34 protein-coding genes (1 of these 34 only partly in view) are annotated in these 48,616 nt (G+C 58.1%); 31 read left to right on the plus strand and 3 right to left on the minus strand.

The annotated features are described in order from the left end of the window. The 19 genes from rfbB to AC0L27_RS12565 form a co-directional block, all read left to right on the plus strand. Positions 1-444, plus strand: partial view of a dTDP-glucose 4,6-dehydratase gene (gene rfbB, locus AC0L27_RS12475; RefSeq protein WP_473319228.1) — the end only. Its footprint begins 615 nt before the window's first position; the window shows 444 of its 1,059 coding nt (coding positions 616-1,059); its start codon lies beyond the left edge, outside the window; it ends in the stop codon at positions 442-444. 7 nt (positions 445-451) lie between these two features. Beyond that, complete coding sequence (gene rfbD / locus AC0L27_RS12480; protein ID WP_473319230.1) at positions 452-1,441, plus strand: dTDP-4-dehydrorhamnose reductase; 990 nt, start codon at positions 452-454, stop codon at positions 1,439-1,441. Beyond that, the gene (rfbA, locus tag AC0L27_RS12485) at positions 1,350-2,237 is read left to right on the plus strand and encodes a glucose-1-phosphate thymidylyltransferase RfbA (protein WP_473319232.1); all 888 of its coding nucleotides are present in this window, start codon (positions 1,350-1,352) and stop codon (positions 2,235-2,237) included. Before rfbD ends, rfbA begins: the two co-directional genes overlap by 92 nt. A 444-nt stretch (positions 2,238-2,681) precedes the next feature. After that, complete coding sequence (locus AC0L27_RS12490) at positions 2,682-9,623, plus strand: DUF4082 domain-containing protein (protein WP_473319234.1); 6,942 nt, start codon at positions 2,682-2,684, stop codon at positions 9,621-9,623. A gap of 10 nt (positions 9,624-9,633) precedes the next feature. Then, positions 9,634-9,957, plus strand: coding sequence for a hypothetical protein (locus tag AC0L27_RS12495; protein WP_473319236.1), 324 nt, complete (start codon positions 9,634-9,636; stop codon positions 9,955-9,957). Continuing rightward, positions 9,935-12,148, plus strand: a complete 2,214-nt coding sequence (locus tag AC0L27_RS12500; protein ID WP_473319238.1) for a peptidase domain-containing ABC transporter — start codon at positions 9,935-9,937, stop codon at positions 12,146-12,148. The genes AC0L27_RS12495 and AC0L27_RS12500 overlap by 23 nt, the downstream gene beginning before the upstream one ends. 107 nt (positions 12,149-12,255) lie before the next feature. Then, positions 12,256-13,572, plus strand: coding sequence for an HlyD family type I secretion periplasmic adaptor subunit (locus AC0L27_RS12505; protein ID WP_247282837.1), 1,317 nt, complete (start codon positions 12,256-12,258; stop codon positions 13,570-13,572). A gap of 837 nt (positions 13,573-14,409) precedes the next feature. Continuing rightward, complete coding sequence (locus AC0L27_RS12510) at positions 14,410-14,922, plus strand: glycosyltransferase (protein WP_473319239.1); 513 nt, start codon at positions 14,410-14,412, stop codon at positions 14,920-14,922. Between the two features lie 289 nt (positions 14,923-15,211). Further along, positions 15,212-16,276 carry a Gfo/Idh/MocA family protein gene (locus tag AC0L27_RS12515; protein ID WP_473319241.1) on the plus strand — a complete coding sequence of 355 codons (1,065 nt, stop codon included), beginning with the start codon at positions 15,212-15,214 and terminating at the stop codon, positions 16,274-16,276. A gap of 22 nt (positions 16,277-16,298) precedes the next feature. Beyond that, positions 16,299-17,801, plus strand: a complete 1,503-nt coding sequence (locus AC0L27_RS12520; protein WP_473319243.1) for a lipopolysaccharide biosynthesis protein — start codon at positions 16,299-16,301, stop codon at positions 17,799-17,801. 25 nt (positions 17,802-17,826) lie between these two features. Further along, positions 17,827-18,324, plus strand: a complete 498-nt coding sequence (locus AC0L27_RS12525) for an acyltransferase (protein ID WP_473319244.1) — start codon at positions 17,827-17,829, stop codon at positions 18,322-18,324. Positions 18,325-18,421: 97 nt separating this feature from the next. Continuing rightward, entirely contained in the window at positions 18,422-19,600 is a 1,179-nt protein-coding gene (locus tag AC0L27_RS12530; RefSeq protein WP_473319246.1) for a DegT/DnrJ/EryC1/StrS family aminotransferase, read from the plus strand. Beyond that, positions 19,573-20,598 carry an NAD-dependent epimerase/dehydratase family protein gene (locus AC0L27_RS12535; RefSeq protein ID WP_473319247.1) on the plus strand — a complete coding sequence of 342 codons (1,026 nt, stop codon included), beginning with the start codon at positions 19,573-19,575 and terminating at the stop codon, positions 20,596-20,598. The genes AC0L27_RS12530 and AC0L27_RS12535 overlap by 28 nt, the downstream gene beginning before the upstream one ends. Positions 20,599-20,753: 155 nt before the next feature. Further along, complete coding sequence (locus tag AC0L27_RS12540) at positions 20,754-21,611, plus strand: glycosyltransferase (RefSeq protein WP_473319249.1); 858 nt, start codon at positions 20,754-20,756, stop codon at positions 21,609-21,611. Positions 21,612-21,796: 185 nt separating this feature from the next. Continuing rightward, positions 21,797-22,312, plus strand: a complete 516-nt coding sequence (locus AC0L27_RS12545; protein WP_473319251.1) for a UDP-N-acetylglucosamine--LPS N-acetylglucosamine transferase — start codon at positions 21,797-21,799, stop codon at positions 22,310-22,312. A 275-nt stretch (positions 22,313-22,587) separates the two neighbouring features. Next, a complete protein-coding gene (locus tag AC0L27_RS12550) occupies positions 22,588-22,752 on the plus strand; it encodes a hypothetical protein (protein WP_473319254.1) in 165 nt (54 codons plus the stop codon). Beyond that, the gene (locus AC0L27_RS12555; protein ID WP_473319256.1) at positions 22,749-23,891 is read left to right on the plus strand and encodes a DegT/DnrJ/EryC1/StrS family aminotransferase; all 1,143 of its coding nucleotides are present in this window, start codon (positions 22,749-22,751) and stop codon (positions 23,889-23,891) included. Before AC0L27_RS12550 ends, AC0L27_RS12555 begins: the two co-directional genes overlap by 4 nt. A 17-nt stretch (positions 23,892-23,908) precedes the next feature. Continuing rightward, positions 23,909-24,889: a glycosyltransferase family 2 protein gene (locus AC0L27_RS12560; RefSeq protein WP_473319258.1), complete on the plus strand. Its 981-nt coding sequence runs from the start codon at positions 23,909-23,911 to the stop codon at positions 24,887-24,889. A 63-nt stretch (positions 24,890-24,952) separates the two neighbouring features. Next, positions 24,953-25,933, plus strand: coding sequence for a glycosyltransferase family 8 protein (locus tag AC0L27_RS12565; RefSeq protein ID WP_473319294.1), 981 nt, complete (start codon positions 24,953-24,955; stop codon positions 25,931-25,933). Positions 25,934-26,172: 239 nt separating this feature from the next. On the opposite strand, the gene AC0L27_RS12570 is transcribed toward AC0L27_RS12565, so the two are convergent. Continuing rightward, positions 26,173-26,928, minus strand: a complete 756-nt coding sequence (locus AC0L27_RS12570) for a class I SAM-dependent methyltransferase (protein ID WP_473319260.1) — start codon at positions 26,926-26,928, stop codon at positions 26,173-26,175. 529 nt (positions 26,929-27,457) lie between these two features. Between AC0L27_RS12570 and AC0L27_RS12575 the strand changes: the two genes are divergently transcribed. From AC0L27_RS12575 to AC0L27_RS12630, 12 genes are all read left to right on the plus strand, one after another. Then, positions 27,458-28,465, plus strand: a complete 1,008-nt coding sequence (locus tag AC0L27_RS12575; protein ID WP_473319262.1) for a glycosyltransferase family 2 protein — start codon at positions 27,458-27,460, stop codon at positions 28,463-28,465. 99 nt (positions 28,466-28,564) lie between these two features. Next, a complete protein-coding gene (locus AC0L27_RS12580) occupies positions 28,565-29,938 on the plus strand; it encodes an O-antigen ligase family protein (protein ID WP_473319264.1) in 1,374 nt (457 codons plus the stop codon). Positions 29,939-30,015: 77 nt separating this feature from the next. Beyond that, positions 30,016-30,873 carry a glycosyltransferase family 32 protein gene (locus AC0L27_RS12585; RefSeq protein ID WP_473319266.1) on the plus strand — a complete coding sequence of 286 codons (858 nt, stop codon included), beginning with the start codon at positions 30,016-30,018 and terminating at the stop codon, positions 30,871-30,873. 638 nt (positions 30,874-31,511) lie between these two features. Further along, positions 31,512-32,678 carry a glycosyltransferase family 4 protein gene (locus tag AC0L27_RS12590; protein WP_473319268.1) on the plus strand — a complete coding sequence of 389 codons (1,167 nt, stop codon included), beginning with the start codon at positions 31,512-31,514 and terminating at the stop codon, positions 32,676-32,678. Then, a complete protein-coding gene (locus AC0L27_RS12595) occupies positions 32,675-33,400 on the plus strand; it encodes a polysaccharide deacetylase family protein (RefSeq protein WP_473319270.1) in 726 nt (241 codons plus the stop codon). The genes AC0L27_RS12590 and AC0L27_RS12595 overlap by 4 nt, the downstream gene beginning before the upstream one ends. A gap of 107 nt (positions 33,401-33,507) precedes the next feature. Next, entirely contained in the window at positions 33,508-34,545 is a 1,038-nt protein-coding gene (locus AC0L27_RS12600; RefSeq protein ID WP_473319272.1) for a glycosyltransferase family protein, read from the plus strand. Between the two features lie 608 nt (positions 34,546-35,153). Beyond that, positions 35,154-37,544, plus strand: coding sequence for an Ig-like domain-containing protein (locus AC0L27_RS12605; RefSeq protein WP_473319274.1), 2,391 nt, complete (start codon positions 35,154-35,156; stop codon positions 37,542-37,544). Positions 37,545-37,637: 93 nt separating this feature from the next. Further along, complete coding sequence (locus AC0L27_RS12610) at positions 37,638-39,572, plus strand: type I secretion system permease/ATPase (RefSeq protein ID WP_473319276.1); 1,935 nt, start codon at positions 37,638-37,640, stop codon at positions 39,570-39,572. Beyond that, positions 39,569-40,888, plus strand: a complete 1,320-nt coding sequence (locus AC0L27_RS12615) for an HlyD family type I secretion periplasmic adaptor subunit (protein ID WP_473319297.1) — start codon at positions 39,569-39,571, stop codon at positions 40,886-40,888. The genes AC0L27_RS12610 and AC0L27_RS12615 overlap by 4 nt, the downstream gene beginning before the upstream one ends. A 100-nt stretch (positions 40,889-40,988) precedes the next feature. Then, positions 40,989-41,585: a 2OG-Fe(II) oxygenase family protein gene (locus AC0L27_RS12620; RefSeq protein ID WP_473319278.1), complete on the plus strand. Its 597-nt coding sequence runs from the start codon at positions 40,989-40,991 to the stop codon at positions 41,583-41,585. 1,265 nt (positions 41,586-42,850) lie between these two features. Further along, entirely contained in the window at positions 42,851-43,378 is a 528-nt protein-coding gene (locus AC0L27_RS12625; protein ID WP_473319279.1) for a transglutaminase-like cysteine peptidase, read from the plus strand. 166 nt (positions 43,379-43,544) lie between these two features. Beyond that, complete coding sequence (locus tag AC0L27_RS12630) at positions 43,545-44,261, plus strand: methyltransferase domain-containing protein (RefSeq protein WP_473319281.1); 717 nt, start codon at positions 43,545-43,547, stop codon at positions 44,259-44,261. 82 nt (positions 44,262-44,343) lie between these two features. On the opposite strand, the gene AC0L27_RS12635 is transcribed toward AC0L27_RS12630, so the two are convergent. Both AC0L27_RS12635 and AC0L27_RS12640 read right to left on the minus strand, forming a co-directional pair. After that, entirely contained in the window at positions 44,344-45,330 is a 987-nt protein-coding gene (locus AC0L27_RS12635; protein ID WP_473319282.1) for a hypothetical protein, read from the minus strand. Between the two features lie 74 nt (positions 45,331-45,404). Next, the coding region (locus AC0L27_RS12640; RefSeq protein WP_473319284.1) for a Calx-beta domain-containing protein at positions 45,405-48,616 on the minus strand (3,212 nt) is incomplete at its 5' end.

The following is a 48,616-nucleotide window of genomic DNA, read 5'->3' on the forward strand; positions in this document are numbered from 1 at the left end:
GCGCTCGACCGGAAGCCGCTACCGGTCTATGGCGACGGCAGAAATATTCGCGACTGGCTTCACGTCGATGATCATGCCGCTGGCTTGATAAGACTTCTGGACGAAGGAAGACCGGGCGAGAAGTACAATTTCGGCGGAGATGGCCAGCGATCCAACCTGGAGGTGGTCACCCGGATTTGTGACGTGGTGGATCGGTTATCCCCGGGCGCGGGAGCGAGACGATCTCTCATAAGGTTCGTGCCGGATCGTCCAGGACATGATGCGCGCTATGCGATCGACGCGTCGAAGGCACATCGCGAACTAGGCTGGGAACCGACGAGAACCTTCGAACAGGGCTTGGCCGAAACAGTCGGATGGTATCTCGACAATCGTGCATGGTGGCAGCGTGCTCGCTGCGGTGTCTATGACGGCTCGCGTCTGGGTCTGCTCGCTGCTCAACATTGAGGTGAAGATGACAGATCGACCCATCCTCATTGCCGGGCGGAACGGTCAGTTGGCAAAGTGTCTTCGTGATCTCGCTGCGATGCGCGGTCTGCCCGCGGTGGCTCTCGGGCACCGAGAACTCGATCTGGAGAACCGCGAAGGGATCGACGAGCTCATCGCATCGATCGCGCCGTCTGCAATCATCAATACGGCCGCTTATACGGCGGTCGATCGGGCCGAATCTGAAGCGGCGAAAGTGTTCAGCATCAACCGCGATGGTGCGGCAGCGCTGGCAAATGTCGCTTGGCAGATCAATATTCCACTCATCCATCTCTCGACCGACTATGTGTTCGACGGCGCAAAATTGGATGCGTACGACGAAAGCGACATTCCCGCGCCGTTAAATGTCTACGGCGCGTCGAAGCTTGCCGGCGAAGCTGCTGTATTGGCCGCGCATCCGCTCGCGACCGTGATCAGATGCTCGTGGCTTTACAGCCCCTACGGCAGCAACTTCGTTCGAACGATGTTGCGGTTATGCGAGACGCAACCCATCGCAAGGGTTGTCCGGGATCAACAGGGAAATCCGACCTACGCATACGACCTCGCGGAGGCTGTCCTTCAGATCGCAGAACGGTCAGTAACAGTCGATCGCAGGGCCGCGGCCGGCATCTTTCATCTCGCCGGTCAAGGCGAGACAAGCTGGCACGACTTTGCGAAGGCAATCTTCGACGAGCTTTCCCGTCGTGGAGCGCGGGTTCCGACGCTCGAGGCGATCACGACTGAAGAGTTTCCGACCGCTGCGCGTCGGCCTCGAAACTCGCGCCTGGATTCATCCAAGGCCGAACGCGTGTTCGGGATTCGATTGCCGCCTTGGCGCCATTCACTCGAAGCCTGTCTCGACCAGCTAGTCGGAGAAGGAGAAACCGATGTTGAAGGGAATCGTGCTGGCTGGCGGCAGCGGAACGCGCCTCTATCCGATCACGCGCGTGGTCAGCAAGCAGTTGCTCCCGATCTATGACAAGCCGATGATCTACTATCCCCTGTCGACGCTGATGTTGGCAGGGATCCGCGAGATTCTGATTATCACCACGCCTTCAGACCGGTGTCAGTTCGAGCTGTTGCTGGGGAACGGCAGCCAGTGGGGCATTCGGCTCAGCTACGCGGAGCAAACCCGTCCCTCCGGTCTCGCGGACGCTTTCATTGTTGGTGCCGATTTCATCGGAAGCGATCGTGTGGCGATGGTGCTTGGTGACAATATTTTCTTCGGCGATGGCCTGAGCGAACTGCTTGCCAGGGCGGCAGGACGTGAGGAAGGCGCAACAGTTTTTGCTTATCACGTGCGGGACCCAGAACGTTACGGCGTCGTCGCGTTTGATGAGGCGGACCGCCCAGTATCGATCGAGGAGAAACCCAGACGGCCAGCTTCGAATTGGGCAATCACCGGGCTGTATTTCTTCGATAATCGCGTTGTCCGCTACGCTCGTCGCGTCGAGCCATCGTCGCGCGGAGAGCTCGAGATTACCGATCTTCAGATGCGCTACCTTGCGGCCAAAACGCTACATGTTGAGCGCATGGGGCGGGGCTTCGCCTGGCTGGATACCGGCACGGTTGAGTCGCTTATCGATGCCGGGACGTTCGTGCAGACCCTGGAAAAGCGGCAGGGAATGAAGATCGCCTGTCTCGAGGAGGTCGCCTTCAGACTCGGCTTCATCAATCGTGATCAACTTCTCGCGCTGGCGCAACCGTTGGAGAAGAGCGGCTACGGCAAATATCTAAACGAAATCACTCGGCTACCGCATTTCGTTTCGCACTAAACGCCCCTCAGCCGATATTTGGAGTTATGTTAAATCTATGCGTATTGAATTGACGGGCAGTTTAAAATAGAATTAAAATATATATTGACGATTTATTTAATCGGTATAGCCATGCTGATTCAAAAGGCGAGCGTCTTCGGTCGGGGAGCCCGGGCCGTTTTTCCAGGGGAAGATATTCCCGCCTTTTGGCGAGAAGCCTCGTTCGGGAATGCATTCGATGGCTCCGATCCGCCCGGCCGGTGGGATCCGCCGTTTGCTAATTTGCTACCAAGTGACGCCACTTTCTTCTCGCAGTCGTCTCCGGCCAGACCGGGCGACCCGCCGGACCTACGCTGCGTTGTGCCCCGCCTCTTCGCGGCATGTTCCCAGTCGCGATTGTCTGCTCTGCTGTCTTCGACGTCTTTGACGAGCCGCCATCTGGGTTTGGTCCCGACGTTCCCATCTATGGCAAACGGAGGGACGCCGCCGACATCATCATCGGTTTCGACACCGGGCACCACTCACTGGACCGATTCGAGGGACGGAGTCTGGAATGTCGCTACGAACTGGAGCGCCGGCGTCCCGGGCATCATTGGCTCTGCCTTCCTCGATGCAGCGGGAGCGTATGTCGTCACCAGCACGGCCCGCGTTGATATCGAGAGCCTGGTCGTTGATGCAGGCGCGACGCTTTCGTTCGGTGCCGGGTCGCCCTTTATCGTCGAAGACGATGCAGTGAACAATGGGACTGTCGACGCTGGGGCATTCCTTGGCAATCGCATTGCTGCGGGGGACTTCAAGGGTGACGTCAGCGGCACGGTGTCTTTCGAAATTTCAGACAAGGCGATCCTGGAGATCGGAGGTTCGGTTTCGGGGCAATTCTTGAATGGATCGTTCTCCGGCATAACCGTGTCGTTCGACACCGGGGTTGGCACGCTTGTCCTCGACCAGTCGGCCAAGTTCCAGGGGTTGATTGCCGGTTCATCGCCGGGGGCACCGCTTTCGCCAGAGAACTTCATCGACTTGAAGGATCTGCCCTTCACATCGTCGATGTCGGCGACTGTCCATTATGACAACAGCTCGAATATCAGCGTGGTCGATTTCAGCAATGGTGCGGCCAATGTCACCTTGCTGTTCTCGGGGATGGACTCGAATTGGAATTTCAGAAGCGACGGGCAGGGAGGCACCATTGTCTCCGATCCACCCACAAATCCCATCGTACTGGAAAACCAGAAGCCAGGTACGCCGAAAAGTGTCTGGCAGATCCAGCCGGGCGGCAATTCGCATCTGACCCAGGGATTTGCGACAGCAATCAGCGCCAATGTCGGCGGGACGGTCCAATTCAAGATCAACAACCTGACCGGCAATCCGAACTATCGCGTCGATGTTTACCGGCTGGGCTATTACGGCGGTGATGGTGCCAGAATGGTTACGAGCCTGCAGCATCAGGCCGCAGCTTCCATCGTCCAACCCGCTCCATTGACGGACCCATCTAGGGGCCTAGTAGATGCCGGCAATTGGAGCGTGACCGACTCCTGGAGCGTGCCAACCGATGCGGTCTCGGGCGTCTACATCGCCAACGTCGTCAACGGCACCGAAATTTTCCAGATCCCGTTGATCATAAGGAACGACGCTTCGCACAGCGACATCGTCCTCCAGACAAGTGATGAAGACTGGCAAGCCTACAACGGCTGGGGAGGGGCTAACCTTTATTTCGGGAACGGCCCGGGCATCAACGGATCAGCCTTCGCGGTCAGTTACAATCGCCCCCTCGTAACGCGTGACGGCGAGGGAACCTTTTCCGAGGGGGGAGACTCCCCGTTCACGGCCGAGTTTGCGGCCATTCAGTGGCTCGAGCAAAACGGGTACGATGTCTCCTACATTTCTGGAATCGACGCTGCGACAAACGGCTCGTTGTTGCTGAACCATAAGATCTTCATGGACGCGGGGCATGACGAGTATTGGACCGAAGCTCAGCGCGCTAACGTAGAGGCCGCAGCGCATGCTGGCGTGAACCTTGCGTTTCTCACAGGCAACGAGATCTTTTGGAAAACAAGGTTGGCGCCCAGCATCGACGGGAGCGGATCAGCCAACCGCACACTCATCAGCTACAAGGATACGCATGCAAACGCGTTGATTGATCCGACAGGACGGGCGACCGGCAATTTCGCTGATCCGCGGTTCGGTCCGGCTCTTCCCGCGAATGAGTTGACCGGTACATTGTTCGCAGTCAACGCGTTTCGGTATGACACGATCACGATACCGTATCCGATGACCCAATTGCGTTTCTGGCGCAATACAGCTGTCGGGCAAACGGCTCCCGGGCAGACCGCCTCGCTCGTACCGGGCCTATTAGGCGTCGAATGGGACGTCGCACCCGACAACGGATTCCGCCCAGCCGGGTTGGTCAATGTCTCATCTTCAACAGTGCAGGTGAATGGACAGTATCTCCTTGATTATGGCAACACGTTCGCAAATGGCACAGCGACCCACAATCTCGTAGTGCATCGGGATCCCGTTAGTGGTGCACTGATATTCTCGGCCGGTTCAATCAACTGGTCGTGGGGGCTTGCTAGCGACCACGACGGGCCGGCGACTTCGGTGGATCCCAATGTACAGCAGGCGATGGTCAATCTGTTCGCCGACATGGGGGTTCAGCCGGGGACGCTGCAAGCGAGCTTGACGATCGCGACCCAATCGACAGACGCTACAGCGCCGACCTCCGGCATCACGAATCTCTCGGCTGCCACTGTTGCCGAGGGGCAATCGATCACAGTGACGGGGACGGCCACTGACGCGGGTGGAAAGATTGCCGGAGTCGAGGTTTCCACCGATGGTGGCGCAACCTGGCATCCCGCCACCAGCAACGTCGGTGCGGCGAACGCGACGTGGTCATACACGTTCGTCACAGGCGCTCAGGGAACATATAATCTCAAGACCAGGGCGGTAGACGATAGCCTGAACCTGGAAACATCCGCTGCAGGTGTTACTTACACCGTCAATCCGTCTTCCAACCTGACACTCTTCAGCATTGCCGATACGCCCACGGTGATCTCGAACGACGATTCCGGCTCAGTTGAGCTTGGTGTCAAATTCGTCCCCACCGTGTCGGGCAAGATCACCGGCATTCGTTTCTACAAAGCGTCTGAGAACATTGGCACTCACATCGGTGATCTCTGGACCACAAACGGCACCCTGCTTGGGAGCGCCACCTTCACCAACGAAACGGCGAGCGGCTGGCAGCAGGTTAATTTCGCCACGCCTATCAGTGTGAACGCTGGCGTGACGTATGTTGCTTCCTATCACACGAACACCGGCCACTATTCCTCAACTGATTTCTACTTCATCAACTATGGAGGCCTTACGAAAGGGGCGCTCACTGCGCCTGGCAGCAGCCTCAACGGCGTCTTTGCCTATGGCAGTGGCCCGATCTTCCCCGACGACGTTTCCTCTACAAAGGCCGCAAATTACTGGGTCGACGTCGTTTTCTCTGATTCCGGCACGACGTCACCACAAGCTAACGGGGACAGCGGCTTCACGGTTAGTCAAAATGGTGTGCTGAACATTCCGGCATCAACGCTGCTCGCGAACGACACCAACCCGTCCGGATTGGCTTTCTCACTTAGTGGCGTCAGTAATCCGGTCAATGGAAGCGTAGGCTACAATTCGCAAAATCAGACCGTGACTTTTGCCCCTGCCAATGGTTATGCCGGGACAGCGGGTTTCACCTATACGATCACGGACACGAGCGGGCAAAGCGGGTCCGGCCAGGTATCGCTCAACGTCAGTTATCCAGTCTCTGCGCAGAGTCTGTTCGGCACCAATGATGCGCCAGGGGCCCCCAATTCCGGCGATACCAGCCCCGTCGAAGTTGGAGTCAAGTTTACCTCATCCGTGAACGGGACAATAACCGGCCTGCGCTTCTACAAGGGATCTTTGAATACCGGTCCCCATGTTGCGGATCTCTGGAGCTCGACCGGTACCCTGCTTGCGACTGCCACGTTCACGAACGAGACAGCCAGCGGCTGGCAGCAGGTCAACTTCTCCACTCCTGTGGCCATCACGGCAGGCACCACCTACGTCGCGTCCTACCACACGAGCGGTAATTATTCCGGTACGCAGAACTATTTCACGACGTCGCTTACCAACGGTCAGTTAACGGCTCCGGCTAGCGGCAATGGTGTCTATGGCTACGGATCCGGAAGCATTTTCCCGACCAGCACCTACAAAGCTTCCAACTACTGGGTGGACGTCGTGTTCAGCGGATCCTCCACGACGAATAATACGCCGCCCACCGCGGTTGCTGACGTCGGTGATGCCACCGAGAAGGGCGGGGTGAACAACAGCACCGGTGGCACGGCGGCCACGGGCAACGTGCTGACCAACGATACCGATCCCGATGCGAACGATACCAAGACGGTCACCGCCGTCAGCTTCGGCTCGACCAGTGGCACACTCGGTTCAGCGCTCTCTGGAGCGCACGGCAGCCTGGTGCTCAATGCCTCGGGCGCCTTCACGTACGCGGTCAACGAGACGGATCCAGCCGTGCAGGCCTTGCGGCTGTCGACCAACACGCTCACCGACGTGTTCAATTACACGATGCGCGACACCGCCGGCGCCACGTCATCGACAACGTTCACCGTTACCATTCATGGCGCCAACGACGCGCCAGTGCTGGCCGTCCAGACCGGCGATCAGACCGCGACAGTCGGCACGTCATTCTCCTTAACGCTGCCTGCGGGCACCTTCACCGACGTCGATTCCGGGGATTCGCTCGCCTATACAGCGACCGCCGCCGATGGCACGGCACTTCCCGCATGGCTGACCTTCGATGCCTCGACTCGGACCTTCAGCGGGACACCAACGTCCACCAGTGCTGGCACCCTCAGCGTCAAGACATCGGTCACCGATTTCGGCGGTCTGTCAGCCAGCGAGACGTTCAATCTCGCGGTGACGACAGCGTCCTCATCCGTGAGCCTGTTCTCGACCTCGGACACGCCGGCCATTCTGTCGAATTCCGATACGTCGCAAGTCAACCTTGGTGTGCAATTCACATCCTCCGTGGCAGGCACGATCACCGGCATCAAGTACTACAAGAGTGCAAATGACCCCGGGACCCATACGGGCGTGTTGTGGAGCAGCACCGGTACGCTGCTGGCGAGCGCGACCTTCGCCAACGAGGGTAGCAGTGGCTGGCAGACCGTCACGTTCAGCAATCCCGTGTCGATCGCGGCTGGCACCATCTACGTCGCGAGCTTTCACAGCAACGGCCATTATGCTGCCACCGCCAACTACTTCACCACCGCTCGCACCAGCGGTCCACTCACGGCTCCTGCCAACAATAATGGCGTCTACACTTACGGAACAAGCAATCTGTTCCCGACCAGCACCTACAAAGCTTCCAACTACTGGGTGGACGTCGTGTTCAGCGGATCCTCCACGACGAATAATACGCCGCCCACCGCGGTTGCTGACGTCGGTGATGCCACCGAGAAGGGCGGGGTGAACAACAGCACCGGTGGCACGGCGGCCACGGGCAACGTGCTGACCAACGATACCGATCCCGATGCGAACGATACCAAGACGGTCACCGCCGTCAGCTTCGGCTCGACCAGTGGCACACTCGGTTCAGCGCTCTCTGGAGCGCACGGCAGCCTGGTGCTCAATGCCTCGGGCGCCTTCACGTACGCGGTCAACGAGACGGATCCAGCCGTGCAGGCCTTGCGGCTGTCGACCAACACGCTCACCGACGTGTTCAATTACACGATGCGCGACACCGCCGGCGCCACGTCATCGACAACGTTCACCGTTACCATTCATGGCGCCAACGACGCGCCAGTGCTGGCCGTCCAGACCGGCGATCAGACCGCGACAGTCGGCACGTCATTCTCCTTAACGCTGCCTGCGGGCACCTTCACCGACGTCGATTCCGGGGATTCGCTCGCCTATACAGCGACCGCCGCCGATGGCACGGCACTTCCCGCATGGCTGACCTTCGATGCCTCGACTCGGACCTTCAGCGGGACACCAACGTCCACCAGTGCTGGCACCCTCAGCGTCAAGACATCGGTCACCGATTTCGGCGGTCTGTCAGCCAGCGAGACGTTCAATCTCGCGGTGACGACAGCGTCCTCATCCGTGAGCCTGTTCTCGACCTCGGACACGCCGGCCATTCTGTCGAATTCCGATACGTCGCAAGTCAACCTTGGTGTGCAATTCACATCCTCCGTGGCAGGCACGATCACCGGCATCAAGTACTACAAGAGTGCAAATGACCCCGGGACCCATACGGGCGTGTTGTGGAGCAGCACCGGTACGCTGCTGGCGAGCGCGACCTTCGCCAACGAGGGTAGCAGTGGCTGGCAGACCGTCACGTTCAGCAATCCCGTGTCCATCGCCGCTGGCATCCCCTACGTCGCGAGCTTTCACAGCAACGGCCACTATGCCTCCAGCACCAGCTACTTCACCACCGCTCGCACCAGTGGTCCGCTCACGGCTCCTGCCAACATCAATGGCGTCTACACCTACGGAACGAGCAATCTGTTCCCGACCAGCACCTACAAAGCCGCCAACTACTGGGTGGATGTCATGTTCAACAGCTTGAGCGGCGGCGCCAACCAGTTACCAGTCGCTGCGAACGACAGCGGCCTCTACGCCACGCAGAACGTCCCCTTCGCGATACCGACCTCGGTACTGCTTGCCAACGACACCGATCCCGATGGCGATAAGCTCACGATCACGAGCGCGAGCGGCGGTGTGAATGGCGTTGCCAGCTTCAACGCCCAAAGCAACAGCGTGATCTTCACTCCGACGACCGGCTACACGGGATCGGCGTCCTTCAACTACAGCATCTCCGACGGCCATGGTGGCACCGCCAGTACATCCGTCGCTCTCAATGTGACCGCTGCGTCTTCGACGACTGTGAGCCTGTTCAGCGCAAGTCAGGTGCCTAGCATTGTGGCAGCCAATGATCCAAATTCAGTGGAACTGGGCGTCAAGTTTCAGACGTCTACCCCAGGCGATGTTGTCGGCATTCGCTTTTACAAGGGGCCGTCCAACACGGGCACCCACGTTGCGGATCTTTGGAGCAGCACTGGGAATTTGCTGGCAACCGCGACATTTACCAGCGAATCGGCCGGCGGCTGGCAGCAGGTCAATTTTGCCACGCCCGTGACGATCATGCCGGGAACCACCTACGTCGCCTCCTATCACACCGCCGGAAATTACGCGGCTGATCCTGGCCTCCTCGCCAACGCAATTACCAACGGACCTCTGACGGCTCCATCCTCGGCATCGATCGCAGGCAACGGTGTGTTTGCGTATGGGCCGGATAGCCTATTTCCAAACAACACTTACAACGCCACGAGCTACGGCGTTGATGTGGTTTTCAGGCAGCAGCTCGCAGCATAGGAGATACCAGATGCACGCCGAACTTTATACCGACGGAATCGAAGAAATTACCGTTAGCGGAACCATCGTCCGCGTCGATCTGGTCAGTCTTTCAGCGACGGAGCGTGACGCCAACAATGTCCCGAAACGCGTGTTTTCTCAGCGGCTGATCTTTTCGGTCGAATCCTTCGCCAATTCGGTCGATGTGATGCAGAAGGCGCTTCAGGGGTTGGTCGACGCCGGCGTAGTCCGGCGAAATCAGCCAGCTGAGTCGCACAACAGTACGTCGGTCGTACGCGATGCGCTCGCGCCCAGCACGCCACGGTCTCATAATGTCTCTTCGAACTTCCGGTGAAATCGACGCCGCTGGTGGCGCGAAAGGCCGGGTTGTGGACCCGTCTGGATTGGCGACGCAGACGGCATTGGAGTGCCTGTCCAAGATTGCCGGTTATCATGGGATCGACCTGCCGGTCGAGCGTCTGAAGCACGCCTATGCCGTAGCCGCTCCGCTCTCGTTGAACCTTCTGTTGCGCATGGCCAAGGATGCAGGTCTGCGCGCGAGAAGCACGAAAATCGAGTGGGGTGCGCTGATCCGTCTCGGAGAAGCCTATCCGGCGCTGACGCGGCTAACCAATGGCAACTGGATCGTTGTCCTTGGTGCAGGACTGGGAGCTGAGGGCACTGAGGTCGTCAGCGTCTTCGACCCGCTCGCCGACCGCAAGGACGAGGTCTTGGTTGTCGACCGGGACCGATTCTGTGCCCAATGGGCCGGGGACACCATCCTGATCAAGCGCGAGCAGTTGACACAGGATGGGCGCAGAAATTTCGGCCTCCGGTGGTTCGTACCGGAATTGCTTCTTCAATGGCGACTGTTCAGGGACGTCGCGATTGCCGCCATCATGCTCTATGCGTTGGGCCTCGTCGTCCCGATCTTTTTCCAGCTCGTCATCGACAAAGTTCTGGTTCACGAGAGCTACACCACGCTCTACGTACTCGCGGCAGGCGCGGCCGCAGCACTCGTCTTTGACGCGATATTCGGCTTTCTGCGGCGCTACCTGCTACTTTATGCGACCAATAAGGTCGACATTCGAGTTGCTACAAAGACGTTCGGTCATCTCCTCGGGCTGCCGGTCACCTTCTTCGAGCACATGGCAGCGGGGGTCTTAGTCAAGCACATGCAGCAAGCGGCGCGGATCCGTGAGTTTCTGACCGGCCGACTATTCTTAACCACCCTCGACGCGCTATCGCTGTTCGTCTTCCTGCCGGTACTTGCGATCTACAGCGTCAAGTTGACGCTTATGGTTTTGGCCTTCACTGCCGCGAGCGGTGCTGTTGTCGGCCTGCTCATGGGCCCTTTCCGGCGACGTCTTTACGATCTTTACCAGGCGGAAGGTGCGCGGCAGGCTCTCCTCGTCGAAACAGTTCACGGTATGCGCACGGTGAAGTCGCTGGGGATGGAGCCCGTGCAGGGCAGGATTTGGGATAGCCGCTGTGCACAGTCGATTACCATGCGATTCGGTGTCGAGAAGATTTCCGCCGGTGCCCAGGCGCTCACCGGATTTCTCGAGAAGATCATGACACTTGGGATCATCGCTGTCGGAGCGCTCGATGTCTTCGCTGGAGAAATGACAATCGGCGCGCTGGTCGCGTTTAACATGTTGGCCGGCAGGGTCTCCGGACCACTGGTCCAACTCGTGACCATGGTGCACGAATACCAGGAAGTTGCTCTTGCCGTGAAAATGCTCGGCGAGGTGATGAATCAGAAGCCTGAGCGAGATGGCAAGAAAGATGGGCTTCGGCCCGACTTCGCCGGAAAAATCGAGTTCGAAAGTGTTTCTTTTCGCTACGGAGCTGAGGGAGCGCCGGCGCTCGATGATGTCTCCTTCACCGTCGAGCCAGGTTCGATCTTCGGGATCGTGGGCCGAAGCGGCTCCGGCAAGACGACGCTCACAAGGCTGATTTCGGGCATGTATCCGGTGCAACAGGGGCTGCTCCGTGTCGACGGATACGATTCGAGGGAACTCGACTTGGCACACCTGCGCCGAAACCTCGGAATCGTCTTGCAGGATAATTTCCTGTTTCGAGGGACGGTCCGCGACAATATCGCATGCGTAAAACGGGACGCGACATTTGCCGAAGTCGTCGCTGCGGCGCAGCTCGCAGGCGCCGACGAGTTCATCGAGCGGTTGCCCCGTGGCTTCGACACCATGCTCGAGGAAGATGCCTCGAACCTGTCCGGCGGGCAGAAGCAGCGGCTCGCGATTGCGAGGGCTCTGATCGTCAATCCACGGATCGTGATTTTCGATGAGGCGACGAGTGCCCTCGATTCCGAAAGCGAAATGATCATCAAGCGCAACCTCCGCCGTTTGGCGGCAGGGCGTACCGTCATCATCGTCTCGCATCGGCTGTCAATGCTGACTGAAGCAAGCCGGATCCTGGTGATGGACCGCGGCCGAATCGTTGACGTGGATCGCCACGACCACCTCCTGTCGAAATGCACCATCTACAGGCATTTGTGGAACCAACAGATGAAACAGATTGCATGATGGAGCCAAGGCAACCACGGACGGACGCGAACACGAACGGTCTGGTCCTGGCCAGAACGGTCGAGCGACGGCGGAAGTTATTCAGGCCGGTGCCGAGGCGAGCGCCTGTGATCGCCGAATTCCAGTCGGATGCAACCGAAGTCGAGCAGCAAGCGCCGCCGCGGCTCGCGCGTCTTACCCTCTACAGCGTGCTTGGGCTAATTGCCTTCGCGGTCACCTGGGCATCCGTTTCGCAAGTGGAGATGATCGTCACGGCGCAGGGGAAATTGACCACGACACGTCCAAACCTGGTCGTACAGCCGTTGGAAACGTCGGTCATACGCGAGATCCACGTCAAGGCCGGTGATCGCGTCAACCGCGGCGACGTTCTGGCTACGCTCGATCCGACCTTCTCGCAGGCTGATTTCGATCAATTGCGCGGCAGGGTGGCTGGTTTCGATGCGTCGATCGATCGCCTGGGCGCCGAAGTGAATGGAACCGAGTATGCCGCCAAGGAGCTCACAAATGCGGACCAAATCCTGCAGGGCAAGTTGTTCTTGCAGAGGAGAGCCGCCTATGAGGCGCAGATCCAGAACTATGACGCACAGATCGCTTCCGCTCGAGCCAATCTGAAGACAGCGCAGGACGAAGAGACGGTTCTCCTTCAGCGACTCGATACGATGCGTTCAATTGAAGCCATGCGCACCACGCTGATGGACAAAGAGGTCGGTTCGAGGCTGAACTTTCTACTGTCTCGCGATGCACGGCTCGAGGTTGAGAGCAATCTGGCGCGCGTTCGTGGCAGTATCGCCGATACGACCCATCGGCTGGACAAGGCCCGCGCTGACCAGAAGGTCTTCACCGAGGAGTTTCGTCGCACCACTTATCAGGAACTGGCAGAGACGCTGCCGAAGCGCAACAGCGCAGCAGAGGAATTGAAGAAAGCCGACCGTCGTCGGCAGCTGATCGTCCTGCAGGCGCCGGCAGATGCCGTGGTGCTGGACATCGCAAACCGCACAGTCGGCTCGGTGGTTCGCGAAGCGGAAACGCTGTTTGTCCTGGTTCCTCGTGATGTGCCTCTCCAGGCGGAGGTCAATGTCGAGGGTCGGGATATCGGTCAGGTGGCGCTTGGACAAGCGGTCCGGATCAAGTTCGAAGCGTTTCCTTTCCAGAAGTATGGAACGGCAACGGGCGAGGTCCGCGTCATCAGCCAGGACACGTTCTCGCCGGATCCGAAGGCCGAAGGAGCGCGCCGCGCGCCAGCTCCCTATTACCGCGTACTGGTCGATTTGTCCGACACGCACCTTCGGCTGCCGGCTGAGCGCATTCAACTGATTCCGGGTATGGCGGTGACGGCCGAACTGAAAGTCGGCAAGCGCACCGTGATTTCTTATTTCCTGTACCCCTTGCTTCGCGGTCTGGATGAAAGCATCCGGGAGTACTAGGCATTCAGCGCCAACGGCGATTCAATGAAAGCAATTCCAACGGCATGCAGCACGCTTCGCATGAATTGCAGACGATTGCAGGCCATCGTCCGACGGCCGCACAGCAGAGGCACCATCGACGTGATCCGATGGGATCGGATGGCACACAGGACCGCAATGGCTCAAGTACCGACGGAATGCACGGGACTGCTGGCTCGCGGCGTGAAGATACCAGCTAATGCCGATGCGAGTACGAGCGGTGCCTGCTATCAGCGGTATTTGCGGGGGTGGGCGGCCTTCCGCATATTCCGGTAATGCGCGATCTGCCTGTCTCACTTTGCACAGGGGTCACGGCGCGGGCCGGGGGCCGATCGAAGACGAACGTCGCCTGGTCCGCGCCACACCGGTGTTGCGAAGGGACTGACACCCGGCAGAGCCACGTGCAGCGGCGAACCGATCGCCTGGAATGTTCTGCGCATCGAGACTGCAAAGCGCGTCGGCCGCTGAGTGCAGAATAATAATCGAGAACAGGGCTTATCTGGCCCCGATAATCCGCCTTACGCGAAATTATTCAAAAATACCCGGGGTTTGCAAGCGATTACGTATTTTAAAAACCCGATAGTTTAATCACTTGAAAATAAAAGCCGCCCCTGTATTATAAGATTATAAATCAAATACCAAAATTAAATAATTTGAATGGTCGTGTTTCCTCGCAGGAGCCGTGATGCGCGCGCAGCGTCGATATTCGAAACATGACCGAGACCGCGAGCGAGGCCATGCGCAGCCGGCAGCGCATGTGGCGGCGATACATCAGGACCAAGACTGCTTGCCGAGCGCTTAGCTATGAAGGAGCGTGTCATGATCTTCGTAACCGTCGGTACGCAAGTCCAGTTTGACCGTCTGATCCAAACGGTCGACGATTGGGCCGGTGCACGGGCGAGAAGCGATGTTTTCGCCCAGATCGGGCCATCAAAGCATCAGTGCAAGCACATCCGCACCGAACGATTTGTTGACCCCAGTGGATTCAGGAATTGCGTTGAGGCGGCAAGCCTCGTGATCGCTCATGCAGGCATGGGCTCCATTATCACCGCCCTCGAACTTGGAAAGCGAATCATTGTCATGCCGCGTCGTGCGAGCTTGGGCGAACACCGAAACGATCATCAGGTCGCAACGGCAAAACAGTTCGCCGCACAGGGCCGGATTGAGGTCGCTTTCGAGGAAAGGGAATTATCCGACAAACTCGATCAATTGGACGTCCTCAACCGATGCGAGCGCCTTGGTGGTGAAGCATCACCACAGCTGATTCTGACAATTCGGACTTTTATTGAAACGGGACATATCCGTTCACAACCTACCAGCGCTTCAGCTTAGGCGGTTAATATGGAGCTACAAGACAGTCGAGCCTCTTCTCCTCGCCGGTCGCGCCGGAACGATGATGGAAGGGGTGCATTTTCCAACAACGAGGACTGCCGAATGAACGCGCAGCCATGCTCGACGTATCCTCCATGATCGTGAGATGGAATGTCGGAGATACACTGCGCGTGTGCCGGCGTTCATTTTCGACTGGGTATGGCCAGCAGTTCGGCTATCGCCAGAGCAGCCGAAAGCCATAGCCAAGTAAATTCTACATTTAACCCGATTTCAAACCACTGGTGCAGTTATGTCGAACGACACAATAGGAATTGGAGTTATCGGATACGGCTATTGGGGACCGAACTTGGTCCGCAATTTCGCTGCTCATCCCTCGGTTCGTCTAGTCGGCGTATGCGACTTTGATTCGGAAAAGCTCGCGGCAAGCAAGCGGCTTTATCCGGGGGTGATAACGACGTCCTCCTGCGACGAGCTGCTCAAGAACCCTGCCGTCGATGCCGTGGCCATCGCTACGCCGGTTAATACACACTATGAACTCGCTCTATCCGCACTGAAGGCGGGCAAGCACGTTCTGGTGGAGAAGCCGCTTGCACAAAATTCAGATCTGGCCCGACGCCTGATCGATGAGGCGGCTCGGCGCTGCCTGATATTGAGCGTGGACCACACTTTCATCTACACGCCCGCGGTGCGGAAAATCCGCGAACTCTTGGTCAAGAAAGAGCTCGGTAGTGTCTACTACTACGACAGCACACGCGCGAGCCTCGGCTTGTTCCAGAGCGATGTCAATGTGATCTGGGACTTGGCGGTGCACGATATTTCGATCATCCACTATATCTTCGATGAGCAGCCCGTTGCCGTTTCGGCGACAGGATCATGCCATGTGGTCGGCTCGCCGGAAAACATGGCTCATATAACGTTGTTCTTCGATAGCGCGTTTGTAGCCCACATTAGCGTCAACTGGCTCTCGCCAATCAAAGTCCGCCAGACGTTCATCGGAGGCAGCAAGAAGATGATCGTTTACGACGATCTTGAACCGACGGAAAAGATCAAGGTATATGACAAGGGCATCACAGTTGATGGCCCCTCCGACAAAGCCCATCAATTCCGGATCGGTTATCGGGCTGGCGATATGTGGGCTCCCCACGTGTCCCCGAAGGAAGCGCTGCAGGTCGAGGTCGACCACTTTATCGATTGTGTGCGCAGCGGGACGCGACCGATTTCAAGTGGGATGTCCGGACTGCGGGTGATCGAGGTCCTGGAGGCTGCATCCCGCTCGATCGCCGAGCATGGCAAACCGGTCCTGCTGAAACGCCAGCCGCGCAGGGTCCCGGAACGTGCGACGGCAACGGTCTGAATCATTGGCGGGCGATATTCAAATGCGCGAACAGCGCGACGGTCTTGCGATTAGTGCGGTACAACGCTCCATCCTGTTTTCGGCGGTCGATCGCTATGGCAGTCTTGTGCTGTTCCTGGTCGCTACCGCGGTTCTCTCTCGTCTGCTATCGCCCGCGGAATTCGGAGTGTACGCGGTCGTCAATGCCGTCACCGCGGTAATTGGTGCATCCTTTCAGGAGTTCGGGGGCGGAAACTATCTGATTCAGAAGCGTGATCTATCTCCAGCCGATGTTCGCTCAGCTTTCACCATCTCGCTCGGGATCTCAGTGGCCATAGCGCTTCTTCTGTTTGTTCTTGCAGGCGCGCTCTCAGATCTTTTCGCCCAGGACGGTCTCAAGAGGGGCATTGAGGTGTCGGCGATGAATTTTTTCCTGGCACCAGTTTCGGGGACAATTTCGGCCTTGCTGCGCCGGGACATGAAGTTCGGCACGTTAGCCATTTGCAACTTCGCCGCGGGTGTGGCTGTTGCTCTGGTCTCGATCGGGCTAGCGATGGCGGGATTCAGCTATATGGCGCCGGTCTGGGGAGCCCTGACGGGAAGCGTGATTTTGACCTTGGCGCTGCTCGCCAGTCATCGGGACTTAAACGCACTGCGTCCCTCGCTCCTCAAATACCGCGAGATCGTCAGCTTTGGCCTTTATGCTAGCGGGGTTAGCGTCATCAACGTCTTCTACAATCTGGCGCCCCAGCTATTCCTTGCAAGAATTCTGGACTTTATGTCCGTCGGTCTGTACAGCCGCGCGATTAACCTAACGCAAACGTTCGACAAGCTCGTTACGCAAGTATTGAACCCTGTGATCATGCCGGCGATTGTCGCAAGGCGCGAAGCGGGGGACGACCTGAAGGCCATCTATCTCGAGGCGATCGAGCTGCTTTCCGCCGCGCACTGGCCGTTCCTGATATTCGTGGCCATTATGGCGCGACCGATCATCGCGATCTGGCTCGGCGAGACGTGGCTGGAGGTCGTGCCTCTCGTGCGGCTGCTCTGCATCGCAAACATGGCGCTTTTTGCAGCGTGCTTGAGTTATCCCATGCTTGTAGCGGTTGGAAGGGTGCGGGACGCTTTGATCTCCTCCTTCATCTCCCTACCTCCGTCGCTTCTTGTAATTTTTTGCGCATCCTTCTTCGGTGTGCAGGCTGTCGCCGCCTCCGCCGTTTTGACGTTGCCCTTCCAAGCTGCAGTTGCGATCTATTTTATCGGCCGGCACCTAGGCCTTAGGCCAACGGACATTACTCGCGCGCTGATGAAGAGTGGGGTCGTCACAGCGATAACAGCATTGGGCACATTCGGCTGCGCGGCGCTGACGGAACAGGGTATCCTGACGTCATTTGTCGGTTTGGCCTCGGGATTGTGTGCTGCGGCGCTTTGCTGGTGCCTAGGGCTGCTGCTGACCGGCCACCCGCTGCTGCATCAGCTCCATCTCGCTGCAGCTAGTCTGGCCCGTGTTGCACCGAAGCTGAGGCCATCGCGTTCGGCCCTGTGAGGCCTTGCGATTCTTGGAGGCGGAGATGCCCATTACGAACGACGTAAAGCTCGGTAGGGACGTCAGGATTTTTCATCCCGATCTAGTCAACCTGTATGGTTGCACCGTTGGTGACGAGAGCAAAATCGGAACCTTCGTCGAAGTCCAGGAGGGGGCAAAGATAGGCGCGCGTTGCAAGATATCGTCCCACAGCTTCATCTGCGAGGGCGTCACGATCGAGGATGAAGTGTTTGTTGGTCATGGTGTGATGTTCACGAACGATAAATTCCCGAAGGCAACGACCGCGGATGGTCGTCCTCAGCAAGCGTCGGACTGGACACTGCAGCGCACTCATGTCGGTAGGGGAGCTTCCATCGGATCGAACGCGACCATTCTGTGCGGTGTGACAATCGGTGCGGGTGCCTCCGTAGGCGCGGGTGCGGTGGTGACGAAGGACGTTCCGCCCGGCGCCATCGTCGCCGGAGTGCCCGCTCGGCTTCTGTTCGGAACTGAGAACACCGTTCTGGGCGATAAACCAGTTTAAATCTAGATGTGCACGGTATCTAATTTAATGCTTGATTTAATAGAATAATGCGAGTTAATTTGTTTATACAATTTTACTCCATCCAAGGTGTTGAATCTTGATACCCTTCCTGGATCTGAAAGCCCAATATAGCCAGATCAAGCCGGAGATCGACGCCGCGGTCGCGAGAGTCGTGGGCAGCGGTCACTTTGTGCTCGGCCCAGAGGTGGCTGCCTTCGAGGAACGCTTTGCGGAGTATTGCCGGGCCGCCCATTGCCGCGCGGTGAACAGCGGAACTTCGGCGCTTCACCTTGCCTTGTTGGCGGCCGGCATCGGACCCGGCGACGAAGTCATCACGGTGTCCATGACGTTCGTTGCGACAACCGCAGCCATTCTCTACAGCGGCGCCAGGCCCGTGTTTGTCGACGTTGACCCGTTAACATGGACGATGCATCCCGGCTCGATCGAAGCTGCGATAACACCACGAACCAAAGCGATCCTGCCGGTCCATCTCCACGGGCTGATGGCCGACATGGATCCCATCATGGAGATCGCGCGTCGTCACGGTCTCGTCGTCATCGAGGACGCCGCGCAGGCGCATGGCGCGGAATACCGCGGACGTCGCGCAGGCTCGATTGGCGATCTGGGATGCTTCAGCTTTTACCCCGGCAAGAATCTTGGAGCTTTTGGCGAGGGTGGGGCCGTCGTAACCGATCGACCTGAATTGGCGCGCCGCGTGTCACTGCTGCGGGATTGGGGACAGGAGACGAAATACAATCACGTCATTCCCGGATACAACTATCGCATGGACGAAATTCAGAGCGCGATACTGAACGTCAAGCTGGACTACATCGAGCGTTGGACGGAAGCGCGTCGGTCGCTCGCCGAGCGATACAATGCACTGCTGTCTGATCTGCCATTCGCGCGTCCCCAGCCTCCCCACCACGCCCGTCACGTGTACCACGTCTATGCGGTCAGATTGCCGTGCCGCGATGAGGGGCTGACGCTGTTGCGTGACGCCGGCATCTGCGCCGGGATCCACTATCCCGTTCCCGTGCATCTGCAGACGGCCTATGCGGACCTCGGTTATCGTGCCGGTGATCTCCCCGTCACTGAGATGCTGGCCAACGACTTCCTCTCTCTTCCCATTTATCCGGAGTTGCTGCCGGAACAGGCGGTTGAAGTTGTCTCGACATTGAGGAACGCGGCGGCGCTGCAGCCCAGCGAAGCCGTCAGCAATCGAGCGGAGCATCCACAACACGTCATGACATGGTCCCACAGCAGGAGGGCGTCTTGATCGATCTCAAGGGAAAACGCGTTCTGGTCACCGGCGGCGCAGGTTTCATTGGTTCCCACATCGTTGATCTGCTCTGCGATGAGGGCTGCATCGAGATTGTTGCCATCGACAACATGATAAGAGGCCGGCCGGCAAATCTCCGGCGCGCGCTCGGGCGTGGGCCGGTGAGATTGGTTCACGGCGACATCCGAGATCGCAAGCTGATGGAAGCGTTGGTCAAGGCTGCCGATATCGTCTTCCACCAGGCCGCACTCCGCATCACTCATTGTGCGGCCGAACCACGCCTTGCCAAGGAGGTCATGGTGGATGCCACCTATGACCTGTTGGAGTTGTGCATCAAGCACGATATCGAGAAGATCATCGCAGCGTCGTCGGCGTCCGTATATGGCATGGCCGAGGAGTTTCCGACGACCGAGCGGCAGAATCCGTACAACAACCGAACTCTCTATGGGGCTGCCAAGGCGTTTAACGAAGGGCTCCTGCGGGCCTTCAACGATGTAAGCGGCCTCGACTATGTGGCATTCCGATATTTCAACGTCTACGGCAGCCGCATGGATATCCACGGACGTTACACCGAGGTCTTGATCCGTTGGATGGAGCGCCTGGAAGCCGGGTTGCCTCCGATTATTTTTGGTGACGGCCGCCAGACCATGGATTTCGTCCATGTCCGCGACATCGCGCGTGCCAATATCCTTGCGGCCAGGGCCAAGATTACTGATGAGGTTTTTAACGTCGGGAGCGGCACTGAAACCAGTCTGACCGAGCTGGCGACTGTGCTTGCGTCCGTGATGGGACACCGCGGCTTGACACCCGAATTCGCGCCCGAGCGCTCGGTCAATCCGGTGCCGCGACGGCTGGCGTCGACGGGCAAGGCAGAGCGTTTGCTTGGTTTCCGCACCACGGTCTCGCTTGAGCAGGGGCTCGCCGATCTCGTAAAATGGTGGCGATCCGAACGCGATCTCGCTTCGGACCGTCAGCGACAGGCAGCAGCATCGTGAGTGCGGCTGAGGCAGAACGCGCGGCCGCGCCATCTGAATAGATTTCGTTGGTGCCGCGGATAGCAGCTCTAGCAGGGGATGCGCCGCAGAGACTGATGGACCCTGCGGCCGCCTCAGAGAGGTACGGAAATCTGATTCATTCCACCGGGCCCGCCATGATTTCGATCGTCGTCCCAGCTCACAACGAGAGTTCCGTGATTGCACGGACGTTGAGCCAATGGGTTGGCAAGCCAGCTTCGGACGAGCTGCGCGTTGTCGTCGTTTGTAACGGCTGTACAGACGACACTGCGAATGTCGCCCGGCGTTTCGGCCCAACTGTCAAAGTTGTGGAGTCGGACACCGCAAGGAAGACCCACGCTCTGAACCTTGGTGATCAAATCGCGGACATGTTTCCGCGAATTTATGCTGACGCCGATATTGTTATTACCGTTGATGCCATTCTAGCTTTGGCAAGACGCCTGAATGTAGGTGACGTTTTGGCGGTGGCGCCTACGGCAGAGATCAATCTGGCGGGCTGTTCCTGGCTGGTTCGCAAATACTTCGGAATTCGGTCACGGCTGCCGTCCTCGCGCGAGGGAATCGGCGGTTCAGGCGTGTACGCCTTGTCCGAGGCTGGACGCAGGCGGTTCGGCCAATTTCCAGACATCACTGCTGATGACACCTATGTCCGACTTCAGTTCAGACGGGAAGAGCGGGAGACTCTGGCCTGCGTGAGGTCCACGGTGTTCGCCCCACGCACTCTGCTGCAGCTCGTCACCGTCAGAACACGGGCCTATAGGGGAACATTCGAGCTCGCCCGGCGCTTTCCCGAGCTGCGCGCAAACAAGGGAGCGGCCAATAACTGGACACTCGTCACACTGTTCAAAGAACCTCGATTGTGGCTCGGCTTGTTGATCTATTGCTGTGTCAACATTGCTGCTCGATGTAACGCTACCACAGGCGGCCGACCTGGAGATCATCTCTGGCAACGAGACGAGACTTCGCGGGTGGCGCTGCCGGATTCGATCAAATGAGGCGCCAGTTCGGTTGGGCGCGTGATAGGAAAATCGAACGGGTCGCGCCATAAATGCTTGATTTTAAATACCCCGCCTGTTAATTTAAATGGTAATTTAATAATAAATGCAAGCAATTCGAGGCTTTCGATCCGCTCGTTCAGGGGGAGCTCGCGAATCTTGCAGCATCTTAGGGAGGCCAGCCAATGCTTCGGAGCCCGGTCTTTCACCACAACACGGTGCTGAACCCCAATACGGAGCAGTCACGCAACGTACGGCCGAAAGTGCTGGCAGTCTCCTCGGGTGGGGGCCATTGGGTGCAGCTGTTGCGGATCAAACCCGCTTTCGAGCATTGCGATGTTACGTTCGTCACCGTCCATAAATCTTATCGCACGCAGGTGCCCGACCACAAGTTCTACCTCGTCAACGATGCTAACCGCTGGACCAAGATCGCACTGTTGAAAGCAGCGCGCAGAATCGCCTGGATCGTTTGGAATGAAAAGCCGGACATCGTAGTCTCGACGGGTGCTGCTCCGGGATATTTGGCGCTGCGGTTCGGACAAATGATGGGTGCGCGCACCATCTGGCTCGACAGCATCGCCAACGTTGAGCAGCTTTCGATGTCGGGAGACCGAATTGGCCATTGCGCCGACCTCTGGCTAACGCAATGGCCTCATCTGGCGCGACCCGATGGACCCCACTACACAGGCGCGGTGCTGTGAGCTTCGCGATGGGCAGAACGCTTAGATATCTTGAGCACTTCATCCACACGGTTGATGAGTGCCAATAGGGCTGAGCGACTCGGCACACAAGCATCGCACGACCGCACGCATTGGTTTGTCGGATAGTGCCATTGTTGTGGGTGGAAACGAGCAATGTGGAGTAGCAGAGACGCAGATATCCCAGGCACGCGCCTTCAAATTCTAAGCTTATCCGCAGCGTGGCGACGCGCGTGCAACGCAGCTCTAGACATCGGACCTCGTCAAAGGAAGTGGAAATGAAAGAATCTCACGCCGGCGCGCATGTAATGGAGGCGGAGCACCTGCCGAATAATCGGGCCGCCAGCAGTGCGCTGGAGCAGGGCCCGCCGCAATTCGTGAAGTGGCGGCGCGTGGAACGCAAGCTCGCTGCGGTTAGCCCGCGAGAGGCGGTTGCATCGTGATCCCGATCGCAATGCCGCTCCTCGCCGACGAAGAAGCTGGTGCCGCGCGCGCAGCCGTCCTATCGGGCTGGGTGTCGCAAGGTCCGCAAGTCGCCGCCTTCGAGCAAGAATTCGCGACCCTGGTCGGCGCACCCTTCGCATGCGCTGTATCAAATTGTACCACAGCCCTGCAGCTCGCGCTGGCGGCGCTGGACATCGGCCCCGGTGACGAGGTGATCACACCGAGTCATTCTTTCATCGCAACGGCCAACTCGGTCCGGTTTCAAGGCGCAACACCCGTTTTTGTAGACATCGATCCGTTAACCTACAACATCGATCCCACCCGGCTGGTGGAAGCGATAACTCCGCGAACGCGCGCGATCATCGCCGTCCACCAAATGGGCATGCCTTGCGATCTTGCAGCACTTACCGAGATAACTGACCGCCACGGCATTGTCCTGATCGAGGATGCGGCGTGTGCTGCCGGCAGTAAAATCCGCATGAACGGGCAATGGGAGTCGATTGGAAAACCGCGTGGCCGCATCGGCTGCTTTTCCTTTCATCCTCGGAAAGTGATCACAACCGGAGAAGGCGGAATGCTGACCACCGCCGATCCGGAGCTTGATGGCAAATTCAGACTGTTGCGCCAACATGGCATGAGCGTCCCTGACACGGTGCGGCATGGTTCGCCTCTAGTAATCTTCGAGGATTATCTGGTCGTCGGGTACAATTTCCGCATGACCGACATACAAGCCGCGATCGGTCGCAAACAGCTCGAACGCCTTCCGCAACTGGTGGCGCGCCGCCGCGCCATCGCTGCCAGGTACACCGAGCTACTGTCGAATTTCGAGGGGCTGCGCGTACCGGAGGAGCCCGAGTGGGCCAGGTCCAATTGGCAAAGCTATTGCGTGCGTCTGCCTGACCACCTTGACCAGCGCACCGTGATGCAAGGCCTGCTCGATAAGGGAATCGCGACACGACGGGGGATCATGTGCTCGCACCGCGAACCCGCTTACGCCAATGGGAAGCCGCGCCATGATCTCCGTCAATCCGAACTCGCGCAGGATCGATCGATACTGCTGCCGATTTACGCGCAAATGAGCCAGGAGGATATCAATCAAGTCATCGGTGCCCTGCTGCAGCATATCCGAATAGCTTGATAGTCAGGATAACGGGAATGGCGAAGGTCGATATTGTTGTCCCCTGTTACAATTATGGGCGCTTCCTTGAGGCTTGCGTGTCGAGCATTCTCAGCCAATCCATTTCGGATTTGCGCGTACTTATCATCGACGACTGCTCCTCGGACAATTCGGTGTCAGTCGCAAGGGAATTGGAGCAAAGCGACCCGAGGGTGACGGTGAGAGCGCATTCGCGCAATCATGGTCACATCAATACGTTCAACGAAGGAATCGCGTGGGCATCATCCGAATACTTCTTGCTCTTGTCCGCTGATGATCTGCTGGTTTCCGGAGCCCTCCAGCGGGCAACGGAGATCATGGACGCAAACTCCGACGTTGTTCTTACATATGGAGAATGCATCCTCTGGTTTGACGATTTGCCGTTTCCTGCGTTACCCGCGAGCGAGACTCATTCTTGGACACGGCAAGATCTGATAAAGGAGATGTGCACCACGGCCAGAAATGACGTTCCCTCAGCGACCGCAATCGTGCGGACACGGACACAGAAGGCGATCGGCGGATACCTCACATCGCTCCCTCACGCCGGCGATATGGAAATGTGGTTACGTTTTGCCGCGCACGGCACAGTTGCGCAGATCGATGCGGTGCAGGGAATTTATCGGAAGCATTCGTCGGCGATGTCCAACGCCTACTTCGCCAAGAGGATACTGGATTATCGGCAGTGCCTGCTCGCATTCGAGAGCTTCTTTGACGATTGCGAGGATCGCGTTCCGAATTCGCGAGGTTTACGCGCCCAGGCGCGCTATGGACTGGCTCATCAGGTGTTTCGCAGCGGGATCGGATTGCTGCGACGTGGTCGCCTCAGGGACGGCCTTTGCTACATACGCGAAGCGATGACCATGGATCGCCGGTTGCGATACTTTCCTCCAATTTGGCGAGTACTGAAGATTCCAGGCAAAGAGGGTCGTCAATGGGCATTGTCCGCTATCAGAAGAGCGCCACGCAGGCTGCTGGAGTGACGAATACATCCCGGCGCGCGGGGTCGACAACAATCATTTCGTTTCCTTATGGAATCAAAACAGATGCGATGTCCAATCGTCCTCGCTTGTGACCGGCGCTATGCTATGCCACTTGCAACGACCCTGCGGTCAATTGTGGAGACGGATAGACGCGGCGAACCGTTCGAGTTTCACGTGCTTGTCGACGGCGTTTCCGAGCGCATTCGAAAGAGAATATTCGACTCTCTCCCGCGCGGTTCTGCGTCGATCCGATGGATCGAAGTAGACCTGGAGATGTTTCGAGAGTTCTCGACCATCAGGTATATCTCAAAAGTCACCTACGCCCGCTTCCTTATCCCCCGTATCTTTCCGGATACCGTCTCGAGAGTGTTGTATCTCGACTCCGATCTCCTCGCTCTTGATGACTTGCAGGCGCTCTGCGCAACAGATCTCGGGGGAAATGTTCTGGGCGCGGTCCTGGATGGCCTCGATTCTCAGCTCAAAAATCAAACCGTCCGTGGAGCGGTACCCCGCGTGCGAGATTACTTTAACGCCGGTGTACTTCTAATAGACCTCCACAAGTGGCGAGAGGCGAAGATCTCCGAGACAGCGTTAGACTATCTCAAGCGCTATCCTGAATCGCCATACTCGGATCAAGACGCATTGAATGTTGCGTGCGATGGCCTTTGGAAAAGGCTCACTTCCCGATGGAACTATCTAGCTTACAACACGGACCTCGACGTCTCTGAATTGGCAGGCGAGTGCAAACCCAGCATCGTTCACTTCACGACCTGGAATAAACCTTGGAGACCTGGCGTACCCAACGCGAATGCCGCATTGTACGACTCATTCCGAGGCCGCACGCGCTTCGCGCGTAGCTCCATGGATAAAATGGAGAGCACGCTCCGTATCGGCTGGTCGCGCATAAAAAGGTTCAGGGAGGCGAGACGAGGCAAATCAACTCGGTCGGGCGCGATGGTTGATCGCCAGCTTGATCAGACGAGCTCAAATAGTCGAACAGCGTCTCCGCTCCCAAATCGCGAGAGTCGGCCAATGCCCAAGTGAGCACTGCCGTCCGGGCGGGATTCAAGTCGCTGTTCTCTCGAAGCCGTGTCCGGCCTCAACTCGCCGCGAGCGAAGGTTCGAGGTTGCAAAGCCTGGTCGACTTGATCAGAGAGACCCGGAGGCCGGATGGCAAGCCGGCGAAGAGGCTTCGTCGGAAGATGCCTTGCTCCGGGCGATCGCGTGAACGATGACAGTGGCGGCGAGCCGGCTATTCACATTGTGGATCGGCCCATCCATTTCTATTTTTGGAACCCCATGCGCCTGGCTCTGCCCGCCAGACGAGTTAGCAGGCTACCCGCGCCGTGCGATGTTGGCGTCTCCACGTTTAGCGAACGATCCTGCCCCTTTTCGACAAGAGTCAGACAGTCCAAGTCGCGGGCCTCGTCCCAATCTATCGTAACCTGCTCGAGGACACGCAATCCGGATCTAGCGGCCGCATGCGCGAACAGATTCTTGCTCATGAAATTGCGCCAATGAGGATTACTTCTGTAATCCGAACCGGGATATTTGTCCAAATTCGAGTGATGAAACAGTGCCCGGCCGCCGTGTCTCAGAATACGCCAAGTATCCTGGAGGTAGGAAGAAACGGCGTCATACTCAAAATGCACCATTGCATCAAAACAGAATATCGCGGAGACGGAGCCATGCGGGACGGGACGAAAATCGTAGCCGCTAATGGTATGCACGCTCACCCCTGAAACGTCCGAAAATCTTCTCCTACAATGCAGCACGTTCTCCTCGACGACGTCGAGCAGAACGAGCGATTGAGGCGCAGCCTGATCGCGTTTCATGTTCAACAAGCGAGCGGAATGCCGGCCGTGCCCGCACGCGAGTTCCACGGTCTGTGCCGTATCCAGTTTATCGAACAGGCGTCGGAATTCCGTCCCGGGCTTCCAAAACGGATCGGTCCAGGCATCGGACTCCGCTTTGTCGTAATAATTTGTGCTCTTCCAATCGCGCGCGATCTCTAACGTTCGCGAAGAAACTGTGACCATCACGCCATCTCCATATTTAATCCCAAGCACGGCTATTTTAACGTCATTTAGTCTAGCATGAAGTAAACGAGATATTAATCCCCGTCATGCTGAATATTGTACTGCGCCGGCCTGCAGCGCTATCGGGCGGATTCGCGCTGGAATCGATGGAAATCAGGTGTGAACGAACCCGGGCCAGCGGACGTCGATCGATCTTGGAGATAATCGCCGTGCTTGGACAAAATCTATTTTATTTCGCAGATTAATGTGATTAAATAACCCAATGTCGAGATTACAAAGGGCAGCCGGGTCTAGGGATACCAGTTTCCGGGCGAAACAACCGAGAGATCATGCCAAAGGTCGATCATGCGAGTGCGCGCGCGAGGGAGCGCGCAATTTGTCTCGAGACGGGAGTCCGTGGTCCGCAACTCGCTTTGCGCCCTGCCGCAATGTCAATCAGTGTCTCCGGCTCAAGGGCGGGACCCCTGGTTGGATATGCCGGCCTGTCGAAACCAAGACAACAACATCCTCTCATGATCAGGAGCTCTTCATGGCGTCCCAAGCACATTCGCCCAAAGCTGAAGGGATGGCTGAACAGCCCCTCGTTACTGTTGTGATGTGCGTTTACAATGCAGGAGAATATTTGCGGCCTTCGCTGCTGAGCGTAATTAATCAGACCTACAGGAAGCTGGAGATCCTTGTTGTCGACGATGGCAGCACGGACGGCTGCTTCGACACAATTCGGGATCTGCTGACCGACGAGCGCATTCGCGTGATCCATCAGGCGAATTCAGGCAAGCCTGTGGCTATCAATCGGGCGCTCGATCAGATCCGCGGCGATTACTACGCAATTCAAGACGCGGATGACATCAGTTATCCTACCAGAATCGAGAGGCAACTTCGTGCGCTGCTAAGCAGGCCGCATTTGGCTGCCGTATTCTGCGGTAACGAGCTTATCATTAATGGGACATTTATGGCCCCCGTGTTTTCACCGAAGAGCGAAGACCACTGCCGATCTGAGAATAGAGCTTTTCGAATGCCTGCTCTGGATCCCACTGGAATGTTTCGAATGTCTTTGGTCGGCCATGTGCGGTTCGAGCCTTCGTTGCAGGTTGCCGAGACCTACGATTACATATTGAGAATTGGCGAAGAGCATCCAATGATTGTGTTGGGCGAGTGTCTTTATGCCTACCGCATTCTTCCCAATTCGCTTACTCGACGTGCGCCAACGCGGCGAAAGGAGTTCGAGGGTGAGGCCTTCAGGAGAGCGTGCGAGCGGCGAGGTCTGCGGTTCGAGCAACAGGGTGATAATAGAAGCCCAAGGTCCCGTAACAGCTTGCTGGACAACAATATCGCTGCCCATTTCATCAACAGCGTACTGGATTTACGTCGGTCAGACCGTCGATTATTAGCCCTTAAGACGGCTTGCCAATGTGCTCGTCTGCATCCTGCCGATCGGTACTATTACAAGGCGCTTGCCTACGCGCTGATGCCACCCAGCGTGACGAGTCGGCTACGTCGCGACTTCCTGGCGATTCCCCTGGAGACGACGAAATGAAGTGCTTGTTCAGGATGGAATAGTTGACTTGCCGCGGCGTCTCGATTTGGAGCGCTGCTTCTTGTTGGCGGAATGTCTTGGGAATTCGAGGTATTCGCATTGAACCGTAAGAGCTTGGAATTCGACCCGGGTTTTCAACTTGCCTATCTGCAGGATCGGCAGCAGAGATTCGTTAGGCGGGCGGCAGAAGGTTCGCCTTCAAATTCAGAACTATACCTCAAACTATTATTGGTCACGATCTTTCTGCCCGAGGGTCTGTCATTCTTTATCGGGGACTTTCGCCTCACCGTCGCTCGAGTTCTGATTTTCGTTATGTCCATTGCTGCGATCTCGCGACTTTCCCAGCGAAGTAGGGGAACTGTAGTCTGCGTCCCCTCGGATATCGTGGCTCCGCTTGCGGCCATTTGGATGATGTTGGCCGCCACCGTTATGGATGGTCTCACGGGTCTTAAAGGAGCTGGGATAGAGGCAATTTCGTTTACCGGTGCATATCTGAGTTTCCGCTATCTTCTCGGTCCGGGTGACAGCACTGTGCGTGTCGCACGCTTCTCCTGCAAGCTCATTCTTGTCGTTATCGGTGTCGCGCTTCTTGATCCTCTGACCGACAGGCCGTTCACCTACGACTTCATCAAAGGCATTACTGGTTATGTGAAGCCTAGCTATGAGGACGCTTTGGCGTTGAGGTCCGAAACGTTCTTTAGGAACGGGGGCATTCGCGCCATGGGTCCAATGGAGCATTCGATATTGTTCGGGGCCGTCTGCGTTTGGTTCGGGACCTTGGCCTTCACGACGTTCAGGACTCGGGTATTCGGCTGGGCTGTTGCGGGCATCGCGCTCGTCGGTGTGTTGGTTTCTCAGGCGCGGAGTCCATTGCTGGCCTATGTAATCGGATTTGCTCTGGCGATTCTCTATGCAGCAACGCCTCGCTACACAAAGCGATGGAAGCTGGTTGGGCTGGCTGTTACCGTTCTGCTCGTTGTTGTTTTCACTTTCTCGGGCAAGCCTGTCGTAACACTCGTGCGCCTTGGCGGCGTGGGTGCCGAGGCGGCCTGGTACCGTCAGGCGATCTGGGAGGCGGGAGGACCTGTCGTACTCGCTTCGCCGATCTTCGGGATTGGTCTGAACGGCGACTGGAATTGGCAGTCTCACGGCGCGCTTGTGAGTGCGAGCGTGGATGCCTTTTGGCTTGGCGCCGCAATGAACTATGGAATTCCAGGAAGCGCGCTAATCCTTTTTACACTTGTGAGCTCATGCTGGCTTGGTGCGATCGATAGATCGCCTCATCTCACGGCTGAAGAGGGACGGTTGTCGGTGGCACTGGGAATTGTCATCGCAACTGTCGTTTTTGTGGGATTCATAGTTCACTTTTGGGGAATCTGTTTCATCCTTATCGCTGTCTTTGCCGGAATGCGGGCAAACCTCGCGGAAATCGCGGTACTGCGCGAGAGAGCCGCGAGAGCGGCGGAGGCTTGATTCAATTGGCGGAAGCGAGTTTTGCTGCGAGGCCGTGGCTCGCACGCCAGGGAAAGTTCGAGCCAAGGATAGAGGTCATGGCCATCCATGAAATTCGAACTCCGACTTTTGACGCTGGGGTTCAGATCCCGCGAGTTATTCATCAAGTATATTTCTCGAAGAATCCGTTACCGGTCAGCTTGGCAAACAATATACGAGCCATCAAAGCGATGAACCCCGGCTGGGAGCACCGACTGTACGACGATCGAGCGATCGATAGCTTCATCGTCGAGCATTATGGCCCAGAAATCGCGAACCTGTTTCACAAGATCAATCCGCAGTATGGAGCGGCGCAGGCTGATCTCTTTCGCTATCTAATGATGTATAAGTGCGGCGGCGTCTATCTCGATATCAAAAGCACAACTGTCGAGCCGCTCGACGGAGTCATCCGATCGGACGACAGGTTCATTCTGTCGCTTTGGCGGAATAGCCCTGGAGAGCCGCACGCAGGCTGGGGCGTGCACAAAGAGTTTGGCGCCGACAGGAAACGCGAATTGCAACAGTGGCATATCATTGCCGCGGCGGGTCATCCGTTTTTGAAGGCAGTGATTGAGCGCGTTCTGATGAATATTCAGAGTTACCGATCGTGGGTGCATGGCGTCGGAAACAAGGGCGTCTGGAGAACAACGGGTCCCATAGCGTATACGCTGGCTATCGAGCCGCTGATGAGTAGGAACAGTTACCGCATGGTCGCAAACGAGACGGAGCTGTCACTGCAGTTCAACATATATAGCGATCATTCTAATCTTTTTGGCAGGTATTACGGGTCGCTCTCGGACCCCATAGTTTCTATGGACGGATGGCTTTCCACTCCAGCGCATCATATCTATTCTCAGGTACGCAATGTATACCGCCACTTTAAGTCCCCTGGCGTACCCCTGCGCCCCGCTCCGTAGCCTCCACCAAGCCATATGGGCGCTTTGAGCCCCGTACCAATCCCTACTGGAGGGGGCAGTGGCAGGATTACGAACGCAGATCTTGCGCCCGGGACAATGGGTCACGTTTGCAGGCGAAGTCCCCAATTCGGAGCTTCGAGCGGTCTTTCTGCGGCGGTACGTCAGGTTATGATCCGAATTAAATGTATTGCATTACAAAAATAATATTCGGATAGTATAAAGGGCCGCCGACACGGCGGGGCTGCGACACAGCGCCGAGTCCTGAAGAGTCCGATCGGATGGAGCAGTACGGCCTTATTGTCGAATTGCAGGTATGATCGTAGGTTTTGCCATTCTGAGGACATCGAGACTCGTCTTGAGGCGCTGTTGTCTGCGATGCCCGCGCCCGATGGGCCTCTTCGATCCGGGCTGGAATAAGATCGGATTTTTAGAATGCTTTATCCTCGCGCGGAATCGTTTCGGGATCTCTCAGCAGGGGTCGTCGAGTTTTCGATGTCTCTCAGCTTCGCCTGCGGGGCGAGGAGGGAAGAATGTGCCGGGAGGGCCATCATTCAATTAGCGCGAAAGATTGCGGAACGCGTCTCCCCGAAAGGTGCTATGCTCCTTTTACGGTTGTGTGCGCCGTGTACGGGAACAACATGAGGCAGTGCCACCTTTCCGGCAGCCACACGGTGCGGCGGATCGGCTTCGCCACTATCGGCGACGCAAGCGAAGTCAGGTTCTGGTCCGGCACTCCCTTTCATATGGCGGAATCGCTCGCAGCCGAAGGTCATGAGGTGATCCAAATCGGTCCCCTGAGCGCACCGATCCTGCCTCTTTACAAGACGTATTCCAAGGTTCGCCGGGCCTTTCGCGGGCGGGGCCTCTCTCCATTCCATGCGGGACCTGTCGTTGCACAATATGCCGCGGACGCTGCACGCAAAATCCGCGCTGCCTCGCCCGATTTCGTGTTCGCGCCCGCCGGCTCCACTTTCGCCTGGGGAGTGCCCAAGGGCATTCCGCTCGTCTATGTGTCTGACGCGACCTTTCGGCTGGTCGACAATTACCATCCGAACTATCGGAATTTGACGCGCAACGCCCGGGAGGTAGCTGAACGCCTGGAACGCGATACAATCGCACGCGCGGATCTTGTCCTCTACCCGTCGGAATGGGCGGCCGAATCTGCTGTTAGAGATTACGGCGCCAACCGCACGCGGGTGCATGTCATTCCCTGGGGCGCCAACCTCAAGGAAGCACCCAAGCGTGAGTCTGTACTGGGGCGCCGCAAGCCGGGTCCGTGCCGGCTCCTCTTTATCGGTGCCAATTGGGAAGAGAAGGGCGCGGACATCGCGATCGGGACTCTCGCCGAACTAAAGGGCAGGGGCCTGGAGGCGGAGCTCGTGATCTGCGGATGCACTTCGCCCAAGCCTATCAACCAGGATGGCCTGACGATCATCCCTTACCTCAACAAGAATGATCGCGAACAGCGCGACCGCCTCGATCACCTCTATCGCGACGCGGATTTCTTTCTGTTGCCGACCCGGGCAGATTGCTACGGAATCGTGTTTTGCGAAGCGGCAGCCCACGGCGTACCGAGCATCGCGCCTGCCACCGGTGGTGTCTCCTGTGCTATCCGCGACGGAGAGACCGGCATCTTGTTGCCGCCAGATGCGAAGGCGGCGGACTATGCGCGCATCATCTTCGAGACCTTTGCGGATCAGGATGGGCTGGCCCGCCTGAGACAATCGAGCCGCGATGCCTTCGAGGTCCGATTGAATTGGCAGGCTTGGGCCCAACGCGTCTCAAATCTGATACAAACTCTATGATTGTCCTGAACTACCACGAGCTGGTGGAAGCCTCGCCTTCAAATGCGTGGTCCCTGACGCATGACGCGTTCGAGGCGCATCTCTCGCTTTGCTCGAATGGGCTCGTCTCGCCTCAGAGTTTTCTGAGGCATTGCCCCGATCCGAAGGTGAGCCGCACCAGTGGGGTCCTCTTAACCTTCGACGATGGATTTCTTTCTGACTACACGCATGTCTATGCTCGTTACATGACGACCGGTCGGATTCCAGGTTTCATGTCTTTTATCCCGGTAGACCTGGTAGGCTCGCCCGGACGTATGAGCTGGGGCATGATCGAGGAGCTCGGCAGGGGTGGCGTTGCGATCGGCTCACATGGCATGGCCCACGTCGATTTGACGACTGTCTCGGATGCAAACCTCGACCGCGAGCTTAGGGTGTCGAAGTCGATGCTTGAGGATCGCCTCGGGCAAGAGGTTACTCTTTTCGCTTTTCCATACGGGCGCTTCTCCCGACGCGTCTGGCAGGCGGCGCTAAGGGCGGGCTACACACACCTCTTTACAATCCAGCTTGGGCATCATCGCGGATTCGAGCCCTTCCTCTATTCCCGCCTTTGCCTGACGAACAATATGGATGCGAAGTACATGCGCCAGCATTTGCTTAATCCGGATGCGATGCGCGGCTTTGGCTGGCGGATCAGTACGAAGCTTGGGCTCTATCGTCTCCTGATGTGCTGGCGATATCGATAACTTCTCCGGGGCGGGTCTGTCGGAAGTCGTATTCGAAGCTGCGCAAGCGTTTACCTCGGCAATGGTCGCTCTTCATCGTCGAAGGCAAATGAGAGGGTGTCTGGGCTATGTCGGCCGCTAGCGTCAACCTTGCTGTCATCATCGTGTCCTACCGCAATGTCGCCGACGTCGATCGCTGCTTGAAGTCGCTCGCTCGTTCGGATTGGGATCAGTTCGAGGTCTTCATTTGCGAAAACGGCGGGGAAGCAGCCTACCAAAAACTGCTGGCTGCGCTCGTGGGACCGGATCGAACGTTGCAACGAATTTCGGATGCATCGGCTACTCTTGACCAGCCACAGAATAGACTGGCCGAAGTGGTCAGATGCCGATTTCAGGATCGCACGAATACCGTCCGAGTTGGGCTCGCAATCGATAACCTCGGTTACGGAGGTGGCGTCAACGCGTGGCTCGAGCCGTTGCTTGGCGTACCCGGCTGGGGTTCAGTGCTTGTCCTGAATCCCGATACCGAAGTGGATAGCCGTGGTCTGTCTGAATTGATTGCCAAGTCTACTGAGGGGTTCGGCATGGTGGGCGGAAGCCTGGTCTTCCACAACACCCCCGACAAGATCATTAACTACGGACTGTGTTGGTCTCGAACGACAGGCCGTGTTGTTGCCCTAGGAAGGAATGCGCCAATTGGCAGTGAACCCTCTCACGAAGACCTCGGCCGGATCGATGCGGTAAGCGGAGCGTGCGTTCTTGCAACGCGAGCATTCGTAGAAGACGTCGGTCTCATGGCCGAGGACTATTTCCTCTATATGGAAGATCTGGATTGGGGACGGCGGCGGGGAAAGCACCGCATCGGCTTCGCGAGCAAAGCCATCATTCGTCATATTGGAGGAACGACCATCGGCTCGGCCGTTGCTCCCGAGAAGCGCTCGCATCTCTCGATCTATTTGTCCGCCCGCAATGGCATTGTCTATGCCCGGCGCTTTGCGGGATCGCGCTGGATCTGCCATTTCGGGGTCGGACTGTTGCTCGCAGTACGATACATGCTCAAAGGCTCCTTGTCGGCCGGAAGAGTCGCGTTCGCAGGTTTGCTCGACGGCGCCAAAGGCAAGACAGGGCGGCCGGATGCCGCGCCCGGACTGCAACAGCTCGATTGATCTGCGACCATCCCCATCAGCACCTCAGCCGCGGATTTGAACGCGCTGTTGTGCGGAGGAATCCGTCGGCATGGAGATTGTCGTTCCGCTTCAGCGGCAATTGACCTGAATAAGCAATGCCGTGTTGCTCTTAATTGTCCGCGGGCGAAGTGATCGTGACCCATCTTGTCCAAGCGATGAGCCGTCGGCGGAGGTATTTGGCGGGATGTAATATCGAAAGTGAATATTTAATTGGTTTTTCTTCGTAGAGGCGCGGGCCGACGCTTTTGGCGCGCTGTCAGCCGGCGATGACGGCGATTTTCGTATCACTCATACGTCGGTATATGTTCGTTCGTTCTCTTGGGCCTTTTTCAATGCGATGCACGAGTGCTTGATCAAACTGAGGAATTATCGTCTTATTTAAATTTGCGCGATGCGACTTTGGCTGAGGTAACTCAGAAATTACCTTGGGTGGGCCGTCGTGTCGTCGCAAAAAAGCCTCCCCCCGTCGAGAAGAGGAACACAACGGCGCTGCGCCAGCAGGGCTGCGCTTAGGTTACCGTCGCTCGGCAAATCGAAATGGGCGCGGGCCAGGGGTAATCAAATCTAATCTAATAGGAGAAAACTAGATGGCGACCATTCCTCTGAGCTGGGATGATCCGATGTTCAGTAGCGTTACGAACTCGACTGGGGGCGCGATTCCCGATGGCGGGACGCTTTCGAACGCAAGCATTGCCGATTTCAGCGGCGACGCGGTCGTGGGAGGCTTTGGCTCGTTCAACCTCGATCACATCCGTATCGACGCGCGCGAAGGTGTGCGCATCGCGGGAAGCGGCGATATTACCATCAGCAACTCCTATATCGAAACGACGGGCGAAGCCGGCGATCACGCCGATGGCATTCAGGCCTACGCTCCCGGAGGCACTGGAAATGTGACCGTCAAGAACACGACGATTGTCGGCCACGCCAATGGCAATGACACCGCTGGGATGTTCGTCGCAGACGAATACAGCGGGACATTCACGTACGACAACGTGGTGTTTGAAGGTGGTCAGTTTGGTTTGCGCATCGCTGCCGATACGAGCGATATCTACGTCTCCCTGAAGGATGTGTATTTCGTGGGAACGACCTATCTCTTTCAGGAGGTCAATGCACCCATCCACATCACCCAGTGGGAAAACGTACGCTCCGCAACGATCGTGAATGGTCAACTCGTTCCGGGTGATCTCATCCCGCCGCCTTGGCCGGTTGAAGGGGGAAGCACGCCGACGCCACCGAGCACGCCGGATGCACCCACTATCGCCTCGTTCTCAGACGACAGCGGCGTCGCTGGTGATAAGATCACTAACGACAATACGCTCGAACTCAAGGGCGCTGCTGCTGCTGGTAGCACCGTTACGATCTTCGATGGTTCGACCAAGCTCGGCACCACGACTGCAAGTTCGACTGGCAGCTGGGACTACATCACGAAGGTCCTGACTGACGCCAAGCATACGCTCACCGCAACGGCGACCAACGCGTCGGGTGAAGCCAGCCCGGCCTCTTCTGCACTGCCCGTCACCGTCGATACCAAGGCGCCGACTGTGCCGACCATTGGCAGCCATATGGTGGACAGCGCCAATCAGATGGTGATGTCCGGCAACGCCGAAGCGAGCAGCGTGGTGAAGGTGTTCGACGGCACGACCCAGATCGGTAGCGCGACTGCCAACAGCGGCGGCGCATGGACCTATACCACCGCTTCCCTCGCGGCTGGCTCGCACAGCCTCACCGCGAAGGCAATGGATGCGGCTGGCAACACCGGTGTGGCATCGACCGCGGTCACGGCGAGCATCGAAACTGGCACCTCGGCGCCGTCCACGCCGACGTCGCCAACTTCCGGTCAGCAAATCGAGTCGGCTGGTGCGACGACGCTCGTTGAGAACGGCGGCAAATATTACCTCAACGGCAGCGGCGGATCGGGCCCCTCGCTGAAGTACCACGGTGTGGATTTCGTGGACGGTTCAGATGGCACCTGGGCGCCGATCGCTGCGGAGAAGACCGCGACGGGCTATGAGGTCGTCTGGAAGGAGGGCGGTGGTTATTACACGGCCTGGAACACCGACAACAATGGCAACTACGTTTCCCATGTCAGCAGCCTGACCGGCTCCACGTCCGGCGGCTGGGTGTCGGGTTCGAACGCCGGCCTTAAGTCGCTTGAGACGACCTTCCATCAGGATCTCAACGGTGACGGTCAAATCGGTACTTCCATTGCAACCACACCGACGTCGCCGACGCCCAGTAAGGTTGTTGAGTCCGCCGGTGCGACAACTCTAGCTGAGAGCAGCGGCAAATATTACCTCAACGGAAGTAGCGGATCTGGCCCCTCGCTGAAGAGCCACGGTGTGGATTTCGTAGACGGGTCGGATGGCACTTGGGCACCGATTGCTGCGGAGAAGACGGCGAGCGGCTATCAGGTCGTCTGGAAGGAGGGCTCCGGACTCTATACGGCCTGGAATACCGACGACAACGGCAACTACGTTTCCCATGTCAGCAGCCTGACCGGCTCCTCGTCGGGCGGCTGGGTGTCGGGTTCGAACGTCGGCCTCAAGTCGCTTGAGACAACCTTCCATCAGGATCTCAACGGTGACGGGCAGATCGGTGCAACCACCACAGCTTCGTCGTCAACCTTATCCGCTACCAGTCAGACCGTGGCTACTTCGGGCAGTACGTTAGTCGCCTCAACAGGCAACACGACACTGAAGGGCACTTCTGGCGACGACACCTTTGTTGGCAGCAGCCAGGCCGACACTTTCGTATTTGGCGCGAACTTCGGTCACGACGTCATCAAGGACTTCGTTGCCCGCGGTCCTGCTCACGACACGATCGAGTTCAGCAAGACTGTGTTCGACAGTTTCGCGAGCGTTCTCTCCCACGCGGCCCAATCGGGCGGCGACGTCGTCCTCGCGACGGGGAGCGACACGCTCACGCTGAAGAACACCAAGCTGGATGCGTTGACCAGCCACGACTTCCACTTCGCGTAGGGGACGGGGTAACCACACAAGTAGTACTCAACAACTGCCTTGGGGATCTCTTGGGGGATCTTCCGACAAAGGCATGGTTCAAGGGCGGCAGCCATGATTGACTTTGGACGGCGGGGGGTACTCCCCCCGCCCGCGCATCTCTATCGAATTTCACTTCTGCACATATCAGGGCTCTGGGCGGCCGGACGGCAGTGGGCGGAAGACGCTCAATTGCTGACGCCGCGGCTGATCGGATGGGTAAAAGACTCGGTCGAAGCCCTGCGGCAACGGATATTCGCTGGCCGACCCGGCCCGGCGGAGCACTATGACGAGTCGCAGTCAGAGCTGTCGGCTTTCCTGCGGTCTTGCCGTCGGATTTTCTGGGCTCTAGCGACCTTCAGCGGGATGAGCAATCTACTCATGCTCACCGGCTCGTTCTTCATGCTGCAAGTCTATGACCGAGTGCTGCCCGGGCGCAGCATACCGACGCTGGTCGCCTTGATGGTTCTGGCGACGGTCCTTTACCTGTTTCAGGGTGGGCTTGACCTCGTCAGGAACAGGATCAGCGCTCGAGTCGGCCGATATTTCGATGAAAGGCTGAGCATCCGCATATTCGACGCGCTTGTTCGCCTGCCTCTCAAGACCAGGGCCGATGGCGATGGCTTGCAGCCGGTGCGGGATCTCGATCAGGTCCGCAGCTTCCTGTCGAGCGGAGGGCCGACGGCGCTCTTCGACTTGGCCTGGATGCCGATCTATCTCGGCGTCTGCTTCCTCTTCCACTTCTGGATTGGCGTCACTGCGCTCGCCGGCGCGATGGTGCTGGTCGGCATTACGATGCTCACGGAAGCTCGCACCCGAGGGCCGGCAAAGGCGTCCTCGCGTCTGGCCATCTCGAGAACTGCCCTTGCGCTCGAGGGGCGGCGAAATGCCGAAGTTCTGCAGGCCATGGGCATGCGGCAGCAGGCAGCCCTACGTTGGCGGGATGTCAACGCGAAGTATCTCGCCGCCCATGAGCGGGCGAGCGATGTCGCCAACGGACTCGGTGGTGCCTCCAAGATTTTTCGTGCGATCCTGCAATCGCTGGTTCTTGCCGTCGGCGCCGTTCTCGTCATCAACCAGGAATCGACCGCAGGCATCATCATTGCCGGATCGATCCTCACCGCGCGGGCATTAGCGCCGGTCGAATTGGCCATTGCGAACTGGAAGGGATTCGTCGCCGCGCGTCAATCGGGGCAACGGCTCGATCACTTGCTGAAGCTTCTGCCTCACGAGGAAGAGCGGTTGGCATTGCCTGCGCCCGTTGAAACCCTTACCGCCGAGAACCTCTATATCGGTGCCCCGAACTCCGAGAGGCCCACCCTCAGCGAAGTATCGTTCCAGCTGCGGAGCGGGCAGGCGGTCGGAATCATCGGTCCGAGCGGATCCGGCAAGTCGACGCTGGCGCGTGCGCTGGTAGGGGTATGGCCGTGCATTCGCGGCAGGATCCGGCTCGACAAAGCCGCGCTCGATCACTGGTCGTCAGATGCCCTCGGCAAGCACATCGGCTATCTGCCCCAGGACGTCGAATTATTCGACGGCAGCATCGCAATGAACATCGCACGGTTCGACCCGCAGGCAACCGCCGCCGCTGTTCTGGAAGCCTCGCATGCGGCGGGCGCGCACAACCTCATCCTCTCCCTGCCGGACGGCTACAGCACGAAGATCGGCGAGGGAGGGTTGGCGCTCTCGGCGGGGCAGCGGCAGCGGATCGGGCTCGCGCGCGCCTTTTACGGCCAGCCCTTCCTGGTCGTACTTGATGAGCCCTCTTCCAATCTCGACGCGGAGGGGGAGGAGGCCTTGACCGAGGCGATCCTGAATGTACGCCGTCGGGGCGGAATTGTCGCGATTGTCGCGCATCGTCCGAAGGCGCTAGAAGGCGTGGACCACGTCTTGTGCCTTGGGGAAGGCAGGGTTCAGTCCTTCGGCAAGAGAGAAGAAGTTCTAAGGAAAGTGTTGCGAAATCCAGTCCCGCTCAAGGTCGTCGGGGAAGCTCACGGAGGCGGCCAATGAACAGTCAGGTAGCGATAGCGCCGGCCTTACAATCCATCCAGCGTTACATAATCGTCGGTATGATCCTGTTCGCTTTGGTGACCTTTGGGGTCGGCGGTTGGGCGACAACGACCCAATTGTCGGGCGCGGTGATCGCCCAAGGCGTGGTCGTGGTGGATTCGAGCGTCAAGAAGGTTCAGCACTCCACTGGTGGGATCGTGGGAGAGTTGCGCGTGCGGGAGGGCGCGCGGGTTAATGCAGGGGATATCTTGATCCGCCTCGACGAGACGCAGACGCTCGCGAATGCCACCATCGTCACGAACAGCCTCGATGAGCTGTTCGCGCGGCAGGCTCGTCTGGAGGCCGAGCGCGATGGCGCCGAGCAGGCTGTCTTTCCCAAGGTGCTGCTCGACCGGGCCAAGGAGAGCAACTCGGAGGCGAGCCGTGCGATTACTGCGGAGCGAAAGCTGTTCGAGCTGCGTCGTCAGGCGCGGAGCGGCCAAAAAGCGCAGTTGCAGGAGAAAAGCGCGCAGCTGGAAAACGAGATCAAAGGCCTCACGGGGCAGACCGAGGCCAAGCAGAAGGAAGTCGAATTTATCCGGCAGGAGCTGGAGGGCGTGCGCAGTCTCTGGCAAAAAAATCTGGTGCCGATCACGCGGCTCAATTCCCTCGAGCGGGATTCCGCTCGCCTCGAAGGCGAGCGCAGCCAGCTGGCAGGAATGATTGCGCAGTCGAAGGGCAAGATTGCCGAAATCGGACTCCAGATCATTCAGATCGACCAGGACCTGCGGACGGAAGTGGGCAAGGATCTGATCGAAACGCGATCGAAGCTCTCCGAGCTGAGCGAGCGCAAGACCGCGGCGGTCGATCAATTGAATCGGATCGATATCAGGGCACCGCAAACCGGTCGCGTCCACGAGCTGAGCGTCCACACGGTCGGAGGTGTGATCTCTCCCGGCGAGCAGATCATGCTGATCGTGCCCGATGCGGACTCGCTTGCGGTCGAGGTCAAGATCGCACCGCGCGATATCGACCAGGTCTATATGGGGCAGACCGCGACAATGCGCTTCGCGGCGTTCAACCAGAAGACCACGCCCGAAATCGACGGAGAGGTCAGCATGGTCTCGGCAGACATTACACAGGATCAGCGTGCCGGCACCAGTTACTACACGGGCCGTGTCCTGCTGAAGCCGGAAGAGCTGGCGAAACTCGGGTCGGCCAAGCTGTTGCCCGGCATGCCGGTCGAGGTCTTCATCAAGACGGCAGGTCGGACCGCGCTATCCTACCTGCTCAAGCCGCTGCACGATCAGGCGGAGCGCGCATTCAAGGAGCGGTGAACCCTTGCTGGACGCGTAATGACACAGCCCCGAGTGCACCGGCACTCGGGGCCTGTATATCAACGAGCACCGAGCTCGCGATCAAGGAGCTATTCGACAAATGACAGCGCAGCCCATCATACTCTCACACGCCCCGGTCATTCGTGTTTATGATGATGTCCTAGAACAACAGGTGTTGGCGAACGTTCAAGATTATCTGCAAAATACATCGTGGAAATTTGGAGCAGTATCATTCAAGGCACCCGGCAGTTATCGCTATTGGTACAGGCATTTTGCCGGGGGATACGACGAAGCCGATACGTCAGACTGTTCAGATGCGTTGTTGAAGGAAGCTCCGGTCATCTGGAAAATGTGGAGCCTCTTGAAGCAGTCGATCTTCAAAGATCACACCCTGATGAGGTGCTATGCAAACGGCTATCCATACGGATGCGAAGGTTCGGCTCATTTGGATTCAGTCGATCCCAACGACTACACGGCAGTCTTCTATTCTAATCCGACTTGGGATCCGAATTGGGCTGGTGAGACCGTCTTCCTGACCCAACAGCCACCGCCAGACATCGTCGCAGCAGTATTGCCACGCCCAAATCGGTTAGTGCTTTTCCAGGGGGATGTTCCGCACGCAGCAAGAGGAATCTCAAGAGTTTGTCCATTGCTGCGGATAACATTGATGTTCAAGACGAAAAAGAAATTCAACTGAATAAGGGCGAGGCCGGGTTTGCGAACGGTGCTTTGAGCTGAGCGATCGGCGAGAAGTACCTGCTCGCAGCAGATGGCGTGCCGCTCGTCGGGTTGCATCCTCCGAAGCCTATCGTCGTGCCGCGGCCGTACGTCAAGATTGGGCCGCGCGACGTCGATCAGATCCATGCGGGGCAGACCGCGACGCTGCGATGGCCGGCGTTCTATTAGAAGGCCACCCCCGAAATCGACGCGAAGCGGCTTGGTCTCCGCGGACATGATCTGGAGCAGCGTGTCGACACCAGCTACTAGATCGCTCGCGTCATCCTAAAGCCGAAGTAGCTGGTGAGACTCGGGTCGGCCAGGCGTTTGTCTGGCGTGCCGGTCGAGGTCTTCATCAAGGCGCAACATCGCGCAGCGCTGTCCTACCTTCTCAAGCCCCCGCAGGATAAGGCAGGGCCGGCGCTCAAGGAACACCGAGCCTTTGCCAGGCGAGGAATGACGCAGGCCCCGCGCGCATCAGCCGCCCGAGGCCTGCGCATCAACGAGCATCGAGTTGACCATCAACTCCTGCAATGCGTCTGGAGCAGGAGGGCGTGGCTCAAGCGGGATAAGGGCGCCAGGAACGAGCCATAAGGGTACGCAGCTTTCGCCCGTCCGTCAGGCCTGATCGGGCGCTTCCAAGCAGCCGCCAGAGATTGGCTGGGGTGAGTCTACCAATTCCGATCCACGCCTTCGGCAGCGACAACCCATGCGCGCGCACGGACCGAGTGCGGCGAAGGCTTGCTCTGCTGGCCGGCGAACCTGCGAGCCGCTCGGGGGTGCAACTTCCTCAGCACATCCATTCGCTTGCGGTGCAATCTTAATTGTCGGGCAGGAGGGCCTGTTCCGGGTGGAATTTGCTGCGCGGTCGCATTTAATTCAACAATTAAATTATCCGGATCGTTTGATGCCTTAATTTCAATGGCCACGCCGAGTGATCCCGGGCAGCTGTAAAAGCGCCCGAACGGAGGCGAAATCAGCCCGAAGTGCTCCAGCAAAGAACATTAATTTGGATGCCGAGGAGTCGGAGTCCAATTGTGATTTATATTTAATTGACATTTAAATTAATTAAAATAAAATCAAGGAAGAAATATCGCCGCGTTGCTGACGTTCTCGGCCCGCCGGCATACCCCAGCCTCAGTTTGGCGTTTGCGAGGGGATCGACAGATGTATCGGACCGCCGGCTCAGTCGCTGCCGCCCTCGCTATCATGATCGGAGGAAGTCAATGGGCGGGTGCAGGGCGCATGGCCCTGCCGGCCACGTTGCGGGCGGGGCATCAGCACATCGAGCTGGGAAGCCCGATACTCCCGCCCATGGCGTACACGGTGTTCTGCCTGCGCTACGAGGCGGAATGTCTCCAGCGGCGCTCGTTTCGCGGTGGGCTGATCCGGCTGACCGAAGACCGCTGGGCGGCGCTGCAGGAGGTCAATCGCGCGGTCAACCTCGCCATCGTGCCGGCACGCAACGAACGCGGCCTTGCCGGAGAGGAATGGGTCATCAATCCTGATCGCGGCGACTGCAATGACTACGCGGTAAGCAAGCGTCACGAGTTGCTTCGGCGCGGCTGGCCTGCGCGAGTCCTGCTATTGAGCGAAGTCATCGTCAGTTCCGGAGAGCACCACCTGGTGCTTCTCGTGCGCACGCGGGGGGGCGATTTCGTCCTCGACAATCTCGCGCCGCAGATCAAGCCGTGGTCGCAGATGCCCTATCGCTGGGTTCGCGTACAGAACCGCGACAATCACCGCCTGTGGGCGGCAATTAGTCGGCGATGAGGCATGATCAGCTGGTTGGCTGAGAGCTTGCGCGCCGTTCCTGGCCTGGTCGGGCAAAGCCCTTCAGGCTCGCACGCTCGATCTTGCCAAGTCGGAGAATAATATCATGGCGATTTTATTTGAAGCAAATTTAAATATGGGTATATAATCAAAGCCGGACTTCCCATTGAGAAAGACCGAAATGGCGACTTCCCCGGCGCTCGAAGTTGGTGGTTATGAGAGGGCGGCGTCAAGCAGTTTCAGGCTGGCCCGTTTTTCCATATTTCTCGACCTCGTCAACTCGATTCCGGTGACGGGTCGTTCTCTGCGGATTCTCGATGTAGGCGGAGTTGAGGCTTACTGGAAGGATAAGAGAAAGCTTATACGCAGGCCTGTCGAGATAACCCTGGTCAACTTGGACGATGCGCAACCTGCAGCCCAGCCGGGATTCACATTCCTGCACGGGAATGCCTGTCACATGCCCGAATTCGCCGACAACAGCTTCGACGTGATCCACTCGAATTCGGTGATCGAACATGTCGGCCAGTGGTCGGACATGATGGCAATGGCGAAGGAGATTCGCAGGATCGCCCCAAACTATTTCGTGCAGACGCCCTATTTTTGGTTTCCGATCGAGCCACACGCGAGAACACCGCTCCTGCATTGGCTTCCCGAGTCCCTTAAATTCCGCTTGGTCATGGCCCGCAAGTTGGGGCCCTATTGGTCCAAAGCCGCAACCGTCGATGACGCGATGAGGACCGTTCAATCTTCGACCTTGCTCGACAGGCGGATGTTTTCTGCGCTTTTTCCGGACGCGGGCATCATCCCGGAAAGATATCTCGGAATGACCAAGTCGCTTATGGCAGTTCGGAAAAATCCCGGAATCACGCCAGTTGGACGCTGATCGAAGCAGCACCTGACCCATGTGAGCAGGGTAGGCCGATGTGCGCCGCCCTGGCTTTCCGCATCATTCACTCGTGGCGCTGTCAAGGGCGTCGGATGGGGCTCACGACAACAAGCTGGCCGTTCTGAATGACGCAGTCATTCACGTTCGTCCACTCGTCGATGATGAATTCGGTGACGAAAAACTTGCGGAAGCGGAACGGTCCGACAAAGCAAACATTTTTCATTCGCAAATGTGCGTTGGTGTAACCATCGGCGTGAAGACGCAGACCAAAAGGTCCGCCCTGGAACATAACGTTTTCTAGATCAACCAAATCGGGCTTCCAGCTGTCGGCTACGAATATGCCGGCGGTCGCTGAGGTGTTGTGCGCGACAATGGACGTATTTCGCACAGTGATCGTTCCGTGATTGCCGGGGCCATAGGTCTGGATCACATCGGCATGGTCATCGTCTTGTCCTGTCGCCTCGAGATAAGAGTCCGAGATTACGATGTTGCCTTTAATCGCCCTGATACATTCGCGGGATTGGATTCGGAGCCTCGTTAATGTGCAGCTGCCCCAGCATCCAACCGTGTTATCACCGACTTCGTAATAAATATAGCTTCGATCTGCGAGCGATCCTCCATCCGGTACGCCATTGTCCAGACGGCTGTAGGAAATAGCACTGGTAAATCGCGCATCGTTAAAGGAAAGCGGCGGTCCACTCAAAGTCAAAGGTTTCGATGACGGAGCGGGTGCAGGAGCAGGTGCGGCGGCGGGTCTGTCTTTGCCGCTAGAACCATCTACGCCGCTATCGTAAGCGAGACGCCACGGGATATAACCGTTTGCGCTCGTCGGACTAGCGAGCTTATCGTCCATCTGCCGCCAAGCATCGACGCGATGCCTAGGCGTGGACTTCGGCGGTAGCGATAACGTTGAAGATTCAAATGAGTTCTGCTCTTGAGCCGCCAGGGTCGGCGACGTTGCTCCAATCCCCAAACTCAAAGAGATCGACGCGATAGACGTCAATATTGTTGCAGATCTCATCAATCCCCCTAAACGGCCTCGATCTTCCGAGGCGTCCATATGCATGCCATTTCACGCGGCACGGTCGATCGCTATCCCCGAAACGGTCGCAGTTCGACGCATCCTGTGGCGCGCGCCAGTCAGGATCCCACGGCGAGTCCCAGAGCGGGTGCGGCTGAGGGGTCCACCCAACGTCGGATTGTGCCATCAAATATGTCGGCTCCGTAGAGCCACCCGTCGGGCCCCTTCTGCAGGTCGACGATGCCTTGTGCGTTGTTGTCCACCAACTGAACGCTGGCGATCTGCCGGTTTGCGTTCAAGGTCGCAGCGAAGATCGTTCCATTGTAGACATCGTCGAAAAACATGGTGTTCCGGTTGAAGAAATCTCCCGCGGTTATCACGTGAAAATTGTCCGGGGCACCGTGGCTCTCGGCCAGGATGGGAAATACTGCAGGCGGGTCCGACGTATTGTTGCGGTTGCCATTGTTGTAGAAGGTGATTGCCTGGGCGAGGTCCTGATAGCTGGCGGTCCTGTTCGGGCCCTCGAGATAGGGCCATCCGAAATTCGACCCGGCCGGGCCAGTATTGATCTCTTCCCAGCTGTCCCAACCTACATCTCCGAGCACGGGCAGATTGGTGACCGGATCGAAGCTGAAGCGATAAGCGTTGCGGACGCCGTAGTAGAAGACTTTCGACTGATTGCTGTTTGGATCGCTAACTTGGTAGAATGGATTGCCGGGTGCTCCCTCACCTGTGGTCGGATCGATCCGCAACAGCTTGCCGGAGAGATTGTGGATGTCTTGGACCCGTACCGCGCGAGGGTCTGCGAAATTGTATGACGTGCCGTCGCCGACGGTGAGATAGAGATAGCCGTCAGGCCCGAAATGAACGGCACCGATGGAATGCGAGTCGCCGTCCGTTGCCAGATAATCGCGAATGTTTTGGTTCTGGATCCCGGCGTGGTTTGGATCGTTGTCCTGCGTTCCGGTCTCTATCTGGCTGGCGGGGGCCGTTATGGTGGCGCCGTTGACGATACCTGATGGAGGAATGCTGGGATCGCCGTTGCTGTCCGTGTCCGGCTGGCTCGTATACGCCCAAATGCTATTCTTGCCGACGAGTACGAACTCGCTCGCCGGATTGGCAACCATGGTGTTAGGGTCGACGGTCACCCTGACCAGACGCGAAGGCCGATTCCCGGCCTGATCGGGTCCTGCGAGTCCCGTCTGGCCCGTCGTCTCGGGCGGATCGTAGGTGTAGAGCAGGTAGACATAGGGGCTGCCTGCGAAGAAATTTGGGTTCACCGCGATGCCTAGAAGTCCGCGATCGCTGACGTCATTTACCTCGCTCGAAAGGTCGATAAGCGGCGTAGATCGCAGAGTGCCGTTGTCCACCACGCGCACGATGCCGTCCTTCTGCGCGACGAGCATGTAGCGGCCGTCGGGAGTCCAATCGATCGCCGTTGGTTCGTTCAGCCCCGTCACGGCCGTCTGGCCCACCAAATTGCCGAGGTCGGGGTTGTCATTATCCAGGATCTTTACTGTCGTCATCCCCTGTGCGCCGAGAGTGGCGCCAGTCGGGTTACTCAAGGTGACGGTGAAGGTCTCGTCGCTCTCCGGTGTCGTATCGTTGATGATTGGGACAGTGATGGTCTGGGTCACCTGGCCAGCGGCGAACGCCACCGTGCCGGACGAGGCCGTGTAGTCCAATCCCGAGACCGCGCTGCCGTTACTTGTTGTGAAGCCGACCGTGGCAGCTTGAGAGGCACTGCCGCTGCGCAATAGCGTGATCGTCGCTGTCGGTGTGCCCTCGGCAACGCTCACGGCGGCGTCCGCCATTGCGATGGACGCGGGTGAGTCGTCGTCGATGATGGAGACGAGTACAGTGCGCGGAGCTCCAAGGGAGCCGGAACTGGGATTCTGAAGCCCGACAGCGAACGTCTCGGTACCCTCGGTGAGCTGATCGTTCACGATTGGGATAGTAAAGCTCTTGGTGCTCTCCCCGGATCCGAAGACGATCTGACCGGTGTTCGACCGACCATTGAACGTCGGCTGCATGTAGTCCAGGCCCGCCGTAGCGGTGCCGCCGGTGCCGATTTCGTTCGTCGTGTACTCCACGGTGGTTTGCGACTGAAGGTCGCCAGAGCGTACGACGGTGATGGTGGCCGTGCCCGCCGATTCACTGACATAGACGGTGGAACTGTTAAGGAGTGAGATGACGTTGGGTTGGGCAAACACGACGTCGCGGAAGTAGTTTGTGTTCTGATAGATGGCGGTCGGGAAAATGCCTTTTGTCAAGTCGTAGACGCCGGCGCCGGCCGCAGCGTTCAGGCCACCATTGCTGATGCCGGAGGCGAAGCCTTGGGTCGTGGAGACGTAGTAGCTGTTGATATTGACGGAGACCACGTAGGTCGTACCGGCCGCGATGGTGAGCGGGGTGGCGAGCGCCTGCTGCTGCCAGCCCGATGCGCCTTCGCTGGTGAAGGTGACCGTCGCCAGCTCCTGGCCCGTTGCCGACCAGATGTGGCCGATATGGGTGCCGGTCTCGTTCGAGGCCTTGTAGTACCGGATCGCCTGGATTACGCCGGACGTGTCGCTGGTGAAGCGCATCCCCAGCTCGTAATCCGCTCCTGACCCATCGGTGGCATTGGGGATGGACGGTGCCTGGGTGGTGAACAGAGTGGTGCCCGAACTCGCAGCAGCAACCGTCGCCGTCGCCGCGCTGGTCACGTTCTCGCTGGTGCCGAGCAGGTCGGTGTAGGTGGTGTTTACCCGGATCCGCTTGCCGACCAGGTTGCTGTCGAGAGTGAGGCTCGAGGTCGTGGCGGCGAGATTCGTCCAGGTGGTGCCGTCGGCGCTGCTCTGCCAGCGATAGGCGATGCTCGCCGGGACGCCGTCAGGATCCGTGACGCTGGCCGTCAGCGTCTGGTTCTGGGTCGCCGTGCCGCTGATTGCGACGGCACCGACGTCGTTGACGTTCGCCACTGTCGTGGCGGTCGCGGAGCTCACCGGGGTCTCGCTGCTGCCCAGCAGGTCCGTGTAGAAAGCCGTGGCGCGTATGAAGTTGCCGACCTGGGCCTGCCCCAGCGTCAGCGTTTTCGCGGTCGCGCCAGTGATGTTGGTCCAGGTGCTGCCGTTCGCGCTCTGTTGCCACTGATAGGAGATGGTACCGGGCACTCCGTCCGTATCGCTCACCGTTGCGGTCAACGTCTGGTTCTGCGTCGGCGTCCCGCTGACGCTCACCGCGCCGGGCTGATTGCTGGGATTTGACGAGCCCGCGGCAAACACGACGTCGCGGAAGTAGTTTGTGTTCTGATAGATGGCGGTCGGGAAAATGCCTTTTGTCAAGTCGTAGA

This window comes from Bradyrhizobium sp. Ken51, from assembly GCF_055807435.1.

Excerpts from the sequence above, each read along its gene's own strand:
- rfbD (WP_473319230.1), top strand. The coding sequence starts at position 452 with ATGACAGATCGACCCATCCTCATTGCCGGGCGGAACGGTCAGTTGGCA.
- rfbA (WP_473319232.1), top strand. The coding sequence starts at position 1,350 with ATGTTGAAGGGAATCGTGCTGGCTGGCGGCAGCGGAACGCGCCTCTAT.
- AC0L27_RS12490 (WP_473319234.1), top strand. The coding sequence starts at position 2,682 with ATGGCAAACGGAGGGACGCCGCCGACATCATCATCGGTTTCGACACCG.
- AC0L27_RS12495 (WP_473319236.1), top strand. The coding sequence starts at position 9,634 with ATGCACGCCGAACTTTATACCGACGGAATCGAAGAAATTACCGTTAGC.
- AC0L27_RS12500 (WP_473319238.1), top strand. The coding sequence starts at position 9,935 with ATGTCTCTTCGAACTTCCGGTGAAATCGACGCCGCTGGTGGCGCGAAA.
- AC0L27_RS12510 (WP_473319239.1), top strand. The coding sequence starts at position 14,410 with ATGATCTTCGTAACCGTCGGTACGCAAGTCCAGTTTGACCGTCTGATC.
- AC0L27_RS12515 (WP_473319241.1), top strand. The coding sequence starts at position 15,212 with ATGTCGAACGACACAATAGGAATTGGAGTTATCGGATACGGCTATTGG.
- AC0L27_RS12520 (WP_473319243.1), top strand. The coding sequence starts at position 16,299 with ATGCGCGAACAGCGCGACGGTCTTGCGATTAGTGCGGTACAACGCTCC.
- AC0L27_RS12525 (WP_473319244.1), top strand. The coding sequence starts at position 17,827 with ATGCCCATTACGAACGACGTAAAGCTCGGTAGGGACGTCAGGATTTTT.
- AC0L27_RS12535 (WP_473319247.1), top strand. The coding sequence starts at position 19,573 with ATGGTCCCACAGCAGGAGGGCGTCTTGATCGATCTCAAGGGAAAACGC.
- AC0L27_RS12540 (WP_473319249.1), top strand. The coding sequence starts at position 20,754 with ATGATTTCGATCGTCGTCCCAGCTCACAACGAGAGTTCCGTGATTGCA.
- AC0L27_RS12545 (WP_473319251.1), top strand. The coding sequence starts at position 21,797 with ATGCTTCGGAGCCCGGTCTTTCACCACAACACGGTGCTGAACCCCAAT.
- AC0L27_RS12550 (WP_473319254.1), top strand. The coding sequence starts at position 22,588 with ATGAAAGAATCTCACGCCGGCGCGCATGTAATGGAGGCGGAGCACCTG.
- AC0L27_RS12560 (WP_473319258.1), top strand. The coding sequence starts at position 23,909 with ATGGCGAAGGTCGATATTGTTGTCCCCTGTTACAATTATGGGCGCTTC.
- AC0L27_RS12565 (WP_473319294.1), top strand. The coding sequence starts at position 24,953 with ATGCGATGTCCAATCGTCCTCGCTTGTGACCGGCGCTATGCTATGCCA.
- AC0L27_RS12570 (WP_473319260.1), bottom strand. The coding sequence starts at position 26,928 with ATGGTCACAGTTTCTTCGCGAACGTTAGAGATCGCGCGCGATTGGAAG.
- AC0L27_RS12575 (WP_473319262.1), top strand. The coding sequence starts at position 27,458 with ATGGCGTCCCAAGCACATTCGCCCAAAGCTGAAGGGATGGCTGAACAG.
- AC0L27_RS12585 (WP_473319266.1), top strand. The coding sequence starts at position 30,016 with ATGGCCATCCATGAAATTCGAACTCCGACTTTTGACGCTGGGGTTCAG.
- AC0L27_RS12590 (WP_473319268.1), top strand. The coding sequence starts at position 31,512 with ATGAGGCAGTGCCACCTTTCCGGCAGCCACACGGTGCGGCGGATCGGC.
- AC0L27_RS12595 (WP_473319270.1), top strand. The coding sequence starts at position 32,675 with ATGATTGTCCTGAACTACCACGAGCTGGTGGAAGCCTCGCCTTCAAAT.
- AC0L27_RS12600 (WP_473319272.1), top strand. The coding sequence starts at position 33,508 with ATGTCGGCCGCTAGCGTCAACCTTGCTGTCATCATCGTGTCCTACCGC.
- AC0L27_RS12605 (WP_473319274.1), top strand. The coding sequence starts at position 35,154 with ATGGCGACCATTCCTCTGAGCTGGGATGATCCGATGTTCAGTAGCGTT.
- AC0L27_RS12610 (WP_473319276.1), top strand. The coding sequence starts at position 37,638 with ATGATTGACTTTGGACGGCGGGGGGTACTCCCCCCGCCCGCGCATCTC.
- AC0L27_RS12615 (WP_473319297.1), top strand. The coding sequence starts at position 39,569 with ATGAACAGTCAGGTAGCGATAGCGCCGGCCTTACAATCCATCCAGCGT.
- AC0L27_RS12620 (WP_473319278.1), top strand. The coding sequence starts at position 40,989 with ATGACAGCGCAGCCCATCATACTCTCACACGCCCCGGTCATTCGTGTT.
- AC0L27_RS12625 (WP_473319279.1), top strand. The coding sequence starts at position 42,851 with ATGGCCCTGCCGGCCACGTTGCGGGCGGGGCATCAGCACATCGAGCTG.
- AC0L27_RS12635 (WP_473319282.1), bottom strand. The coding sequence starts at position 45,330 with ATGCATATGGACGCCTCGGAAGATCGAGGCCGTTTAGGGGGATTGATG.